General features: G+C 44.0%; 48 protein-coding genes (2 of these 48 running past the window's edge). 32 read left to right on the top strand and 16 right to left on the bottom strand.

Going from position 1 to position 57671, the window contains the following annotated elements; translation table 11 throughout:
- The 5 genes from AC27HD_RS12870 to AC27HD_RS12850 all read left to right on the top strand — a co-directional run.
- Nucleotides 1–136, top strand: the 3' portion of a protein-coding gene (locus AC27HD_RS12870; RefSeq protein ID WP_487106387.1) for a transglutaminase-like cysteine peptidase. It extends 512 nt beyond the left edge of the window; 136 of the gene's 648 nt are visible here — the last part of the coding sequence; the start codon falls outside the window, past its left edge; its stop codon occupies nucleotides 134–136.
- A gap of 2 nt (nucleotides 137–138) precedes the next feature.
- A complete protein-coding gene (locus AC27HD_RS12865; protein WP_487106337.1) occupies nucleotides 139–2076 on the top strand; it encodes a bifunctional diguanylate cyclase/phosphodiesterase in 1938 nt (645 codons plus the stop codon).
- A 96-nt stretch (nucleotides 2077–2172) separates the two neighbouring features.
- A complete protein-coding gene (locus AC27HD_RS12860) occupies nucleotides 2173–2745 on the top strand; it encodes a hypothetical protein (RefSeq protein WP_487106335.1) in 573 nt (190 codons plus the stop codon).
- 148 nt (nucleotides 2746–2893) lie between these two features.
- Entirely contained in the window at nucleotides 2894–4180 is a 1287-nt protein-coding gene (locus AC27HD_RS12855) for an O-antigen ligase family protein (RefSeq protein ID WP_487106333.1), read from the top strand.
- 61 nt (nucleotides 4181–4241) lie between these two features.
- Complete coding sequence (locus AC27HD_RS12850; RefSeq protein WP_487106331.1) at nucleotides 4242–4652, top strand: 3-phosphoshikimate 1-carboxyvinyltransferase; 411 nt, start codon at nucleotides 4242–4244, stop codon at nucleotides 4650–4652.
- 85 nt (nucleotides 4653–4737) lie between these two features.
- On the opposite strand, the gene AC27HD_RS12845 is transcribed toward AC27HD_RS12850, so the two are convergent.
- Genes AC27HD_RS12845 through AC27HD_RS12825 form a run of 5 tightly spaced genes read right to left on the bottom strand, consistent with a single transcriptional unit; the run spans nucleotide 4738 to nucleotide 10183 of the window.
- Nucleotides 4738–5445, bottom strand: coding sequence for a VpsP family polysaccharide biosynthesis protein (locus tag AC27HD_RS12845; protein ID WP_487106330.1), 708 nt, complete (start codon nucleotides 5443–5445; stop codon nucleotides 4738–4740).
- A 7-nt stretch (nucleotides 5446–5452) separates the two neighbouring features.
- Nucleotides 5453–6175, bottom strand: a complete 723-nt coding sequence (locus AC27HD_RS12840; protein WP_487106328.1) for a tyrosine-protein phosphatase — start codon at nucleotides 6173–6175, stop codon at nucleotides 5453–5455.
- Between the two features lie 9 nt (nucleotides 6176–6184).
- Complete coding sequence (locus tag AC27HD_RS12835; RefSeq protein WP_487106326.1) at nucleotides 6185–8401, bottom strand: GumC family protein; 2217 nt, start codon at nucleotides 8399–8401, stop codon at nucleotides 6185–6187.
- A gap of 25 nt (nucleotides 8402–8426) precedes the next feature.
- Nucleotides 8427–8954 carry a polysaccharide biosynthesis/export family protein gene (locus AC27HD_RS12830; RefSeq protein ID WP_487106385.1) on the bottom strand — a complete coding sequence of 176 codons (528 nt, stop codon included), beginning with the start codon at nucleotides 8952–8954 and terminating at the stop codon, nucleotides 8427–8429.
- Between the two features lie 17 nt (nucleotides 8955–8971).
- Nucleotides 8972–10183, bottom strand: coding sequence for an outer membrane beta-barrel protein (locus tag AC27HD_RS12825; RefSeq protein WP_487106324.1), 1212 nt, complete (start codon nucleotides 10181–10183; stop codon nucleotides 8972–8974).
- A 582-nt stretch (nucleotides 10184–10765) separates the two neighbouring features.
- Between AC27HD_RS12825 and AC27HD_RS12820 the strand changes: the two genes are divergently transcribed.
- Nucleotides 10766–12220: an undecaprenyl-phosphate glucose phosphotransferase gene (locus AC27HD_RS12820; protein ID WP_487106322.1), complete on the top strand. Its 1455-nt coding sequence runs from the start codon at nucleotides 10766–10768 to the stop codon at nucleotides 12218–12220.
- Between the two features lie 745 nt (nucleotides 12221–12965).
- Here AC27HD_RS12820 and rplT read toward each other — a convergent pair.
- The 4 genes from rplT to thrS all read right to left on the bottom strand — a co-directional run bounded on the left by rplT (nucleotide 12966) and on the right by thrS (nucleotide 16225).
- Nucleotides 12966–13322, bottom strand: coding sequence for a 50S ribosomal protein L20 (rplT, locus tag AC27HD_RS12815; RefSeq protein WP_032095096.1), 357 nt, complete (start codon nucleotides 13320–13322; stop codon nucleotides 12966–12968).
- An 18-nt stretch (nucleotides 13323–13340) separates the two neighbouring features.
- Entirely contained in the window at nucleotides 13341–13538 is a 198-nt protein-coding gene (gene rpmI / locus AC27HD_RS12810; protein ID WP_032095095.1) for a 50S ribosomal protein L35, read from the bottom strand.
- 117 nt (nucleotides 13539–13655) lie between these two features.
- Nucleotides 13656–14210, bottom strand: coding sequence for a translation initiation factor IF-3 (infC, locus tag AC27HD_RS12805; RefSeq protein WP_081926491.1), 555 nt, complete (start codon nucleotides 14208–14210; stop codon nucleotides 13656–13658).
- A 98-nt stretch (nucleotides 14211–14308) separates the two neighbouring features.
- The gene (thrS, locus tag AC27HD_RS12800; protein ID WP_487106319.1) at nucleotides 14309–16225 is read right to left on the bottom strand and encodes a threonine--tRNA ligase; all 1917 of its coding nucleotides are present in this window, start codon (nucleotides 16223–16225) and stop codon (nucleotides 14309–14311) included.
- Nucleotides 16226–16632: 407 nt separating this feature from the next.
- Here thrS and AC27HD_RS12795 point away from each other — a divergent pair, with 407 nt between their 5' ends.
- The 14 genes from AC27HD_RS12795 to AC27HD_RS12730 all read left to right on the top strand — a co-directional run bounded on the left by AC27HD_RS12795 (nucleotide 16633) and on the right by AC27HD_RS12730 (nucleotide 34114).
- Nucleotides 16633–17526 (top strand): fructosamine kinase family protein, encoded by an 894-nt coding sequence (locus AC27HD_RS12795; protein ID WP_487106317.1) that lies wholly within the window; start codon nucleotides 16633–16635, stop codon nucleotides 17524–17526.
- A gap of 23 nt (nucleotides 17527–17549) precedes the next feature.
- On the top strand, nucleotides 17550–18344 hold the full coding sequence (locus AC27HD_RS12790; RefSeq protein WP_487106315.1) for a pteridine reductase: 795 nt from the start codon (nucleotides 17550–17552) through the stop codon (nucleotides 18342–18344).
- A gap of 36 nt (nucleotides 18345–18380) precedes the next feature.
- Nucleotides 18381–19511, top strand: a complete 1131-nt coding sequence (locus AC27HD_RS12785; RefSeq protein WP_487106313.1) for a DUF3080 family protein — start codon at nucleotides 18381–18383, stop codon at nucleotides 19509–19511.
- Between the two features lie 116 nt (nucleotides 19512–19627).
- Complete coding sequence (locus AC27HD_RS12780) at nucleotides 19628–20473, top strand: MurR/RpiR family transcriptional regulator (RefSeq protein ID WP_487106311.1); 846 nt, start codon at nucleotides 19628–19630, stop codon at nucleotides 20471–20473.
- 155 nt (nucleotides 20474–20628) lie between these two features.
- Entirely contained in the window at nucleotides 20629–21855 is a 1227-nt protein-coding gene (locus tag AC27HD_RS12775; protein ID WP_487106309.1) for an amidase, read from the top strand.
- 156 nt (nucleotides 21856–22011) lie between these two features.
- Complete coding sequence (locus tag AC27HD_RS12770) at nucleotides 22012–23607, top strand: gamma-glutamyltransferase family protein (protein ID WP_487106307.1); 1596 nt, start codon at nucleotides 22012–22014, stop codon at nucleotides 23605–23607.
- A gap of 242 nt (nucleotides 23608–23849) precedes the next feature.
- Nucleotides 23850–24668, top strand: a complete 819-nt coding sequence (locus AC27HD_RS12765) for a sulfite exporter TauE/SafE family protein (RefSeq protein WP_487106305.1) — start codon at nucleotides 23850–23852, stop codon at nucleotides 24666–24668.
- Between the two features lie 12 nt (nucleotides 24669–24680).
- Entirely contained in the window at nucleotides 24681–25943 is a 1263-nt protein-coding gene (locus tag AC27HD_RS12760; protein ID WP_487106303.1) for a pyridoxal-phosphate-dependent aminotransferase family protein, read from the top strand.
- Nucleotides 25936–27171, top strand: a complete 1236-nt coding sequence (locus AC27HD_RS12755) for an allantoate amidohydrolase (protein WP_487106301.1) — start codon at nucleotides 25936–25938, stop codon at nucleotides 27169–27171. The genes AC27HD_RS12760 and AC27HD_RS12755 overlap by 8 nt, the downstream gene beginning before the upstream one ends.
- Nucleotides 27172–27337: 166 nt before the next feature.
- Nucleotides 27338–27703: a cupin domain-containing protein gene (locus tag AC27HD_RS12750; RefSeq protein WP_269520344.1), complete on the top strand. Its 366-nt coding sequence runs from the start codon at nucleotides 27338–27340 to the stop codon at nucleotides 27701–27703.
- A gap of 317 nt (nucleotides 27704–28020) precedes the next feature.
- Nucleotides 28021–29463 (top strand): uracil-xanthine permease family protein, encoded by a 1443-nt coding sequence (locus AC27HD_RS12745; RefSeq protein ID WP_487106299.1) that lies wholly within the window; start codon nucleotides 28021–28023, stop codon nucleotides 29461–29463.
- A 237-nt stretch (nucleotides 29464–29700) separates the two neighbouring features.
- The gene (locus AC27HD_RS12740; protein WP_032095085.1) at nucleotides 29701–32130 is read left to right on the top strand and encodes a TonB-dependent siderophore receptor; all 2430 of its coding nucleotides are present in this window, start codon (nucleotides 29701–29703) and stop codon (nucleotides 32128–32130) included.
- Between the two features lie 340 nt (nucleotides 32131–32470).
- Nucleotides 32471–33655, top strand: a complete 1185-nt coding sequence (locus tag AC27HD_RS12735; RefSeq protein ID WP_235207736.1) for a purine nucleoside permease — start codon at nucleotides 32471–32473, stop codon at nucleotides 33653–33655.
- Between the two features lie 129 nt (nucleotides 33656–33784).
- Entirely contained in the window at nucleotides 33785–34114 is a 330-nt protein-coding gene (locus AC27HD_RS12730) for a CCC motif membrane protein (RefSeq protein ID WP_487106297.1), read from the top strand.
- A 45-nt stretch (nucleotides 34115–34159) separates the two neighbouring features.
- Here AC27HD_RS12730 and AC27HD_RS12725 read toward each other — a convergent pair whose 3' ends face one another.
- Entirely contained in the window at nucleotides 34160–36184 is a 2025-nt protein-coding gene (locus tag AC27HD_RS12725; RefSeq protein WP_487106295.1) for a response regulator, read from the bottom strand.
- A gap of 714 nt (nucleotides 36185–36898) precedes the next feature.
- On the bottom strand, nucleotides 36899–37825 hold the full coding sequence (locus tag AC27HD_RS12720) for a GGDEF domain-containing response regulator (RefSeq protein WP_032095082.1): 927 nt from the start codon (nucleotides 37823–37825) through the stop codon (nucleotides 36899–36901).
- 489 nt (nucleotides 37826–38314) lie between these two features.
- On the opposite strand from AC27HD_RS12720, the gene AC27HD_RS12715 reads away from it, so the two are divergent.
- Nucleotides 38315–38665: an Hpt domain-containing protein gene (locus tag AC27HD_RS12715; protein ID WP_487106292.1), complete on the top strand. Its 351-nt coding sequence runs from the start codon at nucleotides 38315–38317 to the stop codon at nucleotides 38663–38665.
- Nucleotides 38666–38734: 69 nt separating this feature from the next.
- Here the strand turns inward: AC27HD_RS12715 and AC27HD_RS12710 are convergent, their stop codons facing one another.
- A complete protein-coding gene (locus tag AC27HD_RS12710; RefSeq protein WP_032095080.1) occupies nucleotides 38735–39745 on the bottom strand; it encodes an adenosine deaminase in 1011 nt (336 codons plus the stop codon).
- A 325-nt stretch (nucleotides 39746–40070) separates the two neighbouring features.
- Between AC27HD_RS12710 and AC27HD_RS12705 the strand changes: the two genes are divergently transcribed.
- Nucleotides 40071–41402 carry an NCS2 family permease gene (locus tag AC27HD_RS12705; protein ID WP_487106290.1) on the top strand — a complete coding sequence of 444 codons (1332 nt, stop codon included), beginning with the start codon at nucleotides 40071–40073 and terminating at the stop codon, nucleotides 41400–41402.
- Between the two features lie 88 nt (nucleotides 41403–41490).
- Here the strand turns inward: AC27HD_RS12705 and AC27HD_RS12700 are convergent, their stop codons facing one another.
- From AC27HD_RS12700 to AC27HD_RS12690, 3 genes are all read right to left on the bottom strand, one after another.
- A complete protein-coding gene (locus AC27HD_RS12700) occupies nucleotides 41491–41748 on the bottom strand; it encodes a lipoprotein (protein ID WP_032095078.1) in 258 nt (85 codons plus the stop codon).
- A gap of 190 nt (nucleotides 41749–41938) precedes the next feature.
- A complete protein-coding gene (gene puuE, locus AC27HD_RS12695) occupies nucleotides 41939–42853 on the bottom strand; it encodes an allantoinase PuuE (protein ID WP_487106287.1) in 915 nt (304 codons plus the stop codon).
- A 3-nt stretch (nucleotides 42854–42856) separates the two neighbouring features.
- Nucleotides 42857–43501, bottom strand: a complete 645-nt coding sequence (locus AC27HD_RS12690; protein ID WP_032095076.1) for a TetR/AcrR family transcriptional regulator — start codon at nucleotides 43499–43501, stop codon at nucleotides 42857–42859.
- A 703-nt stretch (nucleotides 43502–44204) separates the two neighbouring features.
- Between AC27HD_RS12690 and xdhA the strand changes: the two genes are divergently transcribed.
- From xdhA to AC27HD_RS12655, 7 genes are all read left to right on the top strand, one after another.
- A complete protein-coding gene (xdhA, locus tag AC27HD_RS12685) occupies nucleotides 44205–45659 on the top strand; it encodes a xanthine dehydrogenase small subunit (RefSeq protein WP_487106285.1) in 1455 nt (484 codons plus the stop codon).
- Nucleotides 45652–48066: a xanthine dehydrogenase molybdopterin binding subunit gene (xdhB, locus tag AC27HD_RS12680; protein ID WP_487106283.1), complete on the top strand. Its 2415-nt coding sequence runs from the start codon at nucleotides 45652–45654 to the stop codon at nucleotides 48064–48066. The genes xdhA and xdhB overlap by 8 nt, the downstream gene beginning before the upstream one ends.
- Entirely contained in the window at nucleotides 48066–49085 is a 1020-nt protein-coding gene (gene xdhC, locus AC27HD_RS12675) for a xanthine dehydrogenase accessory protein XdhC (RefSeq protein WP_487106281.1), read from the top strand. Before xdhB ends, xdhC begins: the two co-directional genes overlap by 1 nt.
- Nucleotides 49072–49575 (top strand): 2-oxo-4-hydroxy-4-carboxy-5-ureidoimidazoline decarboxylase, encoded by a 504-nt coding sequence (uraD, locus tag AC27HD_RS12670; protein WP_487106279.1) that lies wholly within the window; start codon nucleotides 49072–49074, stop codon nucleotides 49573–49575. Before xdhC ends, uraD begins: the two co-directional genes overlap by 14 nt.
- 12 nt (nucleotides 49576–49587) lie before the next feature.
- Complete coding sequence (uraH, locus tag AC27HD_RS12665) at nucleotides 49588–49920, top strand: hydroxyisourate hydrolase (protein ID WP_487106277.1); 333 nt, start codon at nucleotides 49588–49590, stop codon at nucleotides 49918–49920.
- A 68-nt stretch (nucleotides 49921–49988) separates the two neighbouring features.
- On the top strand, nucleotides 49989–51344 hold the full coding sequence (gene guaD / locus AC27HD_RS12660) for a guanine deaminase (protein WP_487106383.1): 1356 nt from the start codon (nucleotides 49989–49991) through the stop codon (nucleotides 51342–51344).
- Nucleotides 51331–52662, top strand: coding sequence for a urate hydroxylase PuuD (locus AC27HD_RS12655; protein ID WP_487106275.1), 1332 nt, complete (start codon nucleotides 51331–51333; stop codon nucleotides 52660–52662). Before guaD ends, AC27HD_RS12655 begins: the two co-directional genes overlap by 14 nt.
- Nucleotides 52663–52750: 88 nt before the next feature.
- On the opposite strand, the gene AC27HD_RS12650 is transcribed toward AC27HD_RS12655, so the two are convergent.
- The gene (locus AC27HD_RS12650; protein WP_032095069.1) at nucleotides 52751–54034 is read right to left on the bottom strand and encodes a diguanylate cyclase; all 1284 of its coding nucleotides are present in this window, start codon (nucleotides 54032–54034) and stop codon (nucleotides 52751–52753) included.
- A 480-nt stretch (nucleotides 54035–54514) separates the two neighbouring features.
- On the opposite strand from AC27HD_RS12650, the gene AC27HD_RS12645 reads away from it, so the two are divergent.
- From AC27HD_RS12645 to AC27HD_RS12635, 3 genes are all read left to right on the top strand, one after another.
- The gene (locus tag AC27HD_RS12645; RefSeq protein ID WP_032095068.1) at nucleotides 54515–55162 is read left to right on the top strand and encodes an NAD(P)H-dependent oxidoreductase; all 648 of its coding nucleotides are present in this window, start codon (nucleotides 54515–54517) and stop codon (nucleotides 55160–55162) included.
- Complete coding sequence (locus tag AC27HD_RS12640) at nucleotides 55163–57172, top strand: monovalent cation:proton antiporter-2 (CPA2) family protein (RefSeq protein ID WP_487106272.1); 2010 nt, start codon at nucleotides 55163–55165, stop codon at nucleotides 57170–57172.
- A 308-nt stretch (nucleotides 57173–57480) separates the two neighbouring features.
- Nucleotides 57481–57671: the start of an EAL domain-containing protein gene (locus AC27HD_RS12635; RefSeq protein WP_487106270.1), read on the top strand. 1777 nt of this gene lie beyond the right edge of the window; the window shows 191 of its 1968 coding nt (coding positions 1–191); its start codon is at nucleotides 57481–57483; its stop codon lies beyond the right edge, outside the window.

Raw genomic sequence — 57671 nt, 5'->3', positions numbered from 1 at the left:
TAGCTTTAACGGTAATGGGTTGTGGGCGGCAAAAGCAATGGGAACAGGAAAAAAATTAAGAAGCGGTGGCCCCATGAAAATGTGGGACGACATGGTAGAACGGCTAGATACCGTAATGAACGGAGATAAAGAATAACAATGAGATTATCTACCCAACTGAGCACTAGTTTGCTCGTATTTTTAATATTTGTTTTTGCTGGGTCGTTCGTTATCAACGTAAAGCTAACACGAGAATATGTGAATGAACAATTAGCCACCCATGCTCAAGATACGGCAACATCACTAGGGCTTTCCATCACTCCGTATTTGGCAGAGCCAAACGGTATGGCCACCGCAGAAACAATGGTTAATGCAATTTTCGACAGAGGTTTCTATCAGTACATAACAGTTACCGATATGGAAGGAAACATGCTTATTGAACGCAGAAACCCAAACACCATCAGCACGGTTCCTAAATGGTTTACGGAGATAGTCAATGTGACCCCTCCTAGTGAGAAAACAGAGTTAAACGACGGTTGGACACTAGCAGGAGAGTTGATGGTTCAAAGCCACCCAGGCCTTGCAAACGAAACTCTCTGGGAAAGCGTAAAGCAAAGTGCGTTTATGTTTTTTGCTGCCTTTGTTTTAGCCTATATTGTTCTAATTTTTATTATTAGTGCTATTACTAAGCCATTAAGTACCGTTGTCGCCAAAATTAATGATATTCAAAATCAAAAGTTCTCTCAGATAAACTATACCCCATTCACTAAAGAACTGAGTTTTATCACTACTGCTGTAAACAAGCTGTCACTCTCTGTTGAAGCTATGTTTAAAGAGCTCACTCAAAAAGTTGAACACTTTAAAGCGCAGGCTTATGAAGATAGCTTAACCGGCTTTTCTAATAGAAGCGCTTTTACACGACATCTGAATGCACTTCTAAGCAGCACAGTACACAGTGACGAGGGGTATATTATTATTGCCCGACTTGCTCATTTAAATACGATCAATACCACGCTAGGTGCTCAAGAAGGTGATGTGTATGTATCTGAAGTAGCAGCTGCGTTAAGGAAGACGACTAACGATTTCCCTGAAAATTCATTTCTATTTCGCGTTTCCGGTGCAGATTTTGTGATTATTACCGAAGCGATTTCACAGGATGAATGCGAACGACGCCTACAACTTTTAAGCGACACGTTTAATAATGTCACTCCACTAAAAGATGGTTCTAAAGCCGTATGGATGGGAGTAACCAAATTTAATGATGAACTGTCTTTTTCACAGATAATGGAAAATGCAGACAGCGCGCTTATGGCTGCAACTAAGCAAGAAAGTGGATGGCAGTTTGCTTCTAAGCTTACTTTCATACACAGCAATACGGCGTGGCGTGAACGTTTAAATAATGTTTTAGAACTACAATATGCCGACATCTTGATCCAACCCATTATGAACCTGCAAGATAACAGCCCGAGTTATTTTGAGGCCTTTGCTCGCTTTAAAGATAAAGACACCGGAAGCATTATTCCTATGTCGCAGCTTATTCCAGCCTCTGAACGCCTTAATCTCATTCCCGAGGTCGATAAGTTGGTCGTAAGCTTAGTACTTCAAAAGCTTTCGGGAACACCTCGTAATATTGCTATTAATATTGCAAATGCTTCACTAGCGAACCAAAACTTTAGAGATTGGCTGGTTGATACCTTGGGGCAACACTCGGAGCTATGTGAAAGATTAGTATTTGAAATAGAAGACTCCGCCCTAATTCACCACAAAGAGCAGGCTATTAGTTTCGCAAAAGCACTGATTGGTATGAAATGTCGAGTAACTATTGAACACTTTGGTGACAATCTTGCATCACTTGCAGGGTTACGGGCCATTCAGCCTCACTTTGTAAAAATTTCTGGCAAGCTGACAAAGGGAATTCATACCGATAATGATAACTTGTTATTTGTAAGTAGCCTTTTAAGCGTTGCTCGCAGTTTGCATATATCGGTTATTGCCGAGCTTGTTGAGAATGAAGCTGAGTCGGTGGCACTATCGGCAGCGGATGTTCAGTTTCAGCAAGGTTACTATTTCGCCAAACCTACTTTATGGCAAATATGAAAAAGAAAATTAGCAGCGGGCTTAGTGCAATTCATGTACAATTATCAGCAAAGAATGTCAGTTTTTATCGACAGACACAAATATTAAGGAGTTTTTATGCGAAACAGTGCTTTATTGTCTCTATTTGTGAGCGCACTTTTACTATTGTCGCCTATTTCGCATGCGCAAGAGTCTTCTGTTGCACCTGGAACTAAGGTAAGAGGATTGCTTGTTAGCGAAGTGGAAGCTGGAAAAGAATTAAGTGCCGCTTCAAGCGAAGTGAGTAGTACCGTACTCCGTGAAGGATTGTATTTTGATGCCATAGGTCGAACGTATCTAGAACAAAACAGGTCGTCTTATGAAAGTATGGTTACCTTGTTGAATGAGAATGCGTCTGGATTTGAAATTACGATAGCGGGCCTAGACACAATGCCTGAAATACCAGCGCAAGTTGTTACAATTGCCATGATCTTCTTTCCCGAGAGTGCGGATGAAATTTACAGTATTGCATCACAGATGGGCATGCTGAGCGAAGATGATGCATTACTGGCAGCAATTAACGCGGGAATAGATCCAACGACTCTGACAGCCACTGCTGCAGGTGCGAATGGAAATGATTTTTCCCCTCTTGGTGTTGGTACGGGCGCAGCGGGCGCGGGTGGTGGCGACACCACTGTCTCAGCAAACTGATATAATTAAAGGTGTAATTGAGGCTAAGTAGTCGTTGATAAATCAGCCCTTTCCGAAAACCGAAAAGTTTCTTTTCGGTTTTCTTTTATTCACGCTTTTTTGGTTGCCTCTTTCTTTGGGAGGAAACCGACCATGGGCATGGTCGTTAATGCAGGTGTCTTTTTTCCTGCAGGGGGCATTGCTTGTTCTTACTCAGCCACATTTTTGTCAAAATTTGTATGCAAAATATAAGTGGTTCATTTTCCTTTGGCTTGGCTTTTTAGTCTGCCAGCTCATCAACACTATTCCACTTCCCTTCGCGTTTATTGAATTTTTTCGACCTGAGAGACTATCCGAGTTGGCAAATCAACCAGAAGGTAGTAAATGGATTGCATTAAGCTTTGATGTTGGTCAAAGCCAAATCACCTTAATGAAATCTTTTGCCTATTGTGTATTATTTTTTCTTTCTCTATCCCTTATTAACTCACCTCAAAGACTTAAATTTACGTTAATAACAATCAGCGCCGCTGGTATATGCCAAGGAATCTACGGAAGCTTAGAGGTGCTTTCTGGTATTAAGCAAAGCATTATATTTGAGTTACCAGTAACGCACATTGCCACTGGTAGCTTCGTTTATAAAAACCACTACGCTAACTACTTACTATTAACCTTAAGTGCGGCCATAGGCTACTTGATAGCAACTATGGATATTACAAAAACGGGAACAAAGAGAGAGCGCCTTCGAAGACTAATAAAGTTTTGGCTAAGCAACAAAGTTCTGTTTCGTATTGGTATTATTGTAATGGTAATAGCGTTGGTTATGTCTCGCTCTCGCATGGGGAACAGTGCATTCTTTTTTAGCATGACCCTAACCGCTACCTTGGGTTTGATATATTTTAAACCACGGCAAAAAAGTTATATTACTCTGTTTGTCAGCATGCTAATTATCGATATATTAATTGTGAGTAGTTTATTTGGTTTAAAGCAGGTTCAACAACGTTTAGAGCAAACCAGTTTGACCCAAGAAAGTAGAGATGAGGTTATTGCAGATACTTTGCCTTTATTAAGTGAGCATCCATTATTGGGTTTCGGTGGAGGGACTTTCTATACTATTTACCCACAGGTTCAAAATAAAACTATTCAGCATTTTTACGACCATGCCCACAATGAATACCTGCAGTTTAGCCTTGAGTTTGGGCTTGTTGGCTCCCTATTGCTGGCGTTGCTAGTAATTTTATGCGCCAAAAGTAGTATTAGTGCAATTCGCCAGCGGAGGCATCCACTCCCAAGAGGTGTAGCATTTGCAAGTTTCATGGCAATTTCGGGAATGGCTCTGCATGCAACAGTGGATTTCCCGCTGCAAGCGTCGGCTAATGCGGCGTTATTTATAGTTCTCTTGTCATTAGGCGTTATTAGCAACACTATATCTATGCGCTCTCAACACAATAAAGTTTAATTGATACCAATGCAGCTTGTCTCATTGTTCACTGATAGCGTTATCATCTAAAGGATTTTTTGTGGTTCTTAAAATTAAACACCCAGTCAAAGACGAGCCAAACGTGCAGCACATGCTGGACCGAATGCCTAAAAAGGTAGCTCAGTCGTTTTCTAACGAACAACTTACTCATTTAAACACAGTGTTAGCAGGTAGACGCTGGGGAAGTCATAAGGTCGATTTGAGGGGCACTGTAGGCCTTTTCAAAAGCAGGTACTATTTTGTATTGCTGGCAGGCAGAGACAAGCGCGATTTATCGAGAACTGAAATGCGCATGGGCAGACTTGCCATGGCAGCAGCAGTAACCTTGTTTATAGGCACTTCGTTGTTACTGGGGTTGGTATTGCTTTATATTCTTAAAAGCTGGCTTGGCATAAACTTGTTTGAAGACTTTTCACTCGGCTTGTGGGATTTCTTGAAGTCCTTAAAGTAAATGCGAGCACATAGTTTCCATTCGCCTCATGCTTAACATTCCATACTCTAGAGAAAGTGACGTAAGCGTTAACCGCCCTCAAAAGCTAGTCGTAACTGACGCAGTTTGAGATTTGCTTTCTTACTGGATAACTTGATGACTTGAGCCATCTACAAACCGTTTTTTCTAACGAGTATTTCTCAATGCTCTGTAACACTCTCTCTCGGCTTAAAGGGTTTTGTAAACCACGATCCAAATGTTTTGCTAGCGTGTCTTTTATTTTTACATAGTGAATACTTTTAGCTTGAAACGTACTGAGGCCAAATTCAGCTATAAAGCTATGCAGCAAGGCATCTTGAGGCCCAACTTTTTGAGCGTTAGCCAAATATGAATAAAACTCATCATCTAGCTGGTTTAACTTCCACTTTGAGGATGCAAGTCCAATCCAGCTCGCCGACCACTTGGGTCTTAAAGTCAGGCTATTGTGATAACTTGCCATTGCGCTCTCTAAAAATTGGTTGCTTTCATTCTTTCTATCTGTGAAAGCCAACCATTCATACACGTGCCCTCGCATTTGAAGATATAGTGCATTATTTGGGAAGTACTTTATCGCAGTTTCAATTTTCTTTAAGGCTAAGTGTGCTTTATCTATGCTTGCTCTACTTGGCTGCTCTTGCCATTGCTCTGCACTGTTTTTAACGTTGTAATATGCGTTTCCCGCAATAAAGAATTGCCCGCTCCAAAATACGCCCCAAAATAGTAAACCAATTAACGAGAACTTAATCATATTGATAGATAAGGCTTTATCACGCATGGTTGACCTATTGCTTCGCTGAGCCAACGATGGCACCAGGCGTTTTTATAAACAGCTGATCTGCATAATCTTGGTCAAACTTGGATACTAAGTCGAACGCCTCTTTCATATCGTTTGGACGTCTTAGTGTGTCGTGGGTATCGGAAGCGACAACGTGAAACGCCCTTTCTCTCAAAAGAGTGGTTGAAAAATGTTGAATGTTTTCGCCGAATCTACCGGTTAACGCTCCGGCCGTTGCCTGAAATTTACAACCTAAACGCTGAAGCCATAGAAACTTGTGCTGCTCGCTTAATAATTCTCTATTTCTTTCTGGGTGAGCTATCAGTGGTTGAACATTGTTTTTAAGCAGCCATTTCACAAGCGAATCTAAGCCCTGTGGTAAATGACTATGAGGCATTTCAAGAAGGAGTATTCGCTTTTCACCGAGCGCACCTAAAAATGGCAGCTCATTTTGTTTATGCCAGATTGGGATTAACTCGTTTACCCGAACTTCTGCGGCAAATGAGAGGGTAATAGGAATATTGTGAAGGGCTACATTGTGCTCAAACGTTTTGAAAGTGCTTTCAATAGATGCGTATGTATTGTCGAAATACCCTTTATGCATGTGAGGTGTGCACACCATATGGGTAACACCGTTATCCACGGCTTGCCTAGCCATTTCTAGGGCAATATCTAAAGACCTGGCACCATCGTCGATGCCAGGAAGTATATGACTATGAAGGTCTATCAAATAATACTGTTAGCTATTTTTATGACTGGTATATCCGTATTGGTCATAAAAACCTGCATACCTTTGTGCTACATCAGATTTGCGTAAGTCTACTTGATTTAGTACCACTCCATCAAGACGATGACCCACTTGTAAGAACCTTGATAGTCCGGTGTTGATCACTTTCTCGCTTGTGCTGTCGGCTCTAACAACGTAGATAACAGAGTCACAGGAGTTGGCAACTACCATAGAATCACTAACTGCCTGCGTTGGGGCGGTATCGATAACTACGTACCTGTATTGGGTTTTAAGCTCTTCTATAAGTGCTTCAAACCCTTTGTCGGACAACAGCTCCTGTGGGTTTGACGGAATAGTGCCCGCAGAAAGTATGTCGATCTTCGACTCTTCATCTCTTATCAAACATTCATCAAACGTATGAGTTTTTAAAATGAGATTAGCAACGCCTGGCTGATAGTTAGGAACGTTAAACTGCTTCCCAACAGTAGGACGACGCAAATCAGCATCAATCAATATCGTCTTATCTAACTGCCCTAATGCAAAAGCTAAGTTTATCGAAACCGTAGTTTTACCTTCTTTAGGCACACTGGAGGTTACCATTATAGCCTGTTGCTCTTTGTCTAGATTGAGCAGAGATAAACTGGTACGCAATGTTCTAACAGACTCAGCAAATTGATGCTTCTTCCCATCAAAGAAAGAGCGTATTGGCAAATCGGTTTTTTTCTTGTGCGGCAGCCATGGAATAAGCCCCAACATGCGCTGACCTAACTTTCGCTCTACATCTTCTACTGAGCGAATACCACTATTTAGCGTTTCCATTACAATGGCTAAAAACACCCCAAAACCTATGCTAAAAACAAAAGCAGCACCAATAAGAAGCTTTTTGTTTGGCTTCGACGGTCCGTAATTTGGCATAGCAGAATCTAGCACACTCGCGTTTGCCGACTCGAAACCGCCTAACTCGTCGGTTTCTTTCAATCGCGTAAAGAAGGAGTTATAAAGCTGTTGGTTTATATCAACTTCTCGTTGCAAACCTTTACGCTGAGTGTCTAGAGTGGATAGAGCGCGATATTCTGACTTTGCTTTTTCAACCTCTTGCTGTAATTGTTTTACGCGCTCTTCAGATACTTCATACTGCGTAGTAATACTTGTTATCAAATCGCTAATTTGACTATTAAGGGTTTCTTTGACTGAGGAAAGTTCTGCATTTGCAGCAATCATTTTAGGGTGCTTAGGGCCATACACTTTACTAAGCTCATTGACCCGAGTCATTGCCCGGGCCTCATCTCTGCGAACACCTTGAATAGTCGGGTGATTGAGTACTTCGGGTAATTTAGACACGTCATCAAGGGACGTGTCATTGCGTGTTTGGCGATAGATGACACCATTTAATTTTAACGCAGTTTGCGCGTCTAACAGCTGACTACTTAAGCGCTCTAACTCATCAGCAGCTAAGCCAACTACGCCATCAATGTTCACCACCTGATTTCGCTCATAGAATTTTTCGAGATTACGCTCTGCAACGTCTAATTTATCTTTCAAGCCTTCTAGGCTCTCTGTCAAAAACGACGTAGCTTTTGCTGTCATATCTAGTTTAGCTTGTAAATAGTTTTCGATATAGACATCAGCAATAGTATTGGCTATATCAGCAGAAAGCGTTGGAGATTCAGTTGTAACTGAAATCTCCATTACCTGAGTATTCTCTACCATGGATATCGTAACGGCTCTCATCAGAATTGAGACTGCCTTGCGCTTTTTCCTAGCCAAAATTTCGGCTTCTGTAAGCTCGACAGCTTCTTCTTGAGGAAGAAATGGTAAGAACTCTGATGCAAAGGATTTGAGGCTATCAATCATCCCCGGCCCTTCATCGGCAGGCATAAAGTCAGCGTTATTGTAAAGTGAAATACTTTCTACTGTTCGCTCTGCAATTTGACGAGAACGCAATATTTCATATTGCGTTTGCATGTAGTCTTTGCGCTTTGTGTCTAATCCATAAACTTCTTCGATTGAAACTATATTGGCTTTCTCAGACTCGACCAGAATTGTTGTGGCCGATGTGTACATTGGCGTCATACGCAATACTAAAAGCGCGACCAGAACGGTGAAAGCAATTGCCAATGATACAATTCTAAATGCGTAACGCTTTATAATTCCAAAATAATGAGCGATATCAATGGTTTCATCTTCGAACACACCATTATTCAGCTCTTCCCTGTTGTTAACTGCCATTTTTTATTCCCGAAAAACTACCCAATTAGAAAAAGCGTTGGTTTATGGTGATAATGTCACCGGGTTGTATCATGTCACTTACCGTAACTGTAAATTCGAAGGATTGACCATCCTTTTCTCTTACAATAGTGATTTTATCTCTAGCCGCTCTCTCGGTATAGCCTCCAGCAAGTGCCGCAGCTTTGTTAACCGACAGCCCTGGCTGATAAGGGTATCCCCCAGGCCTTTTCACTTCACCGTCAATGAAAAAAGGGCGGTACTCTGTAATTGAAACGGACACAGAAGGATTGATTAAGTAGTCACCTAGCAATCCGTCGTATATGAGTTGCTCTACTTCAGCTGCCGTCATTCCAACAAGCTTAATCTCACCGAGGAATGGGTAGTTAATGGTACCCACATCTGGCAACCTTACTTCCATCGACAAATCGTCTTGTCCGAATACACTTATACTTACTCTGTCCCCTGAGCCAAGCTGATACTGGCTCATACTTAAATTACCTTGCTGCGCTGCCAATGACGAACAAATTAAAGCAAGAAAGATAATAGAGAACATCGTTACTAAATGACGTTTCACAGCGTTACCTCGGCAGAAATTCCGATTATGTTTCTATCGTAACCAATTAGCGCACGGTTACTATCGCGATCGGCTAGCTGATAAAATAAAGAAAAGTTTAGCCAACGTCTCGCATCATAGTTCAGAGAGGCAGAATACTGCATTAATTCATCTTCTCGATTAGCAAGCACATTGTCGCTTAGCACATATTCGTCAGTTGTTTTGGATATGCTTATTGATGTGCTCAAACGCTGAAGCCATTCGTGATTCCACGATACTGAATAATCCCGCCCTCGAATGAAGTTACCCTCACCATTAGTTTCCTGAGTATCTGCGCTAGTCGAAAACCGAAACGTAGAGTAAGTTAGCGGCTGCCACTCAATGCCAACCTCCCAATCAGTACCTTCAAAGCTATCTCTCGATGCGGCTTTAAAATCTTTTTCTTTATACCCTACCTTCGCAAAACCAGTCGTTGCCGCTGTACTTTCCCAAGTTAAACCGACAAGCACACGAGTTTCATCACTATCTCTTGTCGTAATGCCTAATTGATTATCGTATCTAATAAAAGATTGAGTTACGTCTAAAACTACATTGGTCGCAGACCCAACTCGGTAGGCCAATTCAGCTCCCACTCTATTTTTAGCGCGATCGCGGATTAAATAAGCTTGTTCACTTCTATCGTAATCTAACGTTTGCCTATTTGCTTTAAGGGTAATCATGCCGTCAGATGTAACCGCACCATAAGAATAATCTGCGCCTATTGCGGTGCTTTTATATCTATCTGGAGTTGCAATATTATTACCGAGCCCTAATGAAAAACCTGTACCTCGGTCTTCATGACCATCTTCATACTGCGCTATAGCATTCACACGATGACGACTGTTAAGTTCAAAATCGCCAGAAGCTTCAAAGAAATGGTCGGTATAGTCGTCCGCACTACTTGAAAAATAAACGCCGCGCTCTAGGCGATAGCCAATTTGCACTGGATTCCCGTCAAGTTCAGTTGCCGCAATAAGTTCGGGAGAGAATATCGACCGCCAACTGTAGATTTCTGGTAAGTCATCACGTGCGTATGCAACGTTATCAACATAGCTTACTGAAGAATTTAGGATAGGGATAATATCAAACTGCCCTACTTCTATGCGGCCCGCTTCCTGCGCATAAACATTCATTGGTACTGTGGCGCAAATCGCCGACACTACTGCTATGTTTCGTGTCCATTTCAACATTTCATATCCTCTGATTTCGACTCAACTGATTCATTTTTGTGCAAAGCACGAATTTCGTTGCCTCTAAAAGCCGCAAAAGCCGTAGAAAGGGGCTTTACATCGTGCACATTTATTTAAATAACGTGAGTGATGCAAGCAGCACGCCCGTTTATCATTTTAAACTTAAATAAAATATCTTTGAGCGCTTTAACCCCTTCGCGTGGCAAAAGCATTTTGCCTCATATCTAGGGTTTCAATCTCATATTAAAAACCAGCTATAACTTGCGCGTTATGCTATCTCATTTGTGACACATATGGAAAGAATTAAGGGGTAAAGAAGTGCTTGTTGAGTAATTTAACGATATATTTTGTAATAAAATTACATGAAAGTTATAATAATTTTTAAACAGGTTTAATGTATAAACTAGTCCATCTTTTACCCATTCGTCATTTCAATTGTTTAATCCAATTTTCTTTTTTCAGTCAGATATAAGTAAAGGCGCAGTTTTTGCTTTAAATGTTGCAGAGTCTTTTCTTAACATAATTTCTCTTGCAGTAAGCAAGCGCCTTTGATTTCAACTAAGCATTTCGAGATACTTAAAAATGGATAATAAAGTAGACCCAAACAAAGCTATTAAATCTCACCCAGTGGAGTCATCGAGTAGCGGCGGCCTGGCAGTAAGGAACCAAAGTGGGTTTTCTACATTTTACAGACTGATCGACCTCTCAATGGTTACTTTCTTCTATTATGCTAGCGCTTACTTTTATGGTGTTACTGTCGACACGACCAGTCTTCTACTGCTATTCATTAATGTAGTCTGTTTCCAAATTTCAGCAGAAGGTGTCGAGCTTTATCGCTCTTGGCGTGGACACAGAACACCAGAAATGCTGCGAGCAGCCGCCGTAACGTGGGCAATCACTATTTTTGCAACGCTGACGTTAGGCTACTTTTTCGTCTCAGATATTAGTATACCAGCACCTGCCATTTTACTTTGGTTCGCTTCATCCTTTATTGCGCTTATTGTTTGGCGTTATGTCATGCGAAAGTTTCTTTTTAGGATTCGAAAAAGCGGGCTTAACTCGAGGCGTTCGATCATTATCGGTGCGACACCATTAGGCGCGAATGTCGCTTTACAGATACAGAACAATGAACATTTGGGTATTCGGTTCAACGGAATTTTCGACGATAGAGGAAGCGACCGTCTACCCCATGAACTGCAAAATACAGTACTGGGTAAAATTGACGATGCCATTGAAATGGCGAAACGCAACGAAGTAGACTATATCTACATTGCATTGCCTATGAGTGCCGAAAACCGCATACGGACTATCTTAGAACAGTGCAGCGACACCACAGCAAATGTGTATGTTATTCCAAATTTCTTTATGTATAATTTACTGAACGCTCGCTGGCAGACCGTAGGCAATGTGCAAGCACTAAGTGTTTACGATACCCCTTTTCAAGGCGCTAGCGATGTATTAAAGCGTATTGAAGACATAGTGCTAAGTATCGCCATTCTTGCACTAATATCGATCCCTATGCTTTGCATAGCCACGGCAGTAAAAATGACGTCTAAGGGCCCTGTTATTTTTAAACAAAAGCGCTATGGGTTAGATGGTAAACAAATTACCGTTTACAAGTTTCGTTCGATGACAACACAAGACAACGGAGCAGTAGTAAAACAGGCGACAAAGAATGATGCCCGCTTAACAAAGATAGGTGGTTTTTTACGACGCACTTCGCTTGATGAACTTCCGCAATTCATTAATGTGTTACAAGGTAAAATGTCTATCGTAGGCCCCCGCCCTCACGCCGTTGCTCACAATGAAGAGTACAGAAAAATAATCACAGGCTACATGCTACGACATAAAGTTAAGCCAGGCATTACCGGTTGGGCACAAGTAAACGGCTTACGTGGGGAAACAGAAACCACGAACAAAATGGTTCAGCGGGTTGAGTACGATCTAGATTACATTCACCGGTGGTCTATTTGGTTCGACATAAAAATTGTTTTTATGACTGTGTTTAACGGCTTCTTAAATAAGAATGCTTACTAGCTAGTTGGTTGTATTAAGCGCAGAGAGGCTATTTCTGCGCTTAATTCTCTTCACTTCTGCTCACTCCAAATATTGCGTAATCTCGCATCTTCTCTGGCTTAAATCTTGTTCATAGCTCCCCCCAAATCCAAACTGCTCCCTGTAAGCTTATATAACCTTCGAACATGAGTTATACGTACATCCCATCTCCCACTAAAAAAGATAAGTTTTTTAAACTCCTCAGCGCTGTAATTCGTCTATGTCACTACTAAATTAAATTGTGCATATAGAATGTTTAGCGTGACCAAGTTGTGCATTTTATAGAAGTGAAAACACACTGAACAATTAGCGTCACATCATTGGGAAAAGATTACGGAACGTCCCGGTAATATGTATGTAGTTGATGACCTTTTACGTCAAAAGCTGAATATTAGGAAATCTGGAATTTGAGTGTATTAAAGTTTAGGGGTATTGGAATTTGGGTGTGCTCGAGTTTAGGTTTACTAGAGTTTAGGTTTACTAGAGTTTAGGTTTACTAGAGTTTAGGTGTATTGGAGTTCAGGAGTTCAGGAGTTCAGGAGTTCAGGAGTTCAGGAGTTCAGGAGTTCAGGAGTTCAGGAGTTCAGGAGTTCAGGAGTTCAGGAGTTTGCAATAGTAACTAACCTGTAGAGCCTTACAACTTCTACAGAATATTATTGTAGAAAAGAAAAAGGCGAGCATCCTGCTCGCCTTTCCCCGAAAGAACTTAAACTTAATTAGTTAATAATTAAGCTAATGCGCCTTTAGCCGCTTCGACTAATGCGCTAAAAGCTGCTTTGTCATGAACTGCGATGTCGGCAAGGATCTTACGATCGATTTCAACAGACGCTTTCTTCAAACCGTTAATGAAACGGCTGTATGACAAACCATTTTGACGTGACGCAGCATTGATACGTGCAATCCATAACTGACGGAATTGACGTTTACGCTGACGACGGTCGCGGTAAGCATATTGACCAGCTTTAGTTACAGCCTGTACCGCTACGCGATAAACTCGTGAACGAGCGCCGTAATACCCTTTTGCCTGCTTGAGGACTTTTTTGTGACGAGCACGTGCAACCGTGCCGCGTTTTACTCTAGCCATTCTTTAGTCTCCTAAGTCTTAAACGTACGGCAACATGCGCTGAACTAATTTAGTATCAGAATCATGAACCAATTTTTTGCCACGTAACTGGCGTTTACGCTTAGTACTCTTCTTAGTCAGAATGTGACGTAAGTGAGACTGCTTGCTTTTAAAGCGACCAGAGCCCGTTTTCTTGAAACGCTTGGCGGCACCGCTTACAGATTTCATTTTAGGCATTGCTAAAACTCCGCATTGTTTTGTATCGACATGTTCAGCGTGCAGTCGCTTAATTGTCGGTTAATGTTTGCAGCAAGGTGTTTCAGGGTGCAGATTCCTGAAAACTTTAGACCGTTACTACTTCTTAGTTGGGGCTAGCACCATAATCATCTGGCGGCCTTCCACGCGACGTGGAAAAGATTCGCAGTTTGCGATCTCTTCTAAATCGTTTTTAACACGATTTAGTAGGTCTATACCGATGTCTTGGTGCGCCATTTCACGTCCGCGGAAGCGGATTGTGACTTTGGCTTTATCACCACCTTCGAGAAAGCGACGCAGGTTGCGCAGTTTTACCTGGTAATCGCCTTCATCAGTGCCAGGGCGAAATTTAATCTCCTTGACCTGAATTTGCTTTTGTTTTTTCTTCTGCTCTTTCTGAGCTTTACTCTTTTCGAAGACGAACTTGCCATAGTCCATAACTTTACAGACTGGCGGCTCAGCATTCGGACTGATTTCTACAAGATCTAAGGTAGCTTCTTCCGCTAGCTGCGTTGCTTCAGCGAGTGAAACTACGCCAACCTGTTCTCCGTCTTTGCCAATTAAACGTACTTCTTTGGCTTTAATCTCATCGTTAATGCGGGCTTTGTCGCCCTGAGCCTTATTGTTAGCGCCTTTAATGTGGTATTCCTCCAATCATTTAATTCTTTCGTTTGTTTTTGTGATGCCGTATTCAGCATGAAATTTGAGTCAAAAACAAACTCCGGTGTGCATTATACACAAATTTTGCTCAACTACTTAATGGTCTTTGCCATAACTTCTTGTTGAGACATGGCAATAAAGTCTTCCAGGCTCATTTTGCCTAGGTCATCGCCGCGACGTGAGCGTACTGCTACTTCGCCCGATTCCATTTCTTTATCGCCTACTACTAGCATATACGGGATACGCTTAAGCGTGTGCTCACGGATTTTAAAGCCAATCTTCTCATTTCTCAAGTCAGACTTTGCTCTAAACCCTAAATCGTGCAGTTTTTTTACACAATCTTTGGCGTAATCTGCCTGTTTGTCAGTAATATTCATTACTACAACCTGTTGTGGTGCTAACCATAACGGGTAGAAACCTGCAAACTCTTCGGTAAGTATACCGATGAAACGCTCTAACGAACCCAAAATCGCTCTGTGGATCATTACAGGTACTTTTCGTTCGCCATCTTCAGCGACGTAAGTAGACCCTAAACGACCAGGCATCGAGAAATCGAGCTGCACAGTACCACATTGCCATGCTCTGTCTAGACAATCGTGTAAAGTAAATTCAATTTTAGGGCCGTAGAAAGCACCTTCACCCGGTTGATATTCAAATTCAATATCATTGGCTTTTAATGCTTCAGCTAGTGCTGCTTCCGACTTATCCCAAATTTCATCAGCCCCTACTCGCTTTTCAGGTCGAGTAGACAATTTCACTGCCACTTTGTCGAAGCCAAATGCTGCGTAAGTCTCATACACCATTCTTATACAGCCGCTAACCTCTTCTAAGATCTGCTCTTCTGTACAAAAAATGTGAGCATCGTCTTGAGTAAACCCACGAACTCGCATTAAACCGTGCAGTGCGCCTGAGGGCTCATTGCGGTGGCAGCAACCGAATTCAGCCATACGCAGCGGTAAATCGCGGTAAGACTTAAGGCCTTGGTTAAATATTTGAACGTGACCTGGGCAGTTCATCGGTTTAACCGCGTACTCGCGCTTTTCCGACTCGGTAGTAAACATGTTTTCTGCGTACTTGTCCCAGTGTCCACTTTTTTCCCACAAGCTGCGGTCCATCATTAATGGGCCTTTCACTTCGTCGTAGTTGTATTGGCGAAGTTTTGTGCGAATGAAACTTTCTAATTCGGTGTATATAGACCAACCGTCATTGTGCCAAAACACCATACCTGGCGCTTCTTCTTGCCAATGGAATAAGTTTAGTGCTTTACCAATTTTACGGTGGTCACGCTTTTCAGCTTCTTCAAGTCGTTGTAAATACGACTTCAATTGTTTCTTATCTGCCCATGCTGTGCCGTAAATACGCTGCAGCATTTTGTTATCGCTGTCGCCGCGCCAGTAAGCACCAGCCACTTTCATTAGCTTAAAGTGATGGCAAAACTTCATGTTTGGTACATGAGGGCCACGGCACATGTCGGTATATTCTTCGTGAATATACAGTGCTGGGCGATCGTCCTTGCTGATGTTTTCATCAAGAATTTCAATTTTGTAGTCTTCACCACGCTCTGCAAAGGCATCGCGAGCTTCTTGCCAACTTACTTTGTTTTTTACAACGTTATAGTTTGTTTTGGCAAGCTCTAGCATACGCTTTTCAAGCTTGGCTAAATCTTCCTGAGTCAGGCTTTCTTCCATATCAACATCGTAGTAAAACCCGTTGTCGATAATAGGTCCAATGGCCATTTTCGTGTTTGGCCATAGCTGCTTAATGGCGTGGCCTAACAAGTGAGCACAGCTGTGGCGAAGAATATCTAGGCCGTCATCGTCTTTTGCGGTAATAATTTGAAGCTTTGCGTCAGCATCAATCATGTCAACCGCGTCAACAAGCTCGCCGTTTATTTTTCCGGCAATCGTTGCTTTGGCTAAACCAGGGCCAATGTCGTTTGCAACGTCAAGTACAGAAACAGCGTTGTCGAAAGCGCGTTGGCTTCCATCAGGAAGGGTAATTACAGGCATGAATGTTCCTTTACAGTGGTGACGCCTACTCTGCGCCACTTGCATATTTAAAGTTTGAGCGTGGAATACGCTATTCGTATTTCTCCAACGTTCGTGTTTATCCCGCTTACACTATCAATTTTACGGCAGGCTATGTCACTCAAAAACCGTAGCGCCAGAGAATTAAAGCAAAGGGTAAAAACAAAGTACAAAAATAATGCACAACGTTGAATTATTAATATGTTTTCGATGGGCGATTATAACGAGTGTATGCACAACTTCAATGATGAAAGCAGGTTTCATCAACTAATTGACATTCAATCGCTTAATTTAAATGCATTTCCTTAAAGACACTTGCCATTAACCGTGCATTTTTTTTGATTTGCTCCATACTTTAACTCTGTTCAAAATTTAACCACAGGTATGTTATGTGGCATTTCATCAGCGAACATATTTCTGAAGCAACAGGTCAATTTTTTAATTGCCAGCGCGCAGAGCCCGTAACAGGTGGCCATACTCACGCATGCTTTATTATCAAGGATGAAAGCCATCGATACTTTGTTAAAACACGGCTGTACGATGATACCCAGCAACTATTTCATGAGGCTGAAGGGTTAGAAGCGCTATCACAAACCAACACAATTTTGGTGCCCAAGGTTATCTGCCACGGAGTTACCAAAAACGAAACACCCAATATGGAATATTTAGTGTTATGCCACTGCCGTTTTGTTACGCCTGATTTGAACAGCTATTTTGTGATGGGAGAAAAACTTGCGCAGCTGCATAGCGTAAATGCCTATACGAGCTATGGCTGGCCACACGATAATTTTATTGGTTTAAGTATTCAAACCAATGGACGCACGGCGTCTTGGGCAGATTTTTTTGCTGAACGGCGAATAGGAAGCATGCTTGAGCGCTTAATTGCCAGCAATGTATGGCAAAAAAGTGATGGTAATGCCGATGATATTGTTGAATACGCTCGCAATGTGCTTAGCTTACACCAGCCCCACCCTTCGCTACTGCATGGAGACTTGTGGCAGGGCAATATAGGCTTTACTGCGAAAGGCCCGGTAATTTACGACCCTGCTGTATATGTGGGTGATGCAGAAACAGATCTGGCCATGGCCGAGTTGTTTGGTGGCTTCCCCGATATTTTTTTTAAAGGCTATAACAATACCTCCCCTATTGAAAAAAATTACATTCAAAGAAAACCAATCTATCAGCTTTACCATATTTTAAACCACGGGTTATTATTCGGCGCTCATTATATCGTTCAAGCAAAAGACATTATTAACGATATCCAGCGTACGAAATACGCATAGCGTAAATACAAAAGTGAGTTTTTATGGAAGACAACGGCCTTAATGCGTTTGCAGCCAACAATGTTAACAAGGAAAGCGTAACGCCTGTCGTATTGGTAACCGGCGCTGCAAAGCGCATCGGCGCGACAATAGCTCGTCGACTTCACGCAAGTGGATATGCAGTCATCATTCATTTCTCCACGTCTTCAAATGAGGCAAATGCCTTAGTTAACGAACTCAATCAATCTCGCGAAAATTCTGCTGCCTGCCTTCAGGGCGATCTATGCGACAAAGATAGCGTACAAAGCTTAGCTGAGCAGTCATTGGCTATCTGGGGACGATTAGACTTACTGGTTAACAATGCATCGAGTTTTTATCCCACGCCCCTCGGCGAAATTACCGAAGACGACTGGTCGTCATTAGTGGGTAGCAATGTAAAAGGCCCGTTGTTTTTGTCTCAAGCATTAACGCCAGCACTGACAAACAGTAAAGGCTGCGTTATCAATATGATAGATATGCACATTGATAGACCGTTGCCTAAACACAGCGTGTATTTATTGGCAAAAGCAGGGTTAGCATCACTCACGCGCTCTATGGCGATAGACCTTGCACCAGAGGTGAGAGTAAACGGTATTGCCCCCGGCGCTATACTTTGGCCAGAGCGGGAGATGAACGAACAAGACAAAAAGCGTTTACTCGACAGCGTTCCACTTCGCCAACTTGGAAACCCAGAAGATATTGCAGAAACGCTGATGTTTCTTGTTTCTGCGCCTTATATAACAGGGCAAATTATCTATGTAGATGGCGGCCGAAGCCTTTATACCAGCGCTGAAATATAAAGCGAAAGAGCTCAATTAAAAAGAGACGCACAATCTATGATGAAGTTTCAACGTTTTACATTCGCTATGCCTTTTACACGCGCTATGCCTTTTACACGCGCTATGCTTTTTACACGCGATTTGCCTTACACGCCAACATTCGCAACGGCTTCGCGGTACGTGTTCGCTGCAATCGCCATCATTTTGCTATCGGGGTGTTTTGGGCAAGAAACGGTAAAAGATAGCCTTGATAATTATCAGGGCAGGCTTTCTCGAGTATTAGACACTCCATTACCGGAGACGGTTGTGAAACCGTTGCCAAAACTGACAGACGGCTCGCAATTAAAGTACAACATTGAAGGGTTGAGCATAAACTTACGAGAGTTTTATGCCATATTAGACTGCGAGTTAGGACGAGTTGTTGCCGAACGCAATACGTCCCTCGGCAAAAGCCAGTTGCCATCTCAGCGCTTAGTGTATGAAAGTAAGCTGCTGTCTGTATTTTCAGCCTGTGAAAACTCACTGAGAGAAACTGACACAAAGCTAGCCGATACGCTGGCCGCTTGGAAAGAAGCAAAAGAGGCTGACTACACGCAAAGCTGGGCTAACCTTATTCAAACCAGCAAAGAGTTGCGCCTAGGTTTAAATAGCCCTGAGCGCCTCCTTGCCACTGAGAACAACAAGGATGCGTTAGCCAGTATTAATAGCTTATATTTTCTGGATGAGCTATTAGCCCCCGCGGCGTTAAGCAAAAGTATTGATAGCAGCGAGTTAGAAGCACAGCTAAAGATAATTCTTTCTTCGCGACTGCCGGCGAGTTTATGGCAAACGCAGCAAACCCTTGCCACTACTTTACCAAAGCTCACAGAGTCTCTTGCCCCTCAACTCAATGCCATCGCTTGCCCAGAGGGTCGCGCAAGTGATACCGCTAAAATTCTTCGTAATGTGTTTTATTTGTTTTTTATTGAAGAAATTCAGCCCGTGGGCAGTTTGGTAAACAACTACCACTACAAACTAATGCCGTTGTGGGAAAAGTGGCAAGACAACCCGGCGCTTCACAGTTCATTTAAGCGTTATATTAACCAACAAGCTAGCATAGGATTTGCTACCTACAGCAATGCCATGCAGGAACATGTTTCTATGTGGCAGCAGTTTTTAGGTCGCTGTAATTTATCACCGGTGGCGTAAATGTACCGTCACATTCTGTAATAAATTGCATAAGCAATTGGAATCGTGGAATACTCTTATCAAATCACTAGTTCTGAAAATAGCGTTAGCGCTGATGAGCTGTTACAAAAAAGACCATGACTAAAAAAAGAGCGGATAAAAGCCCAAACGACGTTTTAGAGCAAATAGCACAGCATTATTCAACGCTGTCTCCTGCGGGCAAGGCAATAGCGCACTACCTTCAAAAAAATCCAATTGCAGTGCTATCGCAGTCAACATCCCTGATTGCGGAAAATGTAGGTACATCTAAGGCCACGGTAAGCCGGTTCTTTCGCCAGGTTGGCTTTGAATCCCACCAGCAAGCAAGAGCCTCACTCACCACACTGCGGGAACAGGGCGTGCCTATTGCCTCAGACAATAATGAAAAACACCATTTTGATAGTGAAGTACAAAACCTAGCGGCAAGTTTTGATGGTATAGCTGTTGAAGAGCTAAACTCTATTGCTACATTGCTGGCCAATGCTGGGCAAGTAACACTGATTGGGTTTAGAAACGCCTACCCTATTGCCCTTCACTTTCGCCAACAGTTAAAGCAAATACGAGCGTCGGTTCGAGTGCTTCCTCAGCCCGGACAGACACTCAGTGAAGATATTATCGACCTTACTGATAAAGATGTGGTGGTTTTGTTTGGCTTTCGCCGTCGCACTCGCCAATTTAAGTTTGTGCTCGAAAACATCAAGCACTGTAAAACCGTGTTAATTACCGATCCCACCGGTCAGGGCTATAAACGCCTTGTCGACCACCTTTTGGTATCGCATATCGGCAGTGATGCCCCCTTTGACAGCTACGCTGCACCAATGAGCCTAGTTGCTACGCTGTGTAACTTAACGTATACCAAACTTGGCTTAACGGCCTCTAAGCGGGTTGATGCCATTACTGAAATTTACAAGCAAATGGATGAATTAGAAGACTCCGAGCGCTAGGACAAGCTCTCTATTGTTTACGCTAAAAGCTTTTTAGCTCTCCCTTTTTTATCACTCGCTTTTTCTCTATCGCATTTCATTCAGCGCTGAAGGAACAATTGTTTCTCTTGACATTATTTTGAAACGATTGTTTCATAGGGTATTGAAAAATTATAATGACTATAACGAAACACGCAGTGAACTCTCCTTTTGTATTAACGCCACTTATTAATGAAGAAATATCCCAGTTTGCCCTAAAGGGTTCCTCTGAGGGTCCCCTTGAACATTTAGGGCTGGCGGTGAAAGACTTATTTCATATGGCTAACCTGCCAACAGGTGCAGGCAATCCTGACTATTTGAAGTCGCATGTAAATGCTCATAAAAATAATGCAATTGAGACGAACAGCACAGTTAAGGCACTGCTAAACGCTGGTGCAGTGTTCAAAGGTAAAACAATTACCGATGAGCTTGCCTATAGCCTACACGGGCAAAACAAGCACTTTCCTGTGCTTACCAACCCTGCGGCTCCCGAGCATATTCCCGGCGGATCATCATCTGGCTCTACCGTCGCGGTTAGCAGCAGACTAGCAGACATCGGTTTAGGCACCGACACCGGCGGCTCTATTCGAGTTCCTGCCAGTTATCAAGGGCTGTGGGGCATGAGAACAACCCATGGCATTATTGAATGCGATAATATGGTGGCCTTAGCGCCCTCTTTTGATACCGTGGGCTGGATGACGAGAGACTTAGGCACCTTCGAATTGGTAAGCGAAGTGTGTATTCCAGCACACACCCAACGCGATATTACAGGCGAGCCTCGCTTTGGTATTGCCCACAATTTATTTGACAGTGCCCTTCACAAAGAGCAATGCAGTGCATGGATAGAAGAAAACCTTCGTCCACACGTTAACACCAAGGATATCTTTTCTGACAAGTTCGACCTAGCTGCTATGAATACCGCTGCCACATTTAGAGTATTGCAAGGCAATGAAATTTGGCAGCAGCACGGACAGTGGATAGAAGAAGAAAAGCCAGATATTGCAGAAGATATTATGTCTCGCTTGTTGTGGTGTAAAACCATAACGGCCGAGCAAGTGGCCTTTGCAAAACTGCAGCAACACAACCTTGTTACACACCTTGAAGTACTGTTTCAAGATATCGATGTATTGGTAATACCCACTACGCCAGGCATTGCACCTCGATGTGATGCCGACAGTACCACATTGGCAAATGATAGAAATTCACTACTCGCGTTAACCTCTCTTGCAGGGCTAGCCGGGTTACCACAGCTTCATTTGCCGTTATTTACGCTAAACAATGCACCCTGCGGATTATCGTTTGTAGGCAAAAAAGGCAACGACCTTGCGCTCCTAGCGTTAGCTAGGAGATTAGAGAGCCATTAGCGAAACAATTAGAAAAGCGTTAGCACAAGCATTACTCCATAAAAACTCACTTTGCTAACACAACAGCTACAACACATAGCAACAAGTGCATGCACAATAAAAAACTCACTATGTGAATGTCGAAGCACGCGATGCCTGAAATCAAAGGAAAGAATGATGACAAAAAAATCTAATATTGCATTTACCGCCCCGCACTTTGCGGCATCCCAGGTAGGTTTGAATATTTTGGAAAAAGGCGGCACGGCCATTGAAGCTATGGTTGCTGCAGCAGCGTCCATTGCTGTGGAATACCCCCATATGAACGGCCTTGGCGGTGACGGCTTTTGGCTTATCAGCGAGCCGGGTAAAGCGCCGGTGGGTATTGATGCGTCAGGTGTTGCAGCAAAAGGTGCCACCCCCTCCTTTTACAAAGACTATGATGCTATTCCAAGTCGCGGCGGTATGTCTGCGCTCACAATGGCAGGCGCAGTAGCTGGCTGGAGCGAAGCACTAAAGATAAGTAAAGAGTGGCGCGATGGCAAAGAAGGCAAAGAAGGCCTTCCGCTTACTACTTTACTAGATACAGCCATAAGCCAAGCTAACTGGGGAATTGAAGTTACCCAAAGCTTAACTGATGCAAGTAACAAAACCTTTGATGACCTCGCCGGTGATGAAAATTTTGATCAGTTTTTAATTAAAGGTAAGCCACTTAAAAAGGGAAAAATCCTTAAGCTAACGGCCTTATCAAAAACCCTCGCTCATTTGGCAGAAAAAGGTCTAGACGACTTTTATCACGGTGAGTTGGCGCAGAAGTTAGCCGCTGATTTAGAAGCAGCAGGCTCTCCTATTCGCTTAGAAGACTTTGAGAACTATAAGGCGCAGCGGGTAACTCCACTTCACGTTACTACGTCAAAAGGTAAACTCTATAATTTACCGGCTCCAACCCAAGGTGTGGCATCGCTTATTATTTTAGCGCTTTACGATAAAGTACAGCACTTGGGCAGCAGCGATGCTGACATGGTGCACCTACTTATCGAATGTACCAAGCAAGCGTTTATTGCACGCAACAACAATGTGACCGACCCATCTCGAACGCCAGTTGATTTACAACAGCTACTTACAGACGAGTCATTAAATGAAATGGCACAACATATTTCGTTAGATACAGCACAACCTTGGCCTCATGTGGCTAAGCTTGGAGATACAATCTGGATGGGTTGCTGTGATAGTGAAGGCCGCATGGTGAGCTACATACAGTCGCTTTATTGGGAGTTTGGTTCAGGCATTGTGAGCCCGCAAACCGGCATTGTGTGGAATAACCGCGGAACGTCATTTTCGCTCGACTCCTCTAGCAATCAATATTTAGCGCCAGGGCTGAAGCCATTTCATACCTTAAACCCTGCGTTTGCAGAGCTTAGCGACGGTCGCCGTATGAGTTACGGCACTATGGGCGGTGAAGGTCAGCCACAAACTCAAGCCGCGCTTTTTGCCCGCCATGTGTATCACAATCAGCCCATCGACAAAGCGATCTGGCTGGGTCGATGGTTATTAGGCCGCACCTGGGGTGATGAAAGCCATAATTTAAAAGCCGAGCGTGACCTTGTTGAATACGTAGGTGAAAGTTTAGTGGCTCGCGGCCACGACTTAGTAACCGTAGACCCTTGCAATGAATTAATGGGCCATGCTGGCGCTATTATTCGCCAAGAAACAGGTGATGTTACTGGGGCAAGCGATCCGCGCAGCGACGGCAAAGTCTATCTGGGCAATTTGTAGCAGTTAGTGTTAGCGGTTATTTTTAGCAGTTATTTATAACCGCTACTTAATTCCGTTTTTCAAGGCCGTTAATAATAGCGGCTTGTTGTGCGGGCTTTTAATAAAGACTCCTTTATTTGGCCTTTTACCCAGTTATTTACCTGGCCTTTTACCTGGTCATCTACAAGACCCGTTATAGCGCAGCGACAAACGCACATCGGCTTTAGCGCATAAAATTTAGATTAATAAGAGATAACACAAACATGCAGTTTTTAATGGATAACATAACGGTAATTTTATCGTTAATTGGCACCGGCGTTTTTGCCGGATTGCTAGCAGGGTTGCTCGGCGTTGGGGGCGGCATCGTTATTGTGCCTGTACTCTTTTTCTTGTTTCAGGCACTTGGTGTATCCTCAGAAAGCGCCATGGTTATTGCTACCGCTACCTCGTTAGCCACCATAGTGCCCACCTCGCTGAGCTCAATTAAAGCCCACCATGGCAAGGGCAATGTAGACTTTGCCCTACTTAAATCATGGGCGCTGTTTATACTTGTTGGTGTTCTTGTGGGAAGCTATGCCGTTACCGCAGTTAACCCCACGTTATTAACGCTAATGTTTGGCGTTATCGCCACGTTATCGGCCATAAACATGCTAATTGGCCGAAAAGAAGCCTTGTTCAACAGCCTACCAAATAAGGGCGGGCAATCGGTCATGGCCACCTGCATCGGCTTATTTAGCTCTATGGTGGGCATTGGCGGTGGAACACTTACCGTACCAACCCTTACCTTTTGTAATTACCCCGCGCACAAGGCCGTGGGCACTGCCGCCGCTGTGGGGCTGATCATTTCATTGCCAGCGGCTATTACGCTGCTGTTTGTGGGCACAACACCACCTGATGCACCATTTGCAACCTACGGTTACGTTAACCTGCTTGGATTTGCCTGTATTGTGCCACTTACCGTTCTTTTAGCGCCTATTGGTGCAAACATTGCCAGCAAGCTAGATGCTGGACTGCTCAAAAAAATATTTGCCGTCGTTCTTATCATTACAGGCCTGCGCATGCTTGCGCAGGTACTCATTTAGGAGTTTTCTTTTATGCAAGGTTTTACACCGCTTTCTCCTCCACCTCGCCTTCTTATGGGTCCAGGGCCCATTAACTGTTACCCGCGGGTGCTATCGGCAATGGCAACACAGCTGGTGGGCCAATACGACCCTGTAATGACAGGCTACATGAACGAAACCATGGCCTTGTATCGCGATGTGTTTAATACCAAAAATCAGCAGACGTTTTTGGTAGACGGCACCTCACGTGCAGGTATTGAAGCCGTGCTTGTGTCGGCTATTGAGCCCGGTGATAAAGTACTTATTCCTATCTTTGGCCGCTTTGGCCATCTACTGGCTGAGATTGCTGAACGTGCCGATGCCGAAGTACATACTATTGAAGTGCCATGGGGAGAAGTCTTTACCCCTGAACAAATAGAAACGGCAATTAAAGCGGTTAAACCCAAATTGCTTGCCACTGTGCAAGGTGATACTTCCACCACCATGCTGCAGCCTCTGGCTGATATTGGCGCAATTTGTGAAGCCCACGACGTGCTTTTTTACTGTGACGCCACTGCCTCAATTGGCGGAAACCCGCTAGAGGTAGACGCTTGGAAACTGGATGCAGTATCAGTGGGACTACAAAAGTGTTTAGGCGGCCCATCTGGCAGTGCGCCTATTACCCTTAGCGATAAGTTTGTCAAAACCGTTCGCACTCGTCATCACGTTGAAGCGGGCATTCGCGATGCCCACCACCAGGCGGCAACAGGCCCTAAAATTCGCTCTAACTACTTCGACTTGCCAATGATCATGGATTATTGGGGTGATGAGCGCCTCAATCATCACACAGAAGCCGCCAGCATGCTGTACTGCGCAAGAGAATGCGCACGAGTGCACTTGGAAGAGGGGCAGCAACAGGTTATTGCACGTCATAAAGTGGCTGGCGACGCCATGCTTGCGGGCATTCAAGCAATGGGGCTTGCGCCTTTTGGCGATTTAAAGCACAAGATGTACAACGTGGTAGGTGTGTATATTCCAGATGATGTTGAAGGTGAAGAGGTTCGAGAAACCCTATTGCTGCGTTTTAACATTGAAATTGGCACCAGCTTTGGGCCATTAAAAGGGAAAATTTGGCGTATTGGTACTATGGGTTACAACGCCCGCGAAGACGCCGTGCTTCATACTTTGCAGTCACTAGAAACCGTACTTCGCATGCAGGGGCATCACTGCCCTGCTGGTGCGGGCGTTGAAGCCGCACTTAGCGTATATACCCAAGCGAAGAATGCAGTTAACAAGGCGGGTAGCGCGAATGAGTGAGTTCGCTGAACTAGCTACACAGGTAATGGCGCGATGTGAAATACTAGGCACACTAAGTCAAAATCCCAACTGCCTAGATAGGCGCTACCTCAGTGAGCAACACAGGCTTGCCAATCAGCTCGCTTCTGGTTGGATGATTGAAGCGGGAATGACAACCTGGCAAGACGCCGTTGGCAATATTTGGGGCCGCTATACGTCAACAGTGCCGAATGCCCCTCGCCTTATTTTAGGCAGCCATTTAGATACCGTACCAAACGGCGGAAAATACGACGGTATGCTGGGTGTGATTGCCGCTATTTCAATGGTTGCCATGTTCGACGGTCTACAGCGCAAATTTCCTTTTCACATTGATATTGTGGGCTTTTGCGATGAGGAAGGCACACGCTTTGGCACAACGCTTTTAGGCAGTCGCGCCCTGACAGGAAATTGGCAAGATAGTTGGCGTCATTTAAAAGATGAAAACGGCATGAGTTTGGCCGAAGCAATGGAGCAATTTGGACTTCATTTTGATGAAGTGTCCAGCGCCAGTATTTCACCTACTGATATATTGGGCTATTTAGAACTTCACATAGAGCAAGGCCCGGTTCTTGAACAAGAAAATCTGCCTGTAGGCGTGGTGAGTGCCATTGCCGGCGCAAAGCGTTTTACTGTTACCATTGAGGGAATGGCCGGTCACGCTGGAACCGTACCTATGTCTATGCGCTACGATGCCCTTGCTGCCAGCGCAGAAATGATATTGGCGGTAGAGCGCACAAGTCATCAGCGACCAGGTGTTGTCGCAACCGTGGGCAAGATAGATAATATGCCAAACGGCGTAAACGTGATATCGGGTAAAACCCGTTTTTCACTGGACGTAAGAAGTGAAGATGACGCATTGCGAGACGCGGCGTTGGCAGAAATAATGCAACAATTTGGCGAGATTGGCGCGAAGCGTAATGTAAAGCTAAGTGTAGAGCAAACTCACGCGGCTCCTGCAGTGCAGTGCGACGAAGACCTAAAGCAAGCCTTAGTGCGTGGGGTAGAATTGAGCGACATAAAGCCAAGAATATTGGCATCCGGCGCGGGGCATGACGCTATGGCAATGGCTGATATATGCCCAGTGGCTATGCTATTTACGCGCTGTAAAGGTGGCATTAGCCATCACCCTGGCGAGTCAATAAAGGAAAGTGACGTAGAAGCAAGTTTATCGGTGTTATTCAAAAGCATCGAGAATCTTCAGCATGTCTAGCGCCCCCACTGGCGCTTGTGCACTTCAGTGCTGTGCTTCATAGATGTTCTTCAGAGCTGTTCTTCAGAGCTGTTCTTAGGAACCGGGCTTCGGACTTCAGAGTTGCAGCGCTCACAAGCTTCTAAAATAGAAATTAATAGTTCAAAAGATAAAAGGGAAAGGGCTAATGAAAATAAGCAGAATTTATAACGATGATGAAGGGAAAAGCCACTTTGGTGAAGCCCATATCGACCTTAAAGACGGTGGCCCCATTGGGCTACTTTCTGAAAAGTTTGGGGTTGATAAAATAATATTTAGAGAAACGCCTGCCGACTATGATTTTAAATGGCACCCTGCCCCCGCCCGACAGCTATTGTTTATCATTAAAGGTCGCGCTGAATTCACCGTTTCAAATGGCGAGAGTAAAGTGTTAGGTGCAGGTGATGTCTTGCTTCTTGAGGATACCGAAGGACAAGGGCATTGCTCAAAAGCGTTATTCAATGAAGTACGGCATTCTATCTTTGTCACCCTAGACGATGACACTACGTTTTGAGATGTTCGACCTAATACAGACACTTTTACAATGACCTTAGGGTCATTTTTTTTGCACTATTACCACTCAGTTGCACAGCTAAAGTGCACATTTCCCTCTCTGTTTTCACTTCACTTCTCACATCTTATTTTTATATTTATTTTTCAGTCACTTAAATAAAACTGAATTCGAGAATAACAATGACCAATTGGTCAGCTAATTGCTTTATTTACTTTTTATTCTGCTTACTTTTTGTTGCTCGCTTTTTGTTGCTCGCTCTTGAGCACGAAGCACGAGTACGAAGCGCGAGTACAAAGCACGATTCATTTGGAAATATAATGCACAATAGCGATCTACTTTTTAATCTTCACGACAAGCCTAGTGCACTCACGTCACTTATCGCTGCCTTTCAACATATGTTAGCCAGCTTTGTAGGCGTAATTACACCTACGCTTATTATCGCTTCAACATTAGAGTTAGCAGAATACACTCCTTATCTCATTAGCATGGCTTTGTTTGTAAGTGGTATTGGTACCGCAGTTCAAACCAAACGAATTGGCCCTATTGGCAGCGGTCTCGTGGCTATTCAGGGAACTAGTTTTACATTTATCAGCGCCCTGTTACTTGCTGGCAACCAAGTGAAAAATAATGGCGGCTCGCCTGAGAATATTCTTGCCCTTTTGTTCGGACTTACCATGGCCGGTGCTGTGGTTGAAATTGTATTTAGCCTATTCATTGCCCAGCTAAAGCGCATTATCACGCCACTCACCACGGGTATTGTCATAACGGCAATTGGGTTGTCATTAATCAACGTGGGTATGACAGACTTGGCAGGTGGTTTTAATGCAGAAGGGTTTGCTGATGTGTCAAATTTGGGAACTGGTGTTGCCGTCTTACTTGTTATTGTTTTTTTAAACGCCTCGTCTAATCATTGGCTTAGATTGTCAGCTATTTTTATCGGTATGTTTTTGGGCACTATCTATGTTGCCTTCACCGGCGGCATAAACCTTCAACATTTATCGGTTCTGCCGGTTATCGCCATTCCACAACCCTTCGCATTTGGTATCGACTTCGACATTTCACTGTTTTTGCCTATCGCACTCATTTATCTCTTTAGTGCTATCGAAACCGCGGGCGATCTCACTGCCAATAGTCTTTTTTGTAAGCAACCGACTAGCGGGCCGCTTTACCTTTCTCGAATTAAGGGTGGGATACTCGGTGACGGCATAAACTCACTGCTAGCAGGCACATTTAACACATTCCCAAATACTACATTTGGTCAAAATAATGGGGTTATTCAACTAACCGGGATCGCCAGCAGAAAGGTAGGGTTTTATGTGGCTGGTCTGTTTGTTGCTGTAGGTTTTTTTCCTGTTGTTGGCGGCATACTTCAAGCCATTCCAAAGCCTGTATTAGGAGGAGCAACACTGGTTATGTTTGCCATGGTTGCGGTTGGCGGGCTTAAGCTATTAGCCAGTCACGCGTTAGATAGACGAAGTAGTTTGGTAACCGCTTGCTCACTTGGTATGGCTATTGGCGTAATGATGGTTCCCGAAGCGCTATCCCAATTGCCCGTGTGGCTTAAAAACGTACTGTCCTCTCCTGTCACCTCCGCGGGATTAACCGCAATAGCCTTAGATTTAACCCTGCCCAAAATGACTGATACAGATTCATCTGTATTAGGGCGTGATGACCTTTCAAAGAGCGATGAAAATCAGCCAGTTGCACATGAAAATCGGGCAGCACTTATTGGTGCAAATAGCGGGCAAAACTCCCATTAATGGTGCGCTCGATATCATGTAGAAAAAGCGTTACATAAATATAACATTATATTTATCGAGGATCGAAAATAAGCCCATATTTATCAACACGTTAAATATTTCAAAAATACAGACTAAGTGGACAGGAAGTTGGCACTTTTTCTGCTCTTTAGTTTTTATGCATTATGTTGTGCAGCAAGCAAGAACAGCGTTAAAAAAGCTCCACAAAAGAGCTAAATAAAATAAAAAGAGGAAGCCATGAAACACACTACGTTCGCTCTATCCCCCCTATCTCGGGCTCTCATTGTAGGTATTGGTGCTATGGCATCAATATCTACAAGTGCGATTGCGCAAGAGGAAACGCCTAAAGAAGCTGATGTTGAAAAAATTGAAGTAACAGGCTCGCTGGGCAGCTTACCAGGGCAAGACGTTGAATCTGTTTTTGGGTTCGGAAAGTCTATCTTGGAGACCCCTCGCTCTGCTTCAACCATTTCACAAGAGCAAATGGAACGATTTAACGTCACGGATATAGACGAACTGGTTGCCTTTGCACCGGGTACATTTACACAATCTTTCTTTGGTGTGGCAGGCTCTTTGGATGTTCGAGGAACGCCAGGTGAAAACTATTTTAGAGGGGTTAAGCGTCTTGATAACCCAGGCAACTACCCTACCCCTATTGGTGCATCTAGCCGAATAGATATTGTACGTGGCCCCGCGTCTCCTATTTACGGCCCATCTAAGATTGGGGGTTACCTTAACTTTAACCCTAAATCTGCTCGCGCATCGTCCGGTCAATACTTAGATTCTCCTACAGGTAGACTTTCTTACACCGCAGGTTCGTGGGATAAGAGTATTCTTACCGCTGAAGTGGGCGGCCCTGCTGAGGTGGGTGGTAAAGAAATGGGTTACTATCTTTACGGCGAAGTAGAAAACTCAGATAGCTACTACGACAATACGCAAACCGACCAAACCATTTTACAAGCCTCGTTCAATATCGATATTACCGATAACCTGCGCTTTGAGTTCGGTGGAATGTATCATGACTTTGACGGTAACCAGGTGGCTGGTTGGAACCGTTTAACTCAAGACCTCGTTGACGACGGAACCTACATTACCGGTACAGCACTGCCATTAGATACCGATGGTGACGGACAAATAAGCCATGAAGAATATGGTGCTGTTAACATTGCGGGCAATAGCTTTTTCTATGTGCCCGGCGCAGCATTTACCGACGATGAAGCAACCGACTTAATGAAGCTTCAAAATGTGGGCACAACAACATTAAGCGGTAACCAAGTGCTTGTTGCACCTGATGATCAGCTCGGTAACGAAGCTATTACCCTTTATTTTGATACCATTTTTTACGCTGATGAGTGGGAAATTCGCAACCAGCTTTTCTACGATTATTACGATAACATCAATGAAAACGCCTATGGATTTTCTCAGTTTCATGAAAGCTGGGTAGTAGAAGATAAGCTCATTTTCGCTACCGAATACGAAAAAGACAGTTTACTCGCGCAGTTCCAATTCTCGCCATCTATACGCTACACCGACTTTGAACACGGTGATGACTTTACGTTTGAGTACTTTAACCGCCGCGACCTCACTATGGCGTCATCGCCATTAGACCGCCGCTTATTGTCAACTCGCTCTGGTAAAAATTACGATAACTACGATGTAGGTAACTACCTAGATTTAGGCATCGCTGCCATGACCGATTTAACATGGGATTGGGGGCTTAACCTCGTTTTAGGTTTACGTTACGACACCATAGACATTGAAAGTACTTCTCGCAGCGATTTACTACTTTTTGCTACGGGTGATGAGACGCCGGTTTACGCAGAAGAAACTGTAGACGGTTGGTCTTGGAATGCCAGTATTTCCTACGAGTTCGATTTTGGCCTTATTCCTTACTTCACCGCTGCCGAACAGGCAACGCTTGTTGCCGGTCAAGGTGCAGAGATTGGTGTAGGCCAGTTAAACCAACCCGGTTCTAGCGGTGCTTTTGATACTTCAGAACTTATTGAGTACGGTGTTAAAGGCTCGCTATTAGACGACACCCTTTACTTTGCCCTATCTGCCTTTGAGCAAGAGCGTACCGATTTCAACACGCAAAATGTTGTCACCAACAACACGACTAATAACGAAGGCATTGAGTTTGAGCTTCGCTGGGTGGTTAACGAAAACCTTGTGGTTTCAGCAGGCTACACTAACATTGAAGTAATTAACCTTACTGCATTAAGTAACGGCAATCAGTTTGGTTTCTTGGGCGCTGAAGATTTGGTCAACCTTACGGATCCGTCTCTCGTGTTTGGCGGAAATGTTATTGGGCTTAATCTTATTGGTGAAGGATTTGCCAATTCAGACGGTCGTAAGGCGGGTATTCCTGAAAATATTTATACCCTGACGGCCACATACGACTTCCAGAATGGATACGCAGCCAATGTAAGTGTTGTTGATGTAGAAGAGGTTGCCTCTGGCTTTTCTGCTGCCGTTACACTTCCTGCTTACACCTTAGTGAATGCTGGTCTGTCTTATGAAGCTGAAGATTGGACGGTTAATGTGACGGTTAAGAACTTAACCGATGAACGTTATTTCCGTGCTAACTTCCCGGACTTGTTTGGTAGTCAAATTGTATTGCCGGAATTACCACGTCACTGGAACGCTACTTTCGCTTATAAATTTTAATCCTGTTATTCAAGCGACAAGCCAAGGTGATACCAGTTCGCATAGATAATTGCCCACTCAGAAGGCACTGGCAAGTTTCCTAGCAAAGCATGGGAATGCAGGAATGGCTGTTCCCTTTCAAATTCCCAGAATGACGCTGGGGAATTTGCCAGACCTTCCCGAAGGGCGAGTTTAAAATGCCCGTACTCTTTGTTGTGTCACCTTGATGTAGAACAACTGCACCTGCGGTAACACGCCGCGATTCCGAACATTTTAAGTCTCGCTGAGTGGATAATTATCTATGCGGACTGGTATAAACCCAGTTCTCTGGGTTTACCTTTTTTATTGGAGACATTTATTTATGTATTTACGCGTTTTATCCCTATTGCGGCCCACTTTGTCATTGAGCGTTTCAATTGCTGTGAGCATCTTAAGCGCAATGAGCTTTTCATCATTTGCACAGGACACAAACTCCCAAGCTAATTCTGTATCGTTGACATCATCGAGTTCTACAGCAGCACCGGCTCATGAACAAACGAAGTTGAAGGTAAAAGTGGTCGTTGTAAGCATGTTTGAAATTGGCGAGGACACGGGTGACGCTCCGGGAGAGTTCCAGCTTTGGCGTGAACGGGAGTCATTAGATACGGTTTACCCTATGCCCCATGCTCATCATGATGTGTTCGCAAATGAACAAAAAGGCATGATTGGTATTGTAACAGGAATGGGTATTGCCAGAGCGTCTGCTGCCATTATGGCGTTAGGGTTAGACCAGCGTTTTGACTTATCACAAGCGTATTGGATAGTGGCGGGCATTGCCGGTATCGACCCATTTGATAGCACTATTGGCAGTGCCGTTTGGACTGACTATGTGGTAGACGGCGACCTTGCTCATCACATTGATGCGCGGGAAATTCCGGATAGCTGGAACACGGGTTACTTTCCTCTATTCACCCACGCACCATACGCAAATGCCGAAAGTGTTAATGTTGAAGACAGCCCAAATGGCGAGGTTTATCAGCTCAACGAAAGCTTAGCAAAGTGGGCATATTCTCTTACTAAAAATACCGAGTTACCTAATACCCCTGCTATGGATGCATTGCGCTCTAAGTACCAAGGGTTTCCCAACGCGCTGCAACAACCTGTTGTTACCTATGGTTCTCACCTATCAGCATCTACGTTTTGGCATGGCAAAAAGCTAAATACCTGGGCTAATGACTGGGTTTCTTACTGGACTCGTTCAAAGGGAAACTTCATGACGTCAGGCATGGAAGACTCGGCAACACTGCAGAGTATGACCTATTTACACAATGCAGGTCTGGTAGACAAAAATCGTTTAGTCATATTGCGTACGGCTAGTAACTTTACTATGCAACCACCAGGGCTTTCCGCCGCAGAAAATTTAGAAACAGAAAGCTCTGGCGATGGGTATGCAGCAATGAGAAGTGCCATCGAATCAGCCTATTTAGTGGGAAGCCAATTCAGCGACTATATTCTTGACCATTGGGATGAAGTGAAGACTGAACCGCCATCGCTTGATAGGCAGTAAGCTGTAGCCTGCGGTAATAGTCCTGATAGAAGAAAGCAGCACCTTGCCCACTTTTCGCTTTACACTGCCCTATCGATCGATTAAAAATAAATCATCAAGGAAAGACAATAATAATCGTTGAGACACTAAATGAACAAATTACCCTATAGCGGCCTTACCTACTGGCTTGCCATGCTGAGCTGTTTTCTTTTTATTTTCGGTGGATTCACTGTGGTGTTGGCACTTGCTGCTTTGCTCCTATCGATAAAGTCTCAACGGACTTATGCGCAAGCCCCTAATGAATACAACAACATTGGTAAAGTTAACAAAGCAAAAATCATCGCCATTATTGGTTTAGTACTCAATGTGATCATTCTTGGCGTTACCATTTGGACACTGACAACTATCGGCTGGGATGCGTGGTCAGATGAATTTGTTCGCAAGTGGAATGAAGGGTTAGAAAACGGTCGCGGTTACTAGCTTAAAGGCTGAAGCCTCTAAGCTAATAACCGCTTACACAACGATTTAGGCAAAAGTCGATTTGCTAATTAGCGTTTGTTTCACATGAGATAACACGTCGTTTTTGGCAACTGGCTTGCTCAAGAAGCCAGTCATTCCAGCCTCAAAACACGCTTTTTTATCATCAGGTGCTGTATGGGCGGTTACCGCTACAATACGACCAACTTCAGACAGCAACTTTTCAGCAAGGATCCCGCTAGTTGCGCCATAGCCATCAAGCACTGGCATGGCTAAGTCCATCAATATGAGGTCGTACTGCTTGTCTCTAGCCTTCTCAAGCGCAATTTGCCCATTTTCAGCCATATCTACAACAAATTGAAAGTCTTCAAACATAGATGACAGCACAAGCCTGTTAATATCGTTGTCGTCAACAATGAGCACGTTAATCGTAGTGCGCAACAAATCTGAAGAGAACACGACTTCTGAGTCAATAACATCATGGGTGTTTTGCACAACTTGAACAGGCATAACAATATCGAAACACGTACCCCGGTGTTCAACTGAGCTAACGGTAAGTTCACCTTCCATTTTACTTACCAATTGCTTAGCCGTGGATAATGCCAAACCATTGTCATTACGCGATTCTGATGATTCCTGGGGGGCGCTCATAAGGGGTTTAAAGAGTTCCCGCATTGCAGGTTCGCTCATTGCCGGCCCTGAACCTTCAATAGAGGCGTGAAAAACCGCGTTATCTTTTTTGTGCAATAAGGCTACGTGTATGGTGAGGCCATTAAGCTCTGAGCGCTTGATGATAAATGAGGCAACATTTTTGACCACTTGTGCCATTCGCGCCGCATCACCCTGAATGTAGGTTTCTGCCCCAAATTCTAGAGACGTATTAAAGCTTATGCCCCGCTCTTCGCAACGCATTTCAAGTATACCTACCACGTCATCAAGAAGCGCTTTTATACAAAACGGAGTAGTCTCTAGCGTGAAGTCCTGATTGATGATGGCAGTATAATCCACCACATCATTAATTAGGCTACCTAATCGGTCGGCACTGCGAAGGGCAAAGTCTGCTTTTTTCTCGCGTCGACCATCATGCTGCTCGTGCTTCAGCGCTTCTAGCATACCGACAATGCCGTTTAATGGCGTTTTCAACTCGTGGCTGACTCTGGCAAGCAGTGCGCCTTTCTCAGCTGCAACGGCCTCTGCTTCTTTGCGCTTTTGGTCTAATGCAAGTCGCAGTTCCACTGCTTTATTCACGTTCTGGCAAGTTCCAAATAATCGCAGGCACTCGCCATTTTGCATTTCGGCCATACCGTGGGTTTCAATCCATACGGTATTTCCCTTTGCAGTAACCAGCCTCAAGGTAGAGCTCCAAGGTTCACCGGTTTCTGCGGTATGAGCCACAATACGAGATATTTCGTCCCGGTCGAAACCTTCTCTATAAAACTCGATGGCAGAACCTAATGAGGGTTCAAAGTCACTGTCAACTTCGTGGATCTTTCTTGTTTGAGACGACCAGGTGAGTATATTAGTCGCAAACTCAACTTCCCACGTGCCGATATTGGCAACGCTTTGAAGTTTTTCATATAAGGTATTTTGTTTATTTTCTGTCTTTTCGATATCAAATTTAGACAGTTCGGTGCTTAACCATTCATCAAGAAGCAAGAGCTTATCAGCGTCATCCTTTCGTTTGGGATCAACGTTTATTGCCACAACAAAAATGCATTTATCATCTAATACGTGTGCTTTACCGCGAATGAACGTATTCGCATCGAAGTAGGTTGTTACCCACTGCTTAAATGCAATAGTGGCCTCTATACTGGACGAAGGGAAATTACTGTCTAATGGAAAACGGCTGTTTGGCGAAAAGTCACCTGCAAATGAGGGGATAACCGAAAAAGAGGGTGCGTGGGCTGATGAGGCTTTTGCAACAATCTCTACCGTATCTTTATCTAAACACACTATTGCGCACTGAAAGACATTCATTGTTTTCGCTGCGCTTTTAACAATTCGCTGGAACGTTTCTTTTAACTGCTCCCCTAACAATGCGTTTAGATTAGATTGCTCGTCGTAAAAAATCATTTAAGTAAACCTTGAAACCGCTCGTTAAACACCCGCAACGCAAAAATCCGCGCAATGACATTGTCCTTTGTCAGGTGACCAAATAATATTTAATACCTGAATCTGGGCGTGCTGACCTTTGCTGTACGATTTTTGGGCTAAATGGAAGCATTTTAATCGCGGAACAGTCCTGTAGGCCTAGTGGGCTAAGTCAAAGGGCCCAAATAAAAAAAGCGGCGACAAAGAGTAAAATGCTTCCATAACGCCCCCTTCGGGCAGCGCCTGTGAGCTATTTATCCTGCGTTAAATGGTTTCGATTTAGCCCACTAGACCTTCAACCGTTCGCCTTGTCTAAATAGCTCACAGACCGCTGCAAAAATGTACAGCAAAGGTCAACACGCCCTAGATTACCCGCAAATTCACATCGTGAATATTAAACAATAGGATAGATATAATGCTTTTTAGATGGCGCAATACAGCTTATTACATTAATTCACAGGCGGGAACATTTTAGTGAAGACAAAGTCTTGGGTGAAAACAGAGCTTTGGATGAAAACGAAGTCTTGGATGAAACCAAAGTGATCGGTTCAGATGACGGATGATACGGATGATACAGATGATACGGATGATACGGATGATACGGATGATACGGATGATACGGATGATAAGAAGCAAAGCATGATGAGGGGCGAAAGCAGGGATATTTATATTTGTAAATACCCCATGGTTTCAAGGCTAATGTGAAAAACCTTTCGCTTGGTTTCTACCCGTATCTTTAGCTTCAAATAGCGCCACATCGGCCTCTTTAATTAAGGAGGTTGCACTTGAATCGATGAGTTCACGGGCGGGTTTTGTGGAATATCCAGCACTGACTGTCACTATGCCATCAAGGCCATATTCATGGGTAATTTTAGCTTCGTTTACAGCGTTCACGATTTGCTCAGCAACAATACCAGCGCCGATTTCATCTACATAGGGCAATATCACCAAGAACTCTTCACCGCCAAAACGTATAACCGCATCTTTAGGTCGTTTAACCGTGTTTTCAATGATAGAGGCAACCCCTTGCAAGCAAGTATCGCCTTCAAGGTGACCGTAGTTATCGTTGAACAGCTTAAAACGGTCGATATCGATAACGATAGCACCAACACTGTCTTTGTCTCTTGCCACTTGTTTGATTGTTTTCGGAATTTCTTTTGCTAAGTACGAACGATTATACAGCCCAGTAAGTTGGTCGTGATAAACCATACTTTCCAAAAATTCAGTCCGAGTTTTATTCTCTAGGTGAGTTTTAATGCGGTGAGTCAACGTTGATGCATTTACTGGCTTCATCACAAAATCAGAAGCGCCTACTTCCCAGCACGCATTTTCAACTTGTACGTCCATAGTCGCGGTAACGAAAATAATAGGAATAGAAGCTGTTTCAGGAAAGACTCTGAGCGCTTGGCATACTTCCAAACCATTTTTATCCGGCATGTTCATATCTAGTAGCACTAGGTCTGGCACGTCTTGTCGGCATTTTTGTATTGCCTCGCGACCACTACTTGCGGTTTGACACACTACAAAACTTTCAAGAATAGACTCAAGCAATATACGACTAGCAATCTCATCATCTACGATTAAGACTTTGCACTCTGAGAAGGGTTTTATTTTTGCTAACATGATTTATGACAAACTGCTGGGCGTTAAAAAAATAGAAGAAATACAATGCGTCACAAAAAGCCCTGTTTTGATAATGAAGAATTAAATAAAATCGATTTTCATTATACATAAGTCTAACAATAATGCTCGGCTAGCATGGTAGAACTCATCTATATTTACCCTACTTTCATCGTAATGCATCATTACCCTATGAAAAATAATGAAAGACCGTGAAGGGTATCACAGGAGATAACCAAAAAAATTGCGACAAACACTCACGTACTTATCTTGATGTGCTTATTTTGACGTACCTATCGTGACGCTCTCATTTAAAGTGCTGAGCAAGCAGCAGTCTCTTGTTGTGTCTAAATAATAGATACTCTCGAAAGATATTCCCACTTTTATTTATAAGCTAGGGCGTGTTGATTTTACTGTACATTTTTAAAGCCACTGCAATTTCCTCTTTTTTTTGCTATCGTCATTTCATCTAAACATAGGAAAGGTTTTGCAATGACCGCAGATACTCAAGCAAATTTATGGAACGCAGAAGAGGCCTTAGCCAGATTGGGAGGCAATGAAACACTCCTAAACCGTATCGTTGGTATGTATTTAGAACAAGTAAATCTGAAACAACAGCAGCTTGTAGCCGCCATCAACGCAATGAATTTGGATGAAGTTCGTTTGCAAAGCCACTCCCTAAAAGGTTTATCCGGTGATGTGGGCGCGGATGCCGTGCGAGAAAAAGCATCCAACATCGAGCTATTTGCCAAGGATAATGCTATGGATAAAGTGGCTAGCGAAGCTGATAACCTCGACGCGGTAATAAAAGCAACCATTGCGAAAATGGAAAAGGGCCTGTAATACCAGTCCGCATAGATAGTTACCCACTGAGTGAGCATTTATCTAAACGGACTGGTATAAAAAACCTGCTTATTTTCTAAAATCGTCATCATCAATCTGATTAATATACTGACGCTTTTTATCCTCTGGTAAAAAGCTAGCGGTAAAGCTATTTTTCGCCAGTGCTTTCACATGCTCTTCATTAACATCGAGAGATTCGCTAAGGGCGATAAAATTATCGTTTAAGAACCCGCCAAAATAAGTAGGGTCATCTGAGTTCACAGTAACTAGCAACCCTTCTTCAAGCAGCGTAAGTATATTGTGCTGCTTCATATCATCAATCACGCACAGTTTAAGATTACTTAAAGGACAAACAGTAAGCGGTATTTGATTTTCTTTTAAGTAAGTCATCAACTCTGCGTCTTCTTGACACCTTACGCCGTGATCTATTCTATCCACCTCAAGCAAATTAATGGCTTCCCAGATATAGGAAGCAGGCCCTTCTTCACCCGCATGAGCCACTATTTTAAAGCCATGTTGCTTGGCCTGCTTAAAAACGCGCTCAAACTTTGATGGCGGATGGCCTAATTCAGAACTATCGAGCCCAACGGCGTGAATATCCGAAAAATACGGCTTTGCCTGCTCTAAGGTTTCAAACGCCGAGGACTCTGGCAAATGACGCAAGAAAGACATAATAAGGTAACTAGAGATGCCAAATTGTTGCTCAGCATCCCGCATAGCGCGCAGAAAGCCCGCCATGAAAGTCGCGAACTCTATTCCGCGCTCTGTGTGAGTTTGAGGGTCGAACATTATTTCGGTATGAACGATATTTTCTTCATGGCAGCGAGATAGGTAGGCCCACATCAGCTGATAAAAATCATCTTCATCAATCAATACGCCCGCACCAGCGTAATAGAGGTTTAGGAAACTCTGCAAATCGGAGAAATTGTATGCCGCCGCTATCTCTTCCACGCTATTGTAGGGAAGTGATACACTGTGCTTAGCAGCAAGATTCCACATCAGTTCTGGCGTTAAACTTCCTTCTATATGAAGGTGTAATTCTGCCTTGGGGATCTTTTTTATAGTATCGATTAACGACATGGCACCTCACTTTACCGCACCAAATAAATGCAAACTAACAATAATGGTGCATTATAGTTTATATCTGATTGTGTCTCTGTAGAAATTTATTAACAAATTCAGGTTTTTGATAGCGCTAAACCTCTGTATCAGCGTTACTCAAGCTCCATATTGTTTATCATTTGTTCAATTCATTTTCTCACCATCGTTTTTGATGAAAAACAGGGCTACATAAATAGAAGCTAGCACGAAACGCACCAACACATTGACTAGTTGGTCAGTTAATTGCTTGTGCATGTGATATCAACAGAGAAAATAATAACAGACACAACACAGAGATTATTAGATGTTCAATCAACTCCTAGAGCGGCTCTTCAAACTTCAGCAGCATGGCACAACTATTAGAACAGAAGTCACTGCTGGCCTCACCACCTTTGCCGCAATGTCTTATATATTAGTGGTTAATCCGGGTATTTTAGGCCTAAGCGGCATGCCGGTAGAAGGGCTGATTACCGTTACGGCAATAGCGGCCTGCCTAGGTACTTTGCTAATGGCGCTAATGACCAATTACCCTATCGCCTTAGCACCAGGGATGGGCTTAAATGCGTTTTTTGCCTTTACTATTTGCCTAGGTAGAGAGGTTCCCTGGGAGGCTGCCCTCGGTATCGTTTTTTACAACGGTATACTGTTTTTAATATTATCGCTAACTGGGGTACGAACAAAAATTGCCGAATCTATTCCGCCAGCACTTAAAATTGGTGTTCAATGCGGCATTGGGCTTTTTATCGCCTTTATCGGTTTGAAAAATGCAGAGCTTATTGTTGATAACCCCGCCACCTTTGTGCAACTCGGCGACTTATCAAACCCCGCTGTATTGTTGGCGTTAGTGGGCATTATTTTCACCATTGTGCTAATGATTAAAAAAGTCACGGGCGGCATACTTATTTCCATTATCACATTGACCGTTATTGGTGCGTTTATTCCCACTGAATCTGGCACCCTGACTCAAACACCTTCAGCTATTGTGGGTATGCCCGAACCAATCTCAAGCACGTTTTTCGCCATGGATCTTTGGTATCCCATCGACCATTTTGCGCAAACATGGGATCTTATTTTTGCACTTATGTTCGTCAACATGTTTGATACCATCGGAACGCTCATTGGCGTGTCGCGCAAAGCAAACCTGCTTACCGACGATGGAAGACTCCCTAAAATAGGGCCCGCAATGACAGCGGATGCATCTGCCAGTGTCGTTGGTGCCATGGTAGGCACTTCACCGGTGACAAGCTATGTGGAGTCTGCCACCGGTGTTTCTGCTGGCGGTCGTACGGGGTTGACTGCCGTGGTTGTGTCGGCCTGTTTTGTACTGTCGCTATTTCTTACGCCATTGATGAAGGTTATTCCCCTGATGGCGACTACCCCTGCGCTTCTCATGGTGGGTATTCTTATGATGGAGTCGATTCGACAGCTAGATTTTGACGACCTCGGGGATTTGGCGACAGCGTCGGTAGCACTTATCGCGATGCCTCTTACCTTTAGCATCAGCGAGGGAATAGCACTAGGGTTTATCACCTATGTGGGGATAAAAATAGGTACGGGCAAGTTTAAAGAAGTGACTTGGCTCACCTATTGTCTTGCGGCGGTTTTTGTACTGAGATACGTGTTAGATTTGAAATAGCCCCAGCGCAGAAAACAGCCTGAGTGTTAAAAATTGCCTAGGCGCAGACAGCAGCCTGAGCTCAGAAAACAGCGGCGAGAAGTACGTGTTACTTCAAGCCGCTATAATTAAATGTCACTGCTTTATCTGCCATAAATACAATTTTAATGTAGCTAGATTCCTCATTTCCCCAGGTACATGCCATAGTACCCATGGTTTTACCGCATTTATCCGCAGAGCCTATGATGCTTTCAACTTCTTTTTGCGTCATACCCATTTCTAATCTGTCGTAGTTCTCTTTCGACAGTTTAGAGCACGCAGTGAGAGCGAGCATACCTACAACCAAAGCTATTGTTCTAAGTTTCATAATGGTGTCCTCTTTTATTAAAGATAGCGTAAAAGCATAATTCGTAAAGCCTAGTAGCGGCTTTTACGCCCCCCCGATATACCTAATACCACTTTCTGTCATAAGGATTCTTGTCACAGAGTTTCTGTTAAGACAGCTTTTGCCGAATCACTCACCGTCATGTGGTGTTTGGTCAACTCTATGAGTTTGCTTACCCAGAGGTATCTGGATGCTCACTGAGCCAGTGCTTTGCAATATCCTCTCTGGTGGCAATCCATACTTTGTCATGAGATTTCACGTATTCAATAAACCGTTTCAACGCCGCCAGCCTAGCTGGACGCCCGATAATTCGATTATGCAAACCAATGGACAGCATTTTGGGGGAGTCACTGCCCTCTTCCCACAACACGTCGAACGCATCTTTTAAATAGGTAAAAAACTGCTCACCGCTGTTAAAGCCCTGTGGTGATGCAAATCGCATGTCATTGGTATCTAACGTGTATGGCACCATCAGCAAGGGTTTGCTGTAGTGGTGGTCGAAATACGGTAAGTCATCGGCGTAAGAATCGGCGCAGTAAAGGATGTCGTCCCGCTCAGCAATGAGCTTTAGCGTATTTGGACTTGTACGACCGGTATACCAACCAACAGGCTTTTTGCCAGTTAATTGCTCGTGCAAAACAATCGCGTCGTCAATTTCTTTGCGCTCTTGCTCTTCGCTCATATCCTGATAATGAATCCAGCGCATTCCGTGACTGGCAATTTCCCAGCCAGCGTCTAGCATTGCTTTAACCGCCTCGGGGTGACGCTGCATTGCCATGGTAACGCCAAACACCGTTACAGGTATATCATGCTGAGTAAACAATCGATGCAAACGCCAAAACCCGGCCCTGCTTCCATATTCATATATGGATTCCATACTAAGATGGCGGTCTTGATACGCTTGAGCACCAATTATTTCCGATAGAAACACTTCAGATGATTCGTCCCCATGAAGCACACAGTTTTCACCGCCTTCTTCATAGTTAATGACAAACTGAAGGGCAATTTTGGCATCGCCTGGCCAGTTTGCTTTGGGTGTGTGCTGCCCATAACCAATGAGATCTCGAGGGTAATTAGATGTTGTCATAGGCTAGTGTGTAAACTCTTTAGGTACTGACAAACCACAACCGCCAAGCACGAGATGCACGACCTCTTTTGTCGCTTGCTCAAAATCGGCTTTATTCATTTTTTTACCTCGCAAGCGAGTAATTTGCGCAGAAAAATCAGCATAGTGCTGAGTACTCGCCCAGATACTGTAGAGTAAATACTCAGGGTTCAACTTTCTAAGCTTTCCAGCATTTATCCATGCGTTAATAAGCTCTACTCGCCCTTCCATCCAACGCGCATGCTCTTCATCAAAATAGCCGCTTAGGTTTTGAGCGCCGTTGATAATTTCCATTGCAAATATTTTTGAGGCCAATGGATGGATACGAGAAACTTCCATCTTTTCAGCGATGTATACTGACAACACATCAGCCGGATCGTCCTCTACAGTTGCCTTATCGAAATGAGAGTTCCACAGCGACAGTGTTTCTTCTAATACCGCTACATAGAGTTCTTGCTTAGTTTTAAAATAGTAGAGAACGTTGGTCTTCGGTAAGCCTGCTTCATCAGCTATTTTCTGTACAGCAGTACCTTTAAAACCAAATTGAGCGAAGCACTTTTCAGCAGCCTGAAGTATTTTTCTTCTATTCGCAGCCCCAACTCCCGCTTCGGAGCTTCTTACCTTTATCATTATTATTTATTTCCTTTGCAAAAAATTATGCAAGCGCAATTTACGTCGTCAATGTACACCACTAGCATATGTTCCGATAACGCACGTACCCAAACGATATAAATGTTACTGTGAATTTTTGTACTTTAATAGGCTTACGTTAGCATGAATTAACGTTAGTCCTAAGCAAATATCAGCCCAAAAAGCACCTTGTAGACCAACATAAACAAACACAGCCCGCTATAAATCTTGACAGCTCCAAACAGAAATAGCCCTACATAGCTGCCGGTGTATTGACCCGCTTGCTGTTTGTAGCCTGACGCTTTATGTTGTAGCGCCCACTATTTGAGTGCCGTATCGACCATTCTCTTCAAGCTAGCACCAAACTAGCATGAATCTTGCTGCGTTAGCCTTGCATTTATAGCTACGATTTTATCGAGCACTTGTCGAAAAGCGTTAAGCGCAGATATTACTAACTAAAAATTGCCTTTAACCGAATAACAATAGCCAATGACTAGAGCGCCTTAGTCTGGCTTTTTTTATAAGCAAAAAATTGACCACATGGTCTACTTTTTTACTAAAAAGACAGCTATATTAAGGGAAGCTGTATTAAAAGGCAGTTTTTGTTGAAAAGCCGGCCTTACTAAAAAGCTTATAAGAAGCCGTGTTTGCGATAAATACAGCTAGTGGGAAAATATTATGAAAACAATAACAAGGTGTACGTATGATTCGCTTCCTCATTAACCAAGAAAGTGTTGAGATAGAGGACGTTAGAGCCGATCTTACGCTGCTTCAATTCATACGTGAATACCGACATAAAACCGGTACAAAAGAAGGCTGCGCCGCTGGTGATTGCGGTGCGTGCACCGTTGTTCTTGCCGAGCCCAACGCCGATTTTTCATCGCTCAATTACAGAACCGTAAATAGCTGTATAACGCTTATGAGCGCGGTGCATGCTAAACAACTTATTTTTGTTGAACACCTAAGCAATGGCGCTGCCCTGCACCCGGTGCAACAGGCCCTTGTTGATCATCACGGCTCACAATGTGGTTTTTGTACACCCGGCTTTATTATGTCAATGTTCGCGCTTTACCATACAAACAGCTCACCAAATAGAGACGATGTGCTACATGCCCTATCGGGTAATTTATGTCGCTGCACCGGCTATCGCCCTATTATTGACGCTACGCTAGCAGTTTGTGAACAGCAAGCCGATGATGGGTTCACGCGCAATACGTCTTCGACATTAAGCACCTTAAAGGCGATAGTTACTAGAGATAGCGCAGGCGGTGATTATGTAGGTACTAGAAACCTGATCATGCCTAGAAATCGTGAATCATTAGCAAAGGCGATAAAAGACAACCCAGCGGCTATGTTAGTTTCTGGCAGTACAGATTTAAGTTTAACCTTCACCCAGCAGTTAAAAAGTATCGATACGCTAATAAGTTTATCGCACATGGATGAATTGAAAGTTTGCACCACAACGTCGCATTCTCTCATTATTGGTGCAGCCAATCCCATCAAAGACATCACGCCGGCGCTGTTAAAACACTTTCCGCAGTTGGCGGAATTGATCACTCGCTTTGCTTCGCTGCCAATCAGAAATCAGGCAACTTTGGGTGGTAACGTCGCTAACGCATCTCCTATTGGCGATATGCCGCCAGCATTGATTGCGCTTAACGCAGCAATTTTGGTCGATAATGGAATACAAAAACGTTCAATCCCTGTATCAGAGTTTTTTGTGGGCTACAGAGCAACCGCTCTAAAGAGTGATGAATGGATTGCTGCCATTGAAATTCCCTTTCTGAACACAAATCAGCGCCTTGCCGCGTACAAAATATCGAAACGTTTTGAAGATGACATTTCAGCAGTATGCGCCGTTTTTAACATCACTATTAACCACGGCATTATTGAGCAAGTCGATGCGGGGTTTGGCGGCGTAGCTGCAACTCCCGCAGGCTGTAACGCATTGCATGATGCGCTGGTGGGCAAAAACTTCTCAAGTAAAGCATGCGTAGACCTAGGAAAAACAGTGTTGATGAATGCGTTTACGCCTATTGATGACGTTCGCGCTACAGCAGAGTACCGCAAGACTGTGCTGGCAAATTTATGGCATCGTTTTTGGTTAGAGAATCAATCAGACACAACAATAACGACACGGGTGGTGAACCATGCGTAAACTCATCGATTCACTTTCTCTTGAACAGTCGTCTCAAGCCTTGTCGTCAAAGGGCCAGCCATCAGGCCGTGTTCACACGTCTCAAAAACATGAGAGCGCCATTCGCCAAGTGCAAGGCTCTGCAAATTACGTTGATGATATTACTGAACCCCAAGGTACCCTCTATGCCGCGGTTGGGCTTAGCCAGTGCGCAAGGGGTAAAATTACAGCAATAGACTTAAGCGCGGTACGCGCAAGCCTAGGCGTTATAGACGTAGTAACCATAGACGACGTGCCAGGCCATAAAGATATAGGGCCCGTTTTTAAAGGCGACCCGTTACTTGCCGATGGCGAAATAAAATTCTATGGGCAACCTGTGTTTGCAGTGTTAGCCACCTCAGTATTTGCAGCTCGCCAAGCCGCCCTCAAAGGCGTTGTTACGGTAGACGGCGAAACGGCTATTCTTAAAGCAGAAGAGGCTCACCAACACAGTGCATTTGTACGCCCTTCACACCGTTTTGGTCAGGGTAACCCTGACAACATCATTCAGAATGCTGAAAACACCGTAAGCGGCACGTTAGATATAGGCGGTCAAGAACATATGTATCTTGAGGGGCAAGTGAGCCTTGCCGTACCTTGCGAAGAAAACCGCATGAATATTTACACCTCAAGTCAGCACCCTAGTGAAGTCCAAAAGCTTGTTGCTGAAGTGCTTGATGTGCGCCTTCACCATGTCATGGTGGATATGCGCAGAATGGGTGGTGGATTCGGCGGTAAAGAAACACAGGCTGCTCAATGGGCCTGTATTGCCGCGCTATTAGCACACAGAAATCAGCGGGCGGTAAAATTAAGGCTACCCCGTTTTGTTGATATGCATGTAACGGGTAAGCGCCATCCATTTAGTAACGCCTTTGACGTAGCGTTTGACGACAGTGGTAAAATTATGGCGACACGCATGGAAATCAACGGCATTTGTGGGCACTCTCCTGACCTTTCAGACGCTATTGTAGATAGAGCCATGTTTCACGCTGATAACGGCTACTTTTTAGGCGATAGCGATATTATTGGCCATCGACTGCAAACTAATATGGTTTCTCATACAGCCTATCGCGGTTTTGGTGGGCCTCAAGGGATGATCATGGCAGAAGCTATGATGGATAAAATTGCTCGTCATGCCGGCGTAGACCCTCTGTTAGTGCGCAAAAGAAACCTTTATGGTGCATCAACGGGTACCAAAACACCTTACGGTATGAAAGTAGAACACAACCTGCTTCCTGAAATGATTGACGCCCTTGAGCGCAAAGCAAACTACTGGCAGCGACGAGAAGATACCGCTACGTTTAATCGCAACAGCCCAATCGTTAAAAAAGGGCTTGCATTAACGCCAGTGAAGTTTGGTATTTCCTTTACCGCCAAGCACCTTAATCAGGCCGGCGCACTCGTGCATATTTACACCGATGGCAGCATTCAAGTTAATCACGGTGGTACAGAGATGGGCCAAGGCCTGCACACCAAGATAGGTCAAATTGCAGCAAACGAGTTTGGTATCGACTTGTCCATGATTGAGGTGACCTCTACACGTACTGATAAAGTACCGAACACATCGCCTACCGCGGCATCAAGTGGCACAGACCTTAACGGAAAAGCCGTTCAAAACGCCTGTATTACGCTTAAAAAACGCTTAGCAGCATGTTTTGCGAAAAAACTGGGGCAAGATGAATCAGCAGAGCAAGTGACTTTTGAAGATGGGTGCGTGGTGTTGGGCGATGAAAAGATAACGTTCCCCGACCTTATTCAAGCGGCCTACTTTGAGCGCGTATCGCTATCGACAAGCGGTTTTTATCAAACCCCAAAACTTGCCTACAACCGAGATACGGGCGAAGGCCGTCCCTTTTTCTATTTTGCCTATGGCGTCTCTATGTCCGAGGTATCTGTTGATACCTTAACCGGCGAATACACCGTAGATCAGGTAGATATTATTCACGACGTAGGAAATAGCCTTAATCCGGCTATCGATATTGGACAGATAGAAGGTGCGTTTGTTCAGGGAATGGGCTGGCTCACCACCGAAGACTTAAAATGGAACGAGAGCGGAAAGCTTATTAGCGAAAATATGGCCACCTATAAGATACCGGCTATCGGCGACACGCCTGCAACATTTAACGTTGAGCTGTATGGCAAAGAAAACGCCGAGGACAGTATTTATCATTCTAAAGCGGTTGGCGAACCCCCTTTTATGTTGGCAATTTCCGTATGGTGTGCACTTAAAGACGCCATTGCTAGCTTATCTGATTACGCTATTGACCCACAGCTTGATACTCCAGCCACACCAGAAAGAGTGCTCAATGCAATTAATGAAATGCAAAGGCACGCTGTAACGTCACCCACAGATTTAGTCGGTGAATTAAACAAAGCGTCGGAGGCCTAATGCAGAATTTTACTTGGCGCGCAAAAACGTGGCACGAAGGCATAGCCCAATGCCAACAGCACAATGTGTCGTACGTACTAGTTACCGTTGTCAGCGTTGCAGGCTCAGCGCCAAGGGAGACTGGCAGCAAAATGGTAGTTACCGCCTCTGAGAGTATCGATACTATTGGCGGTGGGCACTTAGAGCACCACGCCATCGCAACGGCGCGAGAGTTTCTTTTAAGCAATCAACCTCTCACTGAGCTGCGCAGCTACCCACTAAGCAGTAAACTGGGGCAATGCTGCGGGGGCGCGGTAAAAGTGCTATTTGATGTGTGTAATAGCTACCAGCAGCACATCGCCGTATTTGGCGCGGGTCACGTTGCAAAAGCGCTGGTGCCTATACTTTCGCAGCTACCTGTGAAAATTACGTGGATAGACAGCCGTGAATCACTTTTCAGCAACACTGGAACGATTCACTCTGGAAAGGACAATACTAATACTTCAGCGCTTAATTCCAGCGGTTTGCCAGACAACGTGAACATTGTTGTTGAGCAAGAGCCTGAAACTGAGGTTGCCCAATTAGCCCCCGGTACATGGCTGGTTATCCTTACCCATGACCACCAATTAGATTATCGAATCACGGAGCAAGCACTAAAATATCCTTCGCTTCCGTTTGTTGGTCTTATTGGGTCACAAACCAAAGCCAAACGATTTATCACTAAGCTGTCCCATCGTGGTTTTGACGATGCAGCTTTGGCGCGGCTTTATACTCCAATTGGCAACCCATCGATTCCGGGAAAACGGCCTATTGAGGTGGCAGTTTCTATAAGCGCCCAATTAATTGCGCTGTTACACTGCCAATCTGACAACGACAGTACTCAAACAGCTGATAGGGCATCTACGCTCTCAACTATCAGGACAACCACTAATATAAGTGCCGGTACAATAGCCAATACAAGTGCAAGTAAAAGAGCCACTGCAACAGCCAGCGCAGAAAATAACGCCGGCGAAGAAAGGGAAACTAATGACATTCGATGAGCTAAATAGTCTAGAAGATGGAAAAGCAGCTAAGTGGTTTGAACAATGCTGCGCCTCTACTACATGGGTTGATAGCATGGTAGATGCTCGTCCGTATGCAGATATCAATGCTGTCGAGAGTCAGGCAAAAAAAGCCTGGGCTGCCTGTGATAGAGATGATGTATTAGCCGCATTCAAAGCGCATCCCATGATTGGCAATATAGAGTCGCTTCGTAAGAAGTTTGAAAATACAAAAGCCGTAGCCGCAGGTGAACAATCTGGTGCGCACACAGCCTCTGAAGAAACCCTTCATGAATTAAAAAATGAGAATATTGCGTACCTCAATAAACACGGCTTTATTTTCATCATTTGCGCCACCGGGCTAGCGGCGGAAACTATGTTGAATGCGCTCAAAAAACGACTTCCCAACAGCACAGAAGAAGAGATCAGTATTGCGGCCGATGAACAATTAAAGATCACCCTTCTTCGACTAAACAAAGCGCTGAGCTAAACAGGATTAATAATGAATACACTATCAAGTCATGTACTCGATACCACATTGGGAAAACCCGCCAAGGGCATACCATTAACCCTTACTTACCCAAATGGCGATAAGGCTGAGGGAGTAACTAATGACGATGGCCGCTTTAATGGCTGGGCAGAGAATGGCGCATCAGGTTTTGCGCCGGGGATCTATACGTTGCGTTTTCACTGTCAGCCGTTTCTCAAGGAGAATCACGGCAAAAGTTTTTATCCTCATATCGATATTACGTTTGAGCTAGAGCAGGAAGGTGGGCACTACCACGTTCCCCTTCTTATATCACCGTTTGGTTTCAGCAGTTACAGGGGCAGCTAGATTTAATGCCGTTAAATTCTTTAATTTCAGAAGCTGTTTCTTCTAAAGCGACTGCATCAAATACCGTAATGCCAAAGAAAAAGCAGTTACTTCGCGCAAGTATTGCGCATTACCCGAATAGCAAGCCTGACAACAAGAGTGCTGATGAGCGCTCTTGTGAAAGCTTATATCAAAAGAACATCGAGATATTCACCGACGGTGCGCTAGTGATAGAAGACGGCATAATTCGAGATATCGGTGACTACGCCACTGTCGTTCAGAAGTACCCCGATGCCGCTATCAGTGATTATTCGGGCAAATGGATATTACCCGGGTTGATAGACAGTCACCTGCATTATCCGCAAACACAGAGCATTGCCAACTACGGCGATCAGCTTTTAAGCTGGCTAGAAAACTACACGTTTCCAGCGGAAATGGCCTTTGCCGATGAAGAACACGCAAAGAATATAGCTAAGGTATTTATCAATCAGCTCCTTAAAAACGGCACAACTACTGGGTTTGTTTTTACCACCGTGCATGGGTCAAGCTGCCAGGCGTTATTTAGCGCAGCCAGCGACATCAACATGGCGATTGTGGCGGGCAAAGTGTGCATGGATCGCAACTGCCCTGCACAGCTGCAAGATACCCCTGAACTAGCACAGCGTGAAAGTGCCGACTTAATTGACCAGTGGCACAATAAGGGACGCAATAAATATGCGCTCACGCCGCGGTTTGCACCAACAAGTAGTGATGCTCAGTTAGCGGCGCTTGGCGAATTAGCAGCGCAATATAAAGACGTTTTTATACAAACTCATCTTTCAGAAAACCGCGATGAAATTGCATGGGTAAATTCGCTTTTTCCGCATGCCGATGGCTATTTGGATGTTTACGACAAACATCACCTTGTAAGAGAGCGTTCGGTTTTTGGGCACGGTATTCACCTTAATCAAGACGAATGGGTGAGGTTAGGCGAAGCAAATGCCACATTGGCGTTTTGCCCTACCTCAAACCTATTTTTAGGCAGTGGTCTCTTTAACATGGAGCAGGCAAAAGCGAATAACGTGCATGTTGCCTTAGCCACCGATGTGGGCGCAGGCACCACATTTAATATGTTTAAAACCTATGGTGATGCCTACAAAGTGAGTCAACTTCGCAATGCCCCAATGAGCCCCTTCGAAGGCTTTTACCTAATGACTCAGGGCGCTGCGGCTGCCCACCAGTTAGATGACGAGATTGGAAATTTAAACCCCAACACTACGGCAGATTTTATTATTGTTGAACCACGGTATGACGAACTTACCGCATTGCGTATTAGTGAAAACGCCACTTTTGAAGATGTGTTTTTCGCTCTCAGTATTCTTGGCGATGACCGCATGATTGAGCAAACCTGGATCAACGGTCAATGTTGTTACAATAAAAAGGAGAATCAACATGCCTTGGCTTGACTGGCTTAGTTTATTTGTTCGATGGTTTCACGTTATCGCTGGCGTAGCGTGGATTGGTGCGTCTTTCTATTTTATCTGGCTAGATAATAACCTTCGCGCACCTGCCCAATGGAAAGTAGATAAAGGCATAAAAGGTGATTTGTGGGCGATACACGGAGGCGGGTTTTACGAAGTGGCTAAGTATGCCTATGGCCCTGAGCAAATGCCTACTACCCTGCATTGGTTTAAGTGGGAAGCCTATACAACCTGGCTTTCTGGCTTTGCCCTATTGATTATAGTGTATTACTTTGGCGCATCAGCTTACCTTATCGACCCGCGGGTAAATGCCATTTCACCGACTGTCGCCATCGGCCTAGGTTTAGGGCTTATCTTTGGCGGCTTAGCGCTATATGAACTTGCCTGTCGAAGCCGACTTGCAAACTATCCCGTTGCCTTTGGTGTTTGCCTTGTTACACTCATTTGCGTTGTTACCTTTTTCGCTACCCAGTGGTTTAGCGGCCGAGGCGCTTACATTCACGTGGGTGCGCTTATTGGCACCATCATGGCTGGTAATGTATTTCTCAACATTATGCCTAATCAGCGCAAAATGGTCGCTGCCGTTGCAGCAAAAAAAGACATCGACCCACAGTGGGGAGCAAGTGCAAAGCTACGTTCATTGCACAACAACTACTTTTCGCTTCCCTTGCTGTTTATCATGATTTCTAACCATTACCCCATGACCTATCAACATCAGCACAACTACCTAGTGCTTATTGCTATTATGATAGCGGCAGCGTGGATAAGACACTTCTTCAATTTACGTCATAAAGGGCAAACCAAACCTAGCATACTCGTTACCGGCACTATCGCTATGCTGGCCATAACCCTTTGGATTTCATGGCCTCAAGCCGCTGCCGTGAACCCTGCTGCAAGCTCTGGTTTAAGCCCTGAAAGCTCTGCTGGATCACAGCAAACATCGTCTATCAATACAGACGAAGCTGTTTCAAATAAAGCTGTTTCAAATAAAGCTGTTTTAAATCAAGCCGCTTCAAATACAGGCAGTGACTCGTTACCAACAGCAACCGCAGCGATAAGTAACGAGCACGTGCAGGGCCTAATTAATAAACACTGCGTTAGCTGTCATTCGCGTAACCCAACCGATGATATTTTTAACGTTGCGCCTGTGGGGGTGATACTAGATACATGGCAAGATATAGAGCGCTATGCCCCGCAAATAGTGAGACGAACATCGGTAACAAAAGATATGCCCTTTATGAATAAAACGGGCATGACTAAAAAAGAGCGCCAAGACATTGCGCGCTGGTTTGCACAGCGCTAACAATTTAAGCGCTAAGCACTTCTTCACTACGTCAATAGCTGATAAGAACAGTGTTACGTAGTGAAGAAATAAATTTGCGCTACCACTTCTAAGACTGTTTGTTTATTCGCACGACCTCATTCCCATGGGGCTTTTTCTTTATGGTGTACATAGCATGATCTGCTGCATCAAGCCATTCCTGTACCGACGATAACTCGTTGCTCCACTCTTTCCAGCCTACGGTATAACGAATAGGAATAGAAATATTGTCCTCCGCTAAAACAACAAACGCGAGTTCATCAATTCGAGCAAAAAAGCGCTCTACTTCCTTCTCTTTAGTGCCGTAAAGAAGCACAACAAACTCATCACCGCCAATACGACCCATTCTGTCGGTGTCTCGTAACAATGCCTGCATTTTTTCAGAAAAAACTTGTAGCGCTTTGTCACCCACTTTGTGGCCGTAGTTATCGTTTATTTGTTTAAACTCGTTTAAATCGATGTACACCAAAGTGGAAACGTGGCGATCTCTTTTCATCCGCTCAACTTCTTTAGAAAGTTGCTCAAATATTTCTCGGCGATTTATAAGACCCGTTAACGGGTCGGTCTGAGACAGAAAAGCGAGTTCATTGACCGCTTGCTCTAGTGCCTGCTGCTGCTCTTTTTCTTTGGTGATATCGTCTGCCGCCCCCAAAATAAGGGTTTGTTGTTCTTTCGAATCATAAATGAGGCTGCCTCTATCGTGTAGATAACGAATTTGGCCGCTTACATCATAAATACGGTATTGGAGCTCCCAACTTTTTAGAGGGCGCTGGTTAAATACCTCGCGAACTTTGGCTTTATCATCTTCATGCACGTGGTCGATGAATGCTAACGGCTTAGCGTACAGCTCATATTCACTGCGCCCGAAAATGCTCTGATAACCATCGTTGAGATAATGCATTGTTTTAAAATCTGGGCTAGCAACCCAAATAAACGTGCGGGAAGAAAATTCATTAACAATTTTACTGAACAGCGCCTCAACCTGAAATAACTCACCCTCTATTCGCTTTTTATCATCGATGTCTTCAACAACTGAGATAAAAAAATCAGGATTGTCGTTAGCATCTCTTACTAAGGAGACCGTTAACTTTCCCCATACCGCCACGCCGTCTTTTCGAAGGTATTGCTTCTCCATAGAGTAACTACCGACTTTTCCAGCAAGTAGTTGCTCTAGGTTGGATAGATCTGTGTTAAGATATTCGGCAACCGTTATTTCTTGGAACGTCATATTTTTGAGTATATGTCGCTCATAACCTAAAAAATCACAAAGCTTCTGGTTTACTTTGATAAAGGTTCCATGCGGACTCACATGAGCCAACCCCACAGCACAAAATTCAAAGGTTTTATCGATCATGTGCTTCCCTCACTATAAAAAAATGCATTCCTTGCCCTCTAGTGTTAGCTTTTTTTTAATTGGCTTATTTAAATTAGCTTTTTTGAAATTGACTACTTATAAATTAACTTTATAAAGATAGCCTTGTAAAATAGTCCTTTATAAAAATATTAGGGTTTAGTTAAACCTTAGTCTAAATTAGCAATTTTGTGGGAAGTATCAAAATTAATTTAATTGGATTACCCGCTACCTAAAATTCAAGAAGCAACACTCTTAAATTGATGCGCTTATTATCTTAATTTGGGGCATGTTAATTTTCATTAGTGTCTTGTAGTTTTAATAAAGGGTTAAAGCTGCTATCCCAGTATTTTAGACATTAGCGGTATGTATGTAGACAGTTCAAATAGCTTGCTATGGCAACTTTATAGTTGAGTCCGTTTGAGTTGCCTCTTAATGTGGCCGACTTAACTGGAGTAATGGAATGAGCACAGGAATGAGTAAATGAAAAACGATAGTTATCCAACATCAACCATAGCGAATAACACTAAACGTATTCTTGTGCTGTTTGCTCATCCTGTACCCCAGCAATCTGAAGTTAACATTTTTTTATTTGAAGACGCGCAGCTGTTACCAAACGTAACGGCTGTTGATGTTTACGCCGAATATCCCGACTTTAATATCAACGTGATTAAAGAGCAGGAGCGACTGGTAAATCACGATGTCATTATTTTTCAGTACCCGCTGTACTGGTATTCCACACCATCTATATTAAAGGAGTATCAAGATTTGGTGCTTGAATACGGGTTTGCTTATGGTAAGGGTGGTACTGCATTAAAAGATAAACTCTTTTTTTGTGCCATCAGCGCCGGAGGAAAAGAAGAAGCCTATCAAACCGATGGGTTTAATCATTTTACTATACGTCAGCTGCTGCAACCTCTAGAACAAATGGCGAGTATTACCAATATGACTTATCTAGCGCCCTTTGCGCTTTTTGGCTCTCGTTCCGCATCTCGAGAGGACAGAATATCGACGCACAGGGAAAAATGGACAACACTGTTAAATGCCCTTGCTACAGAGCACATTGATTTGGACCGAGCAAAAAATATAGAAAATCTCGCTGATTTAACCATAAATGGGGCCAATGAATAAATGACCGCCTATTTTCTTTATATTTTCATTTATTTAGCTGCCGCCGTTATTGCTGTCCCTATTGCAAAGCGTCTAGGGTTAGGCAGTGTATTAGGTTATTTGATAGCCGGGCTCATTATCGGACCTACACTTGGGCTGGTAGGCGATGAAACCACTACCATTCAGCATTTTGCCGAATTCGGTGTCGTTATGATGCTATTTCTTGTCGGGTTAGAGCTTGAGCCTAAATCGCTGTGGGCAATGAAGTCTCGGCTTATCGGACTTGGCGGCCTTCAGCTAGGTATCACTACGGCGCTTATTACCATTATTGCCATGCTGTTTGAGCAACCCTTTAGTATTTCCCTTACCATAGGTCTCATTTTTGCCCTGTCATCCACCGCCATTGTCTTACAGACGTTTCAAGAAAAGGGATTGCAAAAAACCGAAGGTGGGAAAGGCGCCTTTTCCGTTTTGCTATTTCAAGATATTGCTGTCATTCCTATGCTGGCGCTTATTCCTTTGCTAGCGCTGCCGGAATTAGTTGCTAGTGCGGCAGATGCTTCCGGCGATGCCGCGCACTCAGACAGCTTTAATCTTGTGAGTGAATTAGCACCTTGGGCATATGGCTTAGTTATTATTGGCTCGGTGGCTTTTGTGACCGTAGGGGGCCATTACCTTAGCCGTCCGTTATTTAAGTTTGTTTCCTCATCGGGTTTGCGGGAGATATTTACTGCAACAGCGTTAATGCTTGTTATCGGTATTGCAGCGTTGATGGGCTTGGTAGGGTTATCGCCAGCCTTAGGAGCCTTTTTGGCCGGTGTAGTACTGGCTAATAGTGAGTTTCGCCACGAGTTAGAGGCCAATATCGAGCCATTCAAAGGGCTGCTTCTTGGTTTGTTTTTTATTACCGTAGGCGCTGGCATTAATTTTTCAGTGTTAGCATCAAATACCGTATTAATTATTGCACTAACCTTATCGGTGATTGTTTTAAAAGCAGCAGTACTGTTTGCCATCTCGCTTATATTTACTTTTAAAGGCAGCAGCAAATGGCTGCTAACACTTAGCCTAGCTCAAGCCGGTGAGTTTGGCTTTGTACTCCTTAGTTTTGCATCTCAAAACTACGTATTACCCCAAGATATTATTGCTATTTTATCTCTAGTGGTAGCCCTTTCCATGTTCTTAACGCCGGGGTTATTTATCTTCTTTGACAAAGTCATTCTCCCTCGTTATCAGCGTCGGGGCACGCAAAATAAAGAAGACACTATAGACGATAAAGGAACCGTGATCATTGCAGGCATTGGTCGCTTCGGGCAAATCATCAATCGACTGCTCGTGGCAAATGATGTTCACACCGTGGTACTAGATATACGTGCCGAGCAGGTAGAACTTATTCGTAAGATAGGTACAAAAGCGTATTTCGGGGACGCCTCAAAACCGGATATCTTACACACTGCCGGAGCAGAAGACGCCTCGCTGCTCATTGTTGCTATTGATAATAGAGAAACCGCAGCAGAGATGGTGAAATATGCAAAGCACGCTTACCCGAACATGCAAATTTTAGCTCGGGCTTTTGACCGTGGTCACGGCTACCGATTACGTCAGTTAGGAGCACACTACGTGGTATCTGAAACTTACCACTCTGCGCTTGAAATGGGGGCTCATGCACTTCGCTCTCTTCACTCTCATCCATTTCAGGTTGAGCGACAAAAAATGGCCTATAAAGATATTGAAGATCGGCAAAATGACGTGCTTTACAATGCATGGCTTGATGATGCTAGCGGCGAACGTATTGACAATAATTACCTTAAGCTTTTTGTTGAACTAGAATCTTTGATAGGTGAAGCCTTAAATACTGGCCTTCACGATACGCATTCAAAAATGAAAGGCTGGACACCACCGCCCAAAGATCATGCCGACTCATTCTCTAGTGCAGAAGCAGTTTCAGATGTGGATAAGGAAAGAGCTGGGGATATTGATAGAAAGCTCAGAAAAAGCGATGCAGAAAAGCACCCCGAAATAAAAGATGATTGAATTTGATAGGTTCGCACGATTCTCGGAAACAACAGATAAGAGTAAACAACAGATGACAGTCACTATTTTGCGTTTCACAGCTGAACAATAAATAAACTACCTGATGGGGCTTCTTACTGATATCATGCTAATATAATCAAAGAGATATGCGGTCTTTTTAATACAAGGCTAAAGTTAATAGCTGATAGTCAGCGATTGACAATCCTGATGGTAGTGAACGATTCGAGCCATGGAGCGTCGAGCACCGAATAAGCTTCTATCCAAATTTGCGGTGGGGCCGGTAAGCAATAGGGAGTGCACAAAATAAAATGAAATTATCTACTCAAATTAATTTGGGCCTTTTCTTTATTATTCTGTTGGCCGGCGCTGGCGCAGGGTCAATTGAAGTATATCAAACCAAAGCTCAGGTTGAGCGTTCTGCAAATGCCTTGGCACAAAAAACAGCATCACAACTTGCTGCCCAGCTGTCCGCGTTACTTTCACGGCAGAGCCCGCAGCA

This window comes from Alteromonas sp. 4NS20-0143, from assembly GCF_057542855.1.
Note: the sequence above shows the minus strand (reverse complement) of the source record. Positions and strands in the feature narration are given on the sequence as shown.

Excerpts from the sequence above, each read along its gene's own strand:
- AC27HD_RS12825 (WP_487106324.1), bottom strand. The coding sequence starts at position 10,183 with ATGTTGAAATGGACACGAAACATAGCAGTAGTGTCGGCGATTTGCGCC.
- AC27HD_RS12720 (WP_032095082.1), bottom strand. The coding sequence starts at position 37,825 with ATGTTAGCAAAAATAAAACCCTTCTCAGAGTGCAAAGTCTTAATCGTA.
- AC27HD_RS12745 (WP_487106299.1), top strand. The coding sequence starts at position 28,021 with ATGCACAATAGCGATCTACTTTTTAATCTTCACGACAAGCCTAGTGCA.
- AC27HD_RS12640 (WP_487106272.1), top strand. The coding sequence starts at position 55,163 with ATGACCGCCTATTTTCTTTATATTTTCATTTATTTAGCTGCCGCCGTT.
- AC27HD_RS12780 (WP_487106311.1), top strand. The coding sequence starts at position 19,628 with ATGACTAAAAAAAGAGCGGATAAAAGCCCAAACGACGTTTTAGAGCAA.
- AC27HD_RS12835 (WP_487106326.1), bottom strand. The coding sequence starts at position 8,401 with ATGGCAGTTAACAACAGGGAAGAGCTGAATAATGGTGTGTTCGAAGAT.
- AC27HD_RS12705 (WP_487106290.1), top strand. The coding sequence starts at position 40,071 with ATGTTCAATCAACTCCTAGAGCGGCTCTTCAAACTTCAGCAGCATGGC.
- guaD (WP_487106383.1), top strand. The coding sequence starts at position 49,989 with ATGCCAAAGAAAAAGCAGTTACTTCGCGCAAGTATTGCGCATTACCCG.
- AC27HD_RS12710 (WP_032095080.1), bottom strand. The coding sequence starts at position 39,745 with ATGTCGTTAATCGATACTATAAAAAAGATCCCCAAGGCAGAATTACAC.
- AC27HD_RS12795 (WP_487106317.1), top strand. The coding sequence starts at position 16,633 with ATGTGGCATTTCATCAGCGAACATATTTCTGAAGCAACAGGTCAATTT.
- AC27HD_RS12690 (WP_032095076.1), bottom strand. The coding sequence starts at position 43,501 with ATGATAAAGGTAAGAAGCTCCGAAGCGGGAGTTGGGGCTGCGAATAGA.
- AC27HD_RS12740 (WP_032095085.1), top strand. The coding sequence starts at position 29,701 with ATGAAACACACTACGTTCGCTCTATCCCCCCTATCTCGGGCTCTCATT.
- AC27HD_RS12645 (WP_032095068.1), top strand. The coding sequence starts at position 54,515 with ATGAAAAACGATAGTTATCCAACATCAACCATAGCGAATAACACTAAA.
- xdhB (WP_487106283.1), top strand. The coding sequence starts at position 45,652 with ATGCGTAAACTCATCGATTCACTTTCTCTTGAACAGTCGTCTCAAGCC.
- uraD (WP_487106279.1), top strand. The coding sequence starts at position 49,072 with ATGACATTCGATGAGCTAAATAGTCTAGAAGATGGAAAAGCAGCTAAG.
- AC27HD_RS12765 (WP_487106305.1), top strand. The coding sequence starts at position 23,850 with ATGCAGTTTTTAATGGATAACATAACGGTAATTTTATCGTTAATTGGC.
- AC27HD_RS12760 (WP_487106303.1), top strand. The coding sequence starts at position 24,681 with ATGCAAGGTTTTACACCGCTTTCTCCTCCACCTCGCCTTCTTATGGGT.
- AC27HD_RS12650 (WP_032095069.1), bottom strand. The coding sequence starts at position 54,034 with ATGATCGATAAAACCTTTGAATTTTGTGCTGTGGGGTTGGCTCATGTG.
- AC27HD_RS12855 (WP_487106333.1), top strand. The coding sequence starts at position 2,894 with ATGCAGGTGTCTTTTTTCCTGCAGGGGGCATTGCTTGTTCTTACTCAG.
- AC27HD_RS12750 (WP_269520344.1), top strand. The coding sequence starts at position 27,338 with ATGAAAATAAGCAGAATTTATAACGATGATGAAGGGAAAAGCCACTTT.
- AC27HD_RS12845 (WP_487106330.1), bottom strand. The coding sequence starts at position 5,445 with ATGCGTGATAAAGCCTTATCTATCAATATGATTAAGTTCTCGTTAATT.
- AC27HD_RS12785 (WP_487106313.1), top strand. The coding sequence starts at position 18,381 with ATGATGAAGTTTCAACGTTTTACATTCGCTATGCCTTTTACACGCGCT.
- AC27HD_RS12820 (WP_487106322.1), top strand. The coding sequence starts at position 10,766 with ATGGATAATAAAGTAGACCCAAACAAAGCTATTAAATCTCACCCAGTG.
- AC27HD_RS12830 (WP_487106385.1), bottom strand. The coding sequence starts at position 8,954 with ATGTTCTCTATTATCTTTCTTGCTTTAATTTGTTCGTCATTGGCAGCG.
- xdhC (WP_487106281.1), top strand. The coding sequence starts at position 48,066 with ATGCAGAATTTTACTTGGCGCGCAAAAACGTGGCACGAAGGCATAGCC.
- uraH (WP_487106277.1), top strand. The coding sequence starts at position 49,588 with ATGAATACACTATCAAGTCATGTACTCGATACCACATTGGGAAAACCC.
- AC27HD_RS12700 (WP_032095078.1), bottom strand. The coding sequence starts at position 41,748 with ATGAAACTTAGAACAATAGCTTTGGTTGTAGGTATGCTCGCTCTCACT.
- AC27HD_RS12775 (WP_487106309.1), top strand. The coding sequence starts at position 20,629 with ATGACTATAACGAAACACGCAGTGAACTCTCCTTTTGTATTAACGCCA.
- AC27HD_RS12730 (WP_487106297.1), top strand. The coding sequence starts at position 33,785 with ATGAACAAATTACCCTATAGCGGCCTTACCTACTGGCTTGCCATGCTG.
- thrS (WP_487106319.1), bottom strand. The coding sequence starts at position 16,225 with ATGCCTGTAATTACCCTTCCTGATGGAAGCCAACGCGCTTTCGACAAC.
- AC27HD_RS12655 (WP_487106275.1), top strand. The coding sequence starts at position 51,331 with ATGCCTTGGCTTGACTGGCTTAGTTTATTTGTTCGATGGTTTCACGTT.
- AC27HD_RS12725 (WP_487106295.1), bottom strand. The coding sequence starts at position 36,184 with ATGATTTTTTACGACGAGCAATCTAATCTAAACGCATTGTTAGGGGAG.
- rplT (WP_032095096.1), bottom strand. The coding sequence starts at position 13,322 with ATGGCTAGAGTAAAACGCGGCACGGTTGCACGTGCTCGTCACAAAAAA.
- AC27HD_RS12790 (WP_487106315.1), top strand. The coding sequence starts at position 17,550 with ATGGAAGACAACGGCCTTAATGCGTTTGCAGCCAACAATGTTAACAAG.
- rpmI (WP_032095095.1), bottom strand. The coding sequence starts at position 13,538 with ATGCCTAAAATGAAATCTGTAAGCGGTGCCGCCAAGCGTTTCAAGAAA.
- AC27HD_RS12735 (WP_235207736.1), top strand. The coding sequence starts at position 32,471 with ATGTATTTACGCGTTTTATCCCTATTGCGGCCCACTTTGTCATTGAGC.
- AC27HD_RS12770 (WP_487106307.1), top strand. The coding sequence starts at position 22,012 with ATGACAAAAAAATCTAATATTGCATTTACCGCCCCGCACTTTGCGGCA.
- AC27HD_RS12865 (WP_487106337.1), top strand. The coding sequence starts at position 139 with ATGAGATTATCTACCCAACTGAGCACTAGTTTGCTCGTATTTTTAATA.
- puuE (WP_487106287.1), bottom strand. The coding sequence starts at position 42,853 with ATGACAACATCTAATTACCCTCGAGATCTCATTGGTTATGGGCAGCAC.
- xdhA (WP_487106285.1), top strand. The coding sequence starts at position 44,205 with ATGATTCGCTTCCTCATTAACCAAGAAAGTGTTGAGATAGAGGACGTT.
- AC27HD_RS12755 (WP_487106301.1), top strand. The coding sequence starts at position 25,936 with ATGAGTGAGTTCGCTGAACTAGCTACACAGGTAATGGCGCGATGTGAA.
- AC27HD_RS12715 (WP_487106292.1), top strand. The coding sequence starts at position 38,315 with ATGACCGCAGATACTCAAGCAAATTTATGGAACGCAGAAGAGGCCTTA.
- AC27HD_RS12860 (WP_487106335.1), top strand. The coding sequence starts at position 2,173 with ATGCGAAACAGTGCTTTATTGTCTCTATTTGTGAGCGCACTTTTACTA.